The organism is Parabacteroides sp. HGS0025 (assembly GCF_000969845.1).
GTDB classification, from domain to species: Bacteria; Bacteroidota; Bacteroidia; order Bacteroidales; family Tannerellaceae; genus Parabacteroides; species Parabacteroides gordonii.
This window is the reverse complement of record NZ_KQ033902.1, coordinates 1,160,099-1,217,769: the sequence shown is the minus strand read 5'-3', so window position 1 is coordinate 1,217,769 and position 57,671 is coordinate 1,160,099. Positions and strand designations below refer to the sequence as shown.

Sequence of the window (57,671 nt, the reverse complement as noted above, 5' to 3'; positions counted from 1 at the left end):
GTCTAGCCGCACGCTTCCGCCTACTAACTAACTCCCAGCAAAGGAGAAACTAATCTTTTTCTGCTTATATACTAATGTCCGGATGCCTTATTTTTTTGCTTTTGAGCAAGCCCGAAATTAATTTTGAGCATGCATGAATTTAATTTTGAGCTAGCTCAAAATTGATTTTTAGCATGGGCAAAAGCAAAAAAATAAGGCATCCGTGAACTAATAGGTAAGCAGAAAAAGATTAAAAGTTCACTTGTTACGGGATAGTCTGTCGGCAATACGGAAATTTTAGCTAAGTTTGTGTTGTAGTTTAATGCATAATTTTACGTATGAATCCCAAAGAGATGTTATCGGAAAATCTTCATAATGTAGTCTGCACCATTAAAAACGCTATTCTTCAAAGCCAGTTGCGGGCTGTCAAAGCTGTTAATGCAGAACAGTTATCACTTTACTATGGTATAGGTCAATATGTATCGGCTAATTCTCGCAAGGGATTTTGGGGAACCGGAGCAATAGAAACTATCAGCGAACAACTACAAAAAGAATTGCCGGGACTTCGTGGTTTTTCAGCAACAAGCATAAAGAAAATGCGAAACTTTTACGAAGAATGGCATGATGTGCTTAGTAAATCGACCGCCGCGGCGGTCAATTTGGAAACAACAAACAAATCACCAACAGTAGATAGCGAAATAGACACAAAAGCCTTGTTCGTAGACAATCCGACCGCCACGGCGGTCAATTTTAATCTGAACGATTTCCTGTCGCTTGGATTTTCCCATCATATTGAGATTATCAATAAAACTACAAGTCCTGCGGAACGAATTTACTACATACATCAAGCGGTTCAGAATAGTTGGAGTAAATATACACTAAGAACTCAGTTAGAAGCGGACGTGTATCACCGCCAAGGCACGTTGCCCAATAATTTCACGAAAACAATAAGCGATGCCCGTTCCGCCTTAAAAGCTATAGATATGTTCAAAGATGAATATCTGTTAGACTATATCAATGTGGAAGAATTAGGGGAACGAGATAAAGAAGATATTGATGAGCGGGTTATTGAACAAGCCATCATCCATAATATCAAGAAGTTCATCATGACTTTTGGGCGTGATTTCACCTTTGTGGGTAATCAATATCACCTCGAAGCCTTCGGTATAGACCATTTCTCCGATTTATTGTTTTTCAATAGAGAATTGAATGCTCTCGTCTGTGTGGAATTGAAACGGGGTGAGTTCAAGCCCTCTTATTTAGGACAACTGACCACTTATCTACGCTTACTTGACGACCAGGTACGAAAACCGCATGAGAACCCCTCTATTGGTATTATTCTTTGCAAAAGTGCAAACAAAGAATATGTAGAATATGTCATTCAAGATTATGAGAAGCCTATGGGAGTGGCAACTTATAGAACATTAAATGATATGCCTGAGAAGTTGAGGAAGGCTTTGCCCGATATGGAAGAGCTCAAAAAAATGATATAAACGATAACGCATGGCTGTACGACAAGGAAAAATACTGGTAATAGACGATAACGAAGATATTCTCTTCACATTGAAGATGTTGCTCCGCCCGCAGGTGGAAAGCATTACGACCTGTGCCGACCCGAAAGAGATCAACCGCCTGGTGTCGCGAACGAAATATGACGTGATCCTGCTCGATATGAATTTCACGGCAGATGCCGTCAGCGGGAAAGAAGGTTTCTACTGGCTCGAACGCATCCGGGAGATATCGCCCGAAACGGTCGTCATACTGATCACGGCTTACTCGGATACGGAAAAGGCAGTCAGGGCTATCAAAGCGGGGGCGACCGACTTTATTCCCAAACCCTGGCAGAATGAGAAGATGCTGGCAACTATCTCGTCGGCGCTCGAACTCAGCCGGCGGCGGACGGAAGTGCAGACCCTGAAAGAACAAAAGTCGGTGCTCACCACCACGGAACCGGAAATAGAGGTGATCGGCGACTCACCTGCCATGCAAACGGTATTCAAAACACTGGAGAAGCTAAAGAATGCGGATGCCAACATCCTCTTGCAGGGTGAGAACGGAACGGGGAAAGACCTGATTGCCTATACGCTTCATAAGCAATCGCCGCGTAACCAGGAGCCTTTCGTCCCGATCGACCTGGGAAGCATCCCGCACAACCTCTTTGAAAGCGAACTGTTCGGTTACGAGAAAGGGGCCTTTACCGACGCGGGAAAAAGCAAGTCCGGACGTTTTGAAATTGCTTCCGGTGGCACGCTTTTCCTCAACGAGATCGGTAACCTGCCGCTGATGCTTCAATCGAAGCTGCTCACCGTAATCGAGCAACAGAAGATAAACCGCCTCGGCTCCACCCGGGAAACTCCGATAGATGTCCGGCTGATTTGTGCGACGAACACCGATCTGCACGCCGCCGTAGAAGACGGTAGTTTCCGGCAAGACCTGCTTTACCGTATCAATACGATCGAGATCGCCATCCCGCCGTTACGCGACCGGGGAAACGATGTGTCCCTACTGGCCGATCATTTCCTGAAACGTTACAGCCATAAATATAAAAAAGATATAGAGGGTTTCTCGCGGGAAGCTCGCCAACTGCTGAAACAGTATCACTGGCCGGGCAACGTACGCGAACTGCAACATGTCATTGAACGGGCTGTCATATTGTCCGACCAGAAACGGTTGCAATACGACGACTTCATGCTTCGTATTCCGGCTTCTGTCTCCCGCGAGAAAGAAGAGAAGTTCAATCTCGAAGAACTCGAAAAGAATACGATACAGGAAGTACTGCGTCATTGTTCGGGCAATCTGACACAGGCAGCCGACTTATTAGGTATCACGCGTACATCTTTATATAGACGACTAGAGAAATACGGACTATGAGACAATCCTCGAAAAAGGCGGCTGCCCTGATCCTTCTGTTGCTGATCACCTGTCTGGTGTTCGCCTTTCTGGTGGCCGGAAAGTTTTATATATCCGCGCTGGTTGTCGGAGTGGTTTTACTGATCGAAGCGTATTCTCTTTTCCATCTGATGGGGAAGAGCGAACGGCTGTTCCGGCAGTTCGTCTGGTCGATCCGTTATTCCGACTTCCTGTCTTCCGGCATCACTTCTTCCAATACACCGGACGCCTTACCGCAGGAACTGACGGATGCACTGGCGGATGCCTTGCAACACTATAAAAAGGATCTTCAACAGAAAGAAAGCCAACTGCAATATTTCCAGGCGTTGGCCAACCACATCGACCTTTCGGTATTGGTCTACTCCTCCGAAACAGGCCGGATAGAATGGATGAACCAGGCCGCCAAGATACAAACGGGGCTGAACTTTGCCGAAACGGTAGACGACCTGGCTGTCTATCATCCGGAACTTCCTACCCGCCTGCGTATCCTGCATCCCGGTGAACTCTCCATCCTGCAAGTGCGCCGGAAAGAGGAATATTCGCAATTGATCCTGTCGGCCATGTCGTTTGTCGTACTGGGCAAAACGTTGACTGTCGTAAGCATAAAGAATATCCGTTCGGTATTGGAGAATAAGGAGACGGAAGCCTGGCAGAAGCTAATCCGCGTTCTTACGCACGAGATCATGAATTCAATGACGCCCATCGTCTCCCTGGCCGAACTGTTAAAGAGTAAACAGACTTCCGGAGATAACAACGATGAAGACCGGGAAGAGATAAACCAAGCTGTCGATACGATCTTCCGGCGCAGCAGCGGGTTGGTTCGCTTCGTGGAGAATTACAGGAAAGTGACGGGTATTCCTACGCCTGCCGTTGAAATTATCTCCGTAAACAGTTTACTGAACAGTGCCGGCATGTTATTCAAGGAGCAATCGGATATAGTAAATATCCTTCCGATAACCAGCCATTTACAGATCATTGCCGACAAAGCGATGATCGAGCAAATACTGATCAACCTGATCCGGAATGCCCTCGATGCCACCCAGGATTGCAGGGAACCGAGGATAGAACTGTCGGCCGGAATCAATACGGAAGGAAAGACGTACATACAGGTCAGCGACAACGGGACAGGCATTCCGGCGGATGTGCAGGAGCGTATCTTCATTCCCTTCTTCACCACCAAACCGGCCGGTTCCGGTATCGGACTCAGCATCTCCCGACAGATCATGCACATGCACAAAGGCAGCCTGACCGTTATCTCCGAAGCCGGACAGGGAAGCCGGTTTTTACTTACTTTTCCCTGACCGCAACAAAAGCCTTCCGCCCTTTTTGGAATAAGTAGCTACAACATAGCAAAGTTTGTTATACATTTGTAAGCAGAATAAATATTAGATATCCGACAATTATGATAAAGATATTTCCAACAGACAAAGTAAAGGAACTCGATCAGTACACCATTCAAAACGAACCGATCAGTTCTATCGATCTCGTTGAACGTGCCTCAACCGTATTTGTACATGAATTTTGCCGCCGTTACTCCAAGCAAACGCGTATCATCGTCTTTGCCGGACAAGGCAACAACGGGGCGGATGCACTTGCCATCGCACGCCTGCTGAAAGATGAGTGCTACAAAGTAGAAACTTACCTGTTCAACCCGACCGAGCATCTTTCTTTCGATTGCGAAATGAACAAGCAACGGATACTCGGATTAGAAAAAGTAGAATTCACGGAAGTGATAGCCGATTTCGTTCCGCCGGTACTGACGGATCGCGACGTCGTGATAGACGGTTTGTTCGGTTCCGGCCTCAATCGTCCGATCACCGGGGGATTTGCAGCGATGGTGAAATACATCAACCAATCGGACGCTACCGTTGTGTCGATCGACATTCCTTCCGGATTGTTCGGTGAAAACAACCAGACGAATGATCCCGACTCGATTATAAAGGCCAGCCTGACGCTTACGTTCGGTTTCCCGAAGCTGGCGTTCTTCTTCCCGGAGAATGCACAGTATGTCGGCGAATGGAAAGTACTCGACATCGGCATCCATCCGGATATCGTAGATAATACATCTACTCCTTATATGATGGTGGAAGAAGAAGATATTGCCGAAGTGCTTCAGCCCCGCGAAAAGTTCTCTCATAAAGGGACATACGGCCACGCTTTACTGATTGCCGGAAGCAAAGGCAAAATGGGTGCTGCCCTACTCGCCGCCCGTTCCTGCCTGCGAAGCGGAACCGGCTTGCTGACCGTGCATATCCCGCAACGGGGGGAAGTGATTATGCAGGCTGCTTTCCCGGAAGCGATGATCAGCTTCGACCCGCATCCCGACTACTTCACGACAGTACCGGAAATAGCCTCTTATTCAGCAGTCGGTATCGGCCCCGGCCTGGGACAACACCTTGAATCGGCTGCGGCACTGGAACGTTTGCTCCAAACAACCGAGAAACCGGTCGTTCTCGATGCAGATGCTCTCAACCTGCTTGCATCCAATAAAGACCTGTTGAACCGTATTCCGCCGAGAAGCATCCTGACACCGCATCCCAAAGAATTCGATCGTATCGCCGGAGAAAGCAACACCATGTACGAACGTCTGAAGAAAACGCAGGCATTTGCCACTGAGCACAAGCTTTGTGTTATCCTCAAAGGGACTTATACCGCTATCTGTACGGCTACCGGAAACGTATACTTCAACAGTTGCGGCAACCCGGGTATGGCAACAGCCGGCAGCGGTGATGTGCTGACCGGCATAATCCTCGGTTTACTGGCTCAGGGCGCCGAACCCGAAACAGCATCCGTTGCCGGTGTATTCCTGCATGGTACAGCCGGAGACCTGGCCGCAGTCTACCGCTCGGAAGAAAGTATGATTGCCGGAGATATCACAGATATGCTGGGAAAAGCATTCAAACAGATAAAATAAATTAATCTACAGATAATCAGATTATTTATGTCACCTGCTTGCTTCCATTGAACAGAAACAAGCAGGTGATTTTATCTCATGGAACAAACCATACCCACTATAAAAATCAACACATTTGCTTCTCCCATCACATTTTTAGCAAATTATAATAAATCCCACTAACCTTCTTTTTCAAAAAAAGCTGTATATTCGACATCTATTAGAGAAGGAGAGATGAGAAATAAACCTGGAAATATTATTTTACAAATATCATTTGTAATCAGCTTATTATGCTTAGTTTCATGTTCAAACAGAACATCTGTTTCAACTGAGCTTGATAAGGCCAGATCGTTAATGGAAACAGCTTCCGACAGTTCACTAGCCATACTCGATAATATAACCTCTCCCGAAAAACTATCTGAAAAAGAATATGCTGCCTATTGCCTGCTGCTTACTCAAGCACTGGATAAGAATTACTATATACATGATTCGGATTCATTAATCATGATAGCTACAAATTATTATGAAAAACATAATGATTTATTACCTTTGGCTTTATCCTACTACTATGCAGGACGTGTATATTCTGATATGCAGGATGCTCTACAAGCCCAACAGTATTACTTAAAGGCTCTTGCTCTAGGAGAAAGTCTGAATCTACCGGAGTTACTGATAAAGATCAATAGTAACCTTGGAACTCTTTATAGTTATCAGGACATTTATGAAATGGCTTTGCCTCTTTACAAAAAGACATTGCCTCTTTTTGAGAATACAAATGATTCAACAAATATGTCTTTTGTCCTACGCAATATTGCACGTGTATTTACAGAAACCCAACAACAAGACAGTGCTATTTATTACTATCAGCAAGCAATAAAAATGGCAACCTCCCAAAGCATATCTGCTCTCCAAAATGGCTTGGGCAGCTTATATCTTCAAACAGGAAAATACAGTGAAGCTTATGATTGTATCCAAAAAGCAATTCATTCTTGTAACAACCCTAAATTATTATACCCATTTTATCTCAATTTAGGTGAGTACTACTATAAGACAGCACAATACGACTCTGCACAATATTATTTGAATTATAGTTTGCAAAGTCCTATATTATACACACAAGCAGGAAGTTTATATTTTCTTGCCCAAATAGAGAAACAAAAACTTGATTTTAAAAACTATCTAAAGTACTGGGATAAATATGAACAACTAAGAGATTCTATTGACCACGATTCGCATTTTGAAAACATTCGGATAGCACAAAGCATGTTTAATTATCAACGCATAGCCGAAGAGAAGAACAAATATGAACAAGAAGCATCACGAAGAATGATCATAATATATCAGATACTAATCATTATTACTGCTCTATCAATCATATCCTTCTTCTTTATCAAAAGAGAACAACAGAAAAAGAAAAGATTATTGGATTTGAAGGAAAAGCTATATAAACAAAGCTTAGAATATCTTGAAGAGAACAAAAAGAAAATAGCATTGTTGGAACAAGAACTATCGTCTGGTCAGGAGACAATCGGTGATGTAAAAAGACAACTGTTTGAAACCAAAAAATTGATGCTTGAAATGGAGAACAGACAAATTTCATTAAAGCATGACACGATGCATCTGGTAGAACAGGATCTTAGGAAATCGACTTTATACACAAAGCTTCACCAAACTGAGGAAAAAATGAGTGACAGCGAATGGTCTGAACTTTTTCTATTAGTAGATGCCACCTATCCTAATTTCAAGAAAGGGCTCTTAGAACTTTGTTCACGAATATCCCTCGAAGAGCTACGCATTTGTTACCTTGTCAAAATTGATATTCCTGTAAAAAGAATAGCCATACTTATGAACATTACCAGCTCCGGAGTGTCCCAATGTCGCAGAAGATTATACAAAAAACTAACCAAAGAAGCTGAAAACGCAGAGAAATTCGATTCTTTTATTGCTGATTTATAACAGTTTAAACATTGTCACCATTTTGTCAACAAAAAAATAGCGGGTATTAAGATACGAATTATAATTTTGCGGAAGCATTATCAATTTTATCAACTGACAATTAAATTAATAGGATTATGAAACGGTTAATCGCAGCTTTATTTTTAGTGATTTGTGGAATGTTCTGTGTTCAGTCAATATATGCTGACCGAATTCCTTCAAAAGGTAAATGGGGACAAGAAGACGTTCGTTCTATTATTCCTGCACCACCAGTAGCATTTATTGAAGGAAGTGATTTGAGAATCGAATTTGTTCATCCACTAAGTAATCTAACAGTTAAAGTAACAGACAATACAGGCGTGGTAGTCTATGAAGAAAATATATCTGTATCGACCCCGCAAAGTTATACAATACCATTGAGTGTTCAGAGTGGTGAATATACATTGAGCTTAATTCATAGTTATGGATTCTTAACGGGCTCATTTGTTATTGAATAATTTTGCATCGTACTGAAATTTATGTTTTTAGAATAACTTGTGAGGATAATTAACCAACCTTCATATCTCGATCTCCTTTTCCTTTCATGAGTTATTCTTCTTAATCAAAACTTTAACTATGCTTTGTAACCCCTTCTTGACTGATCCAGATATTACAAATCAAACATATCATCTGCATTACAAAAGACTAAAAGAAAGCTTTACGGTTGGTTTCTAACAAAATATTTCCTAGTTTTGTACAATCATAATTGAGATAAATAATTTGTTTGGATATGAAAAATCTGATCACAATAGCATGTATTTTGTTTAGCTTACCGCTAATGGCCCAAACTAAAGTGGTAAAGAAAAATGCCGTCAAAGCAAATAACTTCGGTATTACCTACTCATTACCTAAAACGCAACTAATCGTAGACGCCGAAGTTACAAAGGTTACCTGCAAGGCCGGCCCTTACTACAAATATGCAGAAAAGTATCTGGGAGTTAAAGATGCTGTCACAGAAGATAAAGTATATTATGAACTAGGAAAAGTGTCCCTGGTCAATAAAGGAATACCCGATCCGGACAATACGTATATCGTTGAATTTAAGAGTGGAACAGTCGCTCCTTACGCTTATCTGACAGAGGACGGATTACTATGTTCCATCAATGCAGAATATACTCCGGAAGAGTCTGAACTTGAAACAATCAAGAAAAGCGGACAGGCTCCGGTAAAAGTAACCGACGCATCCGTTTTCTCTGAAGAATTACTAATGGCCGGATCGACTGCCAGACAGGCAGAAGTTGCCGCCAAACAAATCTACCGTATACGCGAAAGCCGCTTGAATATCCTGACCGGAGAAGCAGATAATCTTCCTCCCGATGGTGAAGCAATGAAGCTGGTTATCCAACAGTTGGAAGAGCAGGAAAAAGCGTTGACCAACCTGTTCACCGGTATTCTTTCCAAAGAGACCACCCATTACGAGGTAAATATCACGCCTTACGATAATCTGGATAAAGAAGTTTTATTCCGTTTTTCTAACCTGATGGGTATTGTCGACGCCGACGATTTAGGCGGAGTTCCGGTCTATATGAACCTGAAAGCAACCGATAGAGCTCCGATCTTAGACCCCAAAGAAGCCGAGAAGAAAGAAAAATCCATGAAAGGTATTATCTATAACGTACCGGGAAAAGCCAGCATCGAGATCAGCATGAACAAGAAAACACTATATAAAGGAGAAGCCCAGATCACTCAGTTTGGGTCACGTGAAGGTCTCGCACCTGTTATGTTCGAAGATAAAAAAGCTCCGGTAAAAGTATATTTTTACCCGGAAACAGGCGCCATAAAACAAATAATCCAATAATAATCTAATTTTAAATTCTATGTTTGAAGGACAACCTAAAGGTTTATACGCGTTAGCCTTAGCGAATACAGGCGAGCGTTTTGGGTATTACACAATGCTCGCGATTTTTACTTTATTCTTACAAGCGAAGTTTGGTTTCACAGCTGCCGAGACTTCAACTATCTTCGGATCGTTTCTGGCTGCTGTTTATTTCATGCCGCTTATTGGTGGTATCCTGGCCGATAAGTTCGGTTACGGTAAAATGGTGACTACAGGTATTGTTGTCATGTTTATCGGATATGTGTTATTATCTATTCCCACACCTTCCTCTACCGGAAAAATATTAATGTTCGGTGCCTTAGCCCTGATCGCCTGTGGTACAGGTCTGTTCAAAGGTAACCTCCAGGTAATGGTTGGAAACCTGTATGATGCACCTGAATATAAAGCCAAACGTGATACGGCATTCAGTATTTTCTATATGGCTATCAACATCGGTGCCATGTATGCACCGACGGCTGCTACGATCATCACGAACAAAATGCTGGGTAAAGCCGGATTTACATATGTTCCACAGATACCTTCACTAGCTCATCAATTCCTGAACGGAACTATCACAGAAGAAGGTGCCGCTACGCTGAGCGGATTACAGGCTGCCCAAAACTTCGTGGGAGATACTGCCGCATTCTGTACAACTTATATAGACAAACTATCGGAAGCTTACAACTACGGATTTGCTATTGCTTGTATTTCTCTGGTTGTATCCATGTTGATTTATGTGGTATTCCGTCCGACATTCAAACATGCCGATTATAATTCCAAACAAGCTAAACCGGCTAACGTACAGGAAGAAGAATTGACACCGGAACAGACGAAAGCTCGTATCCAGGCCTTGTTGCTGGTATTTGCCGTAGTTATCTTCTTCTGGATGGCATTCCACCAGAACGGTTTGACACTGACATTCTTTGCCCGCGACTATACAGCACAGGCAGTTACAGGCCTGGATCGTCTCGGATTCAATATTGTAAACCTGACTTTCCTGCTGGTTATTGTTTACGCGGCTTTCTCTTTGTTCCAGTCGAAAACAGGCAAAGCGAAAGGTATCTCGGCAGGCGTATTGCTGATCATGCTCGGATTACTGGGATGGAGCTACAGCTCGATGGATTCTACAGTAAGTATTCTTCCGCAGATCTTCCAGCAGTTCAACCCGTTCTTCGTAATCGTATTGACTCCGGTATCGCTGGCGGTATTCGGATATTTGGCTAAGAAAAAGAAAGAACCTTCCGCACCACGTAAGATCGGTATCGGTATGGTGATCGCAGCCTGCGGTTTCCTTATCATGGCACTGGGTTCTTTAGGACTGCCTACTCCGGCAGCAGTAGAAGCGAATGGTATTTCTCCAGATGTACTGGTATCCCCGAACTGGCTGATATCGACTTATCTGGTATTGACTTTCGCAGAGTTGTTGCTTTCACCGATGGGTATTTCATTCGTATCCAAAGTGGCACCTCCAAAATATAAAGGTATGATGATGGGCGGATGGTTCGTAGCGACTGCTATCGGTAACTATCTGGTGGCTATCATCGGTTATCTGTGGGGTGGAATGCAGTTGTGGATGGTATGGAGCGTATTGATCGTATGCTGTTTGCTGTCGGCACTGTTTATCTTCTCTATTATGAAGCGTCTGGAAAAGGTTGCTAAATAAAAGAACGTACAGAGATGAAGTTGCAGCGAAGACATTTCATTCAGAATTCTTTCCGGTTCAGAAGATGGAGCCGGAAAGGATATGCTGCATTCTTCAGTCTTAGCCGGGCGGTTACGATCGGACAGCTTTCTTCGAATGTATCAGAAAGGTTCCAGATCAAGAACGGTACGGTTCACTCGTCGGTACTGTTTACGGATCAGAGTAATCCGGAAGATAAGGAAAGGAATACAGAGCTCCTGCAAGGGGAATCGTATGCAGAAACCTTACCGCGTTTATCACTGGTATTACTTTTGTTATTCACTATACAGACTACTAAACAGACTGTAGCAGCAGCTTCGTCTGCCTATACATATATTTATATCCTAAAGCGGGAAGTATCAGTTTACACTGGGACTTTCCGCTTTTTTATTTCCTAATGATAAAACAAGATGATTGAAACACTTAAACAGTTAGTTATTGAAGGGGGAAAGATCAATGAAAAACAAGCTATTGCCTTATCACAATGTAATGACAAGGAGGCTTTGTATGAGGCGGCCCATCAGATCACACGCCATTTTATGGGAGACAAATTCGATACCTGCTCTATTATAAATGCTAAGAGCGGGAATTGCAGTGAGAACTGTAAGTGGTGTGCACAGTCCGGTCACTATAACACCAAAGTTACTTTATATCCTTTGCTTCCGGCGGAAGAATGTGTACGTCATGCGGTGCACAACAGGAAACAAGGGATCGGACGTTTCGCATTGGTTACAAGCGGGAAACGTTTATCGGGCAAAGAGATACAGCTGTTGAGCGGGATAGTGGGTAATATTAAAGAGGCCTGCGATATTAAGTGTTGTGCTTCCCTGGGATTACTGGATAAGGAACAACTGAAGACATTGAGGGACAGCGGAGTGGAAAATTATCATTGTAATATAGAAACTGCACCTTCTTATTTCCGCACATTGTGTACGACACATACGATCGAGGAGAAGATGGAGACGATCAACCAGGCCAGGGAATTAGGTTTCCGTATCTGCTCGGGCGGCATCATCGGTATGGGAGAGACGATGGAGCAACGGATCGAGATGGCGCTGTTCCTTCAGCGGGAACAAGTCTACTCCATTCCCCTTAATATGCTGCAACCTATTCCGGGGACTCCGTTGGGAGATACTCCTTTATTATCAGAGGAGGAGTTCCTGACTACCATTGCGCTATTCAGGTTCATTAATCCCCAGGCTTATTTACGCTTTTCGGGAGGAAGGGCGCTAATGAGCAGGAAAGCACAACAGAAGGCATTGTATATCGGGATCAATGCGGCTATCATTGGAGATTTGCTTACGACGATCGGAAGCCGGGTGGAAGAAGATAAGGTGCTCTTCACGGAAGCCGGGTATTCGTTAACCAGAGATACCGATTGGGTCGGATGAAACAGAGAAGGGAATAAAGAGAATAGAGAGAGGATCATACGAATGAGACAGAAACAATAACAACGACAATATAAATAAAATAACAACGATAATACAGATAAAATGACAACAGAGGAACTGATACAATATGACAGGGAACATATCTGGCATCCTTACACATCGACGATCGATCCGCTGCCGGTCTATCCGGTGGCAGGTGCGGAAGGGGTGGAACTGATTTTACAGGACGGCAGACGTTTGGTTGACGGGATGTCTTCGTGGTGGGCGGCCGTACACGGGTATAATCATCCGGTACTGAATGAGGCGGCCGGAAAGCAGTTGGAGAAGATGAGCCACGTCATGTTCGGCGGTATCACGCATCAGCCGGCGGTGGAGTTGGCGGAGAAACTGCTGGGTATTCTGCCGATGGAACTGGAGAAGATATTCTTTGCTGACAGTGGCTCCGTGGCCGTAGAGGTGGCTATGAAAATGGCGATCCAATACTGGCAGTCGCAAGGGAAAAGCGGCAAGTATCGGTTTGCGACTATCCGTAGCGGGTATCACGGGGATACGTGGCATGCGATGTCGGTCTGCGATCCGGTGACGGGGATGCATGGGATATTTGCGGGCAGCCTTCAAGTGCAGTATTTCATTCCTCAACCGTCGGTGAAGTTCGGGGAGGAATGGGATGAGGAAGCGATGACACCGTTGAAGGATTTGCTGGAGGAGCATGCAGACGATATCGCCGCCCTGATCCTGGAGCCGGTTGTACAAGGGGCGGGAGGCATGTATTTCTACTCACCCACCTTTCTTGTCAGGGCTAAGGAGTTATGCGAAGCGTACGGGGTGCTGCTGATCTTTGATGAGATTGCAACAGGCTTCGGACGTACGGGTAAGTTGTTTGCCTGGGAACATGCGGGCGTGGTACCGGACATCATGTGCATCGGCAAGGCATTGACAGGCGGGTATCTGACGTTGTCGGCAACATTGACGACAAAGCAGGTGGCCGATACGATCTGCTCCGGTGAAGCGGGATGCTTCATGCACGGGCCGACCTTTATGGGGAATCCGCTGGCCTGTGCGATTGCTTCGGCTTCCGTCACACTGTTGCTGGAAAGCGATTGGAAAGGGAAGGTGGATGCTATCGAGGCACAACTCCGGCGGGAACTAGAGCCTGCGCGGTCGTTCGGAAACGTACAGGAGATGCGCGTACTCGGGGCGATCGGGGTTATCGAAATGAAAGAGCCGGTCAATATGGCAGTACTGCAACGGCGTTTCGTAGAAGCAGGTATCTGGGTAAGGCCTTTCGGCAAGCTCGTTTATCTGATGCCGCCGTTTATCATCCGGCCGGAGCAGTTGAGCAGGCTGACGGAAGGGGTATTAAAGTGCATAAGGTAAAGCGGTAACACCCCCCCCTACCCCCTCTCAAGAGGGGAAGGAGTCACCATCAGTTGCCAGAATCCGGACACTAAATTATTTTAAACAGACAAACAATGAAAGATTATACAACGAAACTGAATGAATTGAAGGCAGCCGGCAATCTGCGCCGTCTGCCGGAAATCGTGCATAAGGGGTGCATGGTAGAAAGGGACGGGCAATGGATGCTCAATTTGTCTTCAAATGATTATCTGGGACTGGCTTCACGAGCCGACCTGCGGAATGCGTTTCTGGAAGAGCTGAAAGACGGGGAACTCCCCCTCTCCTCTTCCTCTTCCCGCCTGCTGACCGGTAACTTTACGGCCTACACCGCACTGGAACAGCTTATGTCCGAACGCTTCGGCCGCGAATCAGCCCTGCTTTTCAACAGCGGTTACCATGCCAATACGGGCATACTCCCTGCACTGGCCGACAAACAGACACTGATCCTTGCCGACAAACTGGTTCACGCCAGCATTATCGACGGCATACTGCTTAGTGGGGCACCCTTCCAACGGTATCGCCACAACGATTACGAGCAACTGGAGACGCTGCTGAAGAAGAATGCCGCCCGGTTCGAACAAGTCTTTATCGTCACCGAAAGCATCTTCAGCATGGATGGCGACGTGGCAGACCTTCGTCGGCTGGTGGAACTGAAAAAGAGCTACCCCAACGTCTGCCTGTACGTGGACGAAGCACATGCCATCGGCGTACGCGGCCGTAACGGGCTGGGCATCGCGGAAGAACAGGATTGCATCTCCGAAATAGACCTTCTGGTCGGCACTTTCGGCAAGGCGCTGGCCTCTATGGGGGCTTATGTGGTCTGTAGCCGGGTGATCCGCGAGTACCTGATCAACTGTATGCGTCCGCTGATATTCAGCACCGCACTTCCCCCGGCACAAATTGCCTGGACGCAGTTCCTTTTTGAACGGCTTCCCGACTTCGCAGAAGAACGCAAGCGGCTGACCCTGACAAGCAGCCTGCTGGCCGATGCCCTGCGGGGAAAAGGGGGAGAGATCAGCGGCAGCCATATCATCCCCTATATTATCGGGGAGAATGAAGCTTGCATCCTTCGTGCGGAAGAGCTGCAAAGGAAAGGCTTCTACTGCCTTCCCGTCCGTCCCCCGACGGTACCGAAAGGAACGGCACGGATACGCTTCTCGTTGACGGCGGATGTGACACAGGATCAGATCACCCAATTAATAAAGAACAGTTGAAACATGAAAATAATAAAACAACAAACCGCCCATCCCTCTTCGCTTCTCCTCTTTTTTGCAGGCTGGTCGGCCGCGCCGGAACTTTTCACCCGGCTGAAAGCGGACGAAGGGACGGACGTCATGATTTGCTACGACTACCGGGAGATTGGTTTCGCGGAAGACCTCACCCGTTATAAAGAGATCCACCTCATCGCCTGGTCGATGGGCGTCCGGATGGCCGAGCTCGCCATCGGCGGGAAATACAGGCTGCGGACGGCAACCGCCATCAACGGTACCCCCCGCCCGATCGACGACCGTTACGGCATCCCCGTAGACATCTTCCGCGGCACGCTCGACAACCTGACGGCCGAAGGACTCAGCCGCTTCAACCGCCGCATGTGCGGTAGCCGCGACACCCTCGCCCGATACGAAGCCATCCGCCCCCGCCCCCTCGAAGAAGTGCGCGATGAACTGCAACACATCTACGACCTCTGCCGCGTCCAGCCGCAACCGGACACCGCTCCCCACGTCACCCCTATCCGTTGGACACGTGCCCTCATCAGCTCGGACGACCGCATCTTCCCCGCTGCCAACCAACACGAATACTGGGACACCCGCTGCCCCGAAGTACTGGAAATCAAATCACCACATTACCCCTTCTACTTATGGAACCGATGGAACGAATTATAACCCGCTTCACCCGTGCCCTCGACACATACGACCGGCATGCCGACGCGCAACAACAAATCTGCCGACGACTAACCGGACTTCTTGCCCGTCACACCGGCATGCATTTCCGGCGCGTCCTCGAAATCGGTTGCGGCACAGGCTGCCTCACCCGCCTGCTGAAAGAATGCAGCGTGATCGATGAATGGTACCTCAACGACCTCTGCGAAGCCTGCCGGACGAAGGTCGCCACCCTCTTCCCCGGCCAGACGCCATTCTTTATTGCCGGTGATGCAGAAGGTATCGAGTTTCCCGGCCGCTTCGACCTGATCGCCTCCGCTTCCGCCTTCCAATGGATTGGCGAGCCCGCGACATTCCTGCATAAGCTGGCCGGAATGCTATCGCCGGGTGGCAACCTGCTGTTCAATACCTTCGCCCCCGGCAACCTGGAAGAGATACGCCAACTGACCGGCTGCGGCCTCCCCTATCCCTCCGCCGGGCAATTAAATGAATGGCTGGCCAAAGATTTCCAGGTGTTGCATATACGTGAAGAAGAAATAATACTTACCTTCGACACACCTCTCGATGTACTCCGCCATCTGAAGCACACCGGGGTGACGGCGACAAGCAACGGCGCATGGACACGGGGGCGGCAGCAGGAGTTCTGCCGTGAATACACCCGGCTCTACAGCACCGATACAAACAAAGTCAGACTAACATATCGCCCGCTGTATGTGCTCGCGGTAAAAAAATAATAAACGAATATGGAAAATAAAGTAATCTTTATCACCGGCATCGACACAAGCGTAGGCAAAACCTATGCTACAGGCGTCCTTGCCCGTTCAATGAAAGCCCTCGGCCGATCGGTCTGCACCATGAAGATGGTGCAGACCGGATGCGAAGGAATATCCGAAGACATCGAAATGCACCGCCGGCTGATGGGTATTCCGCTCACCGACGAAGACCGCATGGGCTTGACTTGTCCCTACCTTTTCAAATATCCTTGCTCGCCCCACATGGCTGCTGCGATGGAAAAAAATGAAATTATTCCGTTTACAATTAGCATGAATATCGAGCAAATGCAACAACATTATAACCAAATCCTGATCGAAGCGGCCGGTGGATTGATGGTGCCATTAAACTTCGATATGCTGACGATCGAATACATCAGGGAGCGTCATTACCCTGTCGTGCTCGTCACCAGCGGTAAACTGGGAAGCATCAACCACACGTTGCTAAGTCTCTTTGCCTGTGCACAGTACGGCATAAAGATACTGGCCGTGATCTACAATCAATACCCCAAGATCGATGCCAAGATAGAAGAGAATACCTACCAATATCTCGAGCGCTATATCTCGCACAACTACCCCGGCACGCAACTGCTCACCCTACCCGAAGAGGACGCGGAAGGGAAAGCGGTTTTTACGAATTTATGGTTCTAGGAAGGAAAGGGATGCAGGGATTATGCATCCCTTTCTTTGGTTTTATTTCTTTTATGATTCCTCTTTTTCAAAGATTATCCGTCCCCATCACCTCTGCCACGCGCTGGTTGGCACGTGCCTTGATTTCCGGGGTGATGCTGTCTTTGACGAGCTTAAGGACGAGGGTCATTACCGCGATATCGTCGGTAAAGCCGATCACAGGGAGGATGCCGTCGGGGATCAGGTCGATCGGCAGGATGAAGTAACCGAGTGCACCCACGATATATGCTTTATGCTGAAGGGAGACTTTATCGTCCTGCAACATATAATAAAGGGTGAATACAGGCAGCAGGACAGTCGCCCCGACCTTCTTCGCCACCCGCTCTATCTTCTTCCACAGACGGTTGTCGGAGTAATAAGTACCGTATTTCTCTATCTCGTGTACCTCTTCGAAAGGCACATCTTCAATTCTATTCGTATTCATAGCCGTTCTTTTTATATCTGTCCGGGCAGTCCGTAGACCACCCGGTTACAAAGATAGGAAAATTATGCGGAAAATAAACTCCGCCACTATCCTTCAATAGCTTATGTCTTTCTATATATGAAGATGCAACCCGAACGAGATCGGATTAACCGCAGGCCCCCGGTTGTTCTCGAACAGTTCGATGGGCGAATACTTGAAGTAAGCCCCCATGCAGCCGGTGCCGACCTGGAAAAGCAGATCCATTGTCACAGGGTGGATATTCATGCCGCCGTCCATCTTTTCGGTGCGGCTCTTGTCGCGCTCGTCGCGGTACGTCACCTTCGAGGAAGACATGGTTTTGACCACTCCCACCACGCCGGCTGAGACGAAGAAACGCGGACGGTGGCGTACCTTCTTGGTCTGCCATTCCAGCAATACCGGAATGGTAATACTGGTGATATTCAACCTGCTTTTCTTATATACCATATCTTCCGGGGCGGGAACGAGTACCGTAACGCCGTCGATCTCTTTCAGATACCCGTTCGTATCCAGCCGGTAACGGTTCCAGCGCAGGCCGGCTCCGGTGACTACCGCCCAGTTATAGCGGGAGAACGGCAGGCTGAATTCCATAAAGTTGAGGTTGAGCTCCCAGGAGTTGCCTTTGCGCAGCGTCAGGTTGTCGCCGATGAAGCTATTGAAGCCCAGGCCGATACCTGCCCAGTGGGCGGAGAAGTCGCGATCCCAGGTAGGCACGGGGATCGAGAGCGTGCGGATATGTTTGCGTCGCTCATAACTCTGGCCGTCGCGGTAGTGACCTTCGAACACCATCTCATCGTCGATGGAGTCGCCCTCTTCCGTCAGCTCATAGACGCGGACTTTCATACGGTCGCCGTTATCTTTCACTTCAATGCGTTTCTTATCCAGGGTGATAATGGTATCTGCGGGTATCGGTTCAACTCCGGCGGCCGGCAATCCCATGAGGGGAAGGCAAAAGGCCATGATCAGTAACAATCTTTTCATCTTCGTATTTGTTTAGTTGTTTATAAATCTTTTTTAGTGAACAGGATGGTGATCAGGTCTTCACTGTCGAGGTCTCCCTCGATGTAGACCAGGGTGATCACGCCTTTCGAGCTTACCTTGAAGAGGACGAAGCGGTTGATGTCGGCTTCCTTGCCGGGCAACTGGTAGTAGGCGGAGATAACGCCGCCGTCGTCGGTCACTTCCTTGATCTTGCGGGCGCCTTTCTGGTCGGCTTCCAGGCATTGGCGGGTGAAGCGCAGGGCATCGGGATCGTTCTTGATGGTGATGCTCTTATACCGGGTCATGCCGTAGGTTTCAAGCATTTCGTTGGATAGCTCGACCATAGTTACATTCTTCTTCCGTCCGTAACGCTGGAAGACATCCTGTATCTTCAGATCCTTTTGCAGGACTTCGGCATCTGTCGCCCCGGCTCCCGAAGGGAACAGCAGAAGGGCTGCCAACAATACTAATAAAGTGTATCTTATCTGTTTCATCGCTACATGTTTTTATTCGTCATCACTAAATATGGAACCGAGTTCCTTTAACTGGTTATCTATAATCCGGCGGTCGGCTTCGTTGCTGTCTTCTTCGGGGAAGTATTCATCCGCAGGAGTGGCCACCTCTTGCAGTGCCTCGAAAGCCGACAGGCGTACCTTATGGATATCGGTGTAACACCGGCCGTTTATCACGACATAATTCTCCGAACAGAAACAGGGGTCGGTGGGGTACAGTAACTGGCTGACCGCCAACAGCGCCAGCACACAGGCGGCCACCGTAGAGAGCAGGTAGACGACCTTCCGCCGATGCGCTGCGAACCGCCCCGCCGGAAGTGGTTCGGCCGTCACTTCCGACCAGATTTCTTCCGCCCAGTCTTTCTTTTCCGCCCGCTCCTCGTCAAAGTATGCGAACAACGGTTGGTAGGCGGACAGGTGAGCCGGAACATCCCCCGAAGCAAAGAAACGGCGTAGCTCCTGCTCCTCGGCTGCCGAGGTTTCGCCTTCAAAATACCGGTTCAATAATTCTTCTATATTCATAACTGTTCCTGTTTGTTTAACTGTAAAAATTGTTCCCGTATACGTTTCCTGGCTCTTGAAAGGTTACTGCGGACGGCTTCTACCTGCGAGCCTGTGATTTCGGCGATCTCGGCTATCTCGTAGCCTTCCACGTCTTTCATCCGGATGATGGTCTGCTGCACCGTGGGTAGCTGGGAGATCAGCCAGCGGATACGGGCGGCGGCATCCTTCTGCTCGAGTTGCTCGGCCGGGGTACGGGCTCCCGAGTCGATCGACAACGTATCGATATCAATGCCTTCCGGACGGCGTGCCCGCAGCTTGTCGAGTGTCAGGTTCTTGGTGACTTGCATCGCCAGGGCTTCCACACTATGATAGCCGTCCAGCTTCTCACGGATATACCAGAGCTTCAGCAAGGCTTCCTGCACGATATCCTCGGCATCTGCCCGCTCCTGCATCATTCGTAAGGAAAAGTTGATCAGCTTCTCCCGGAGTGGTAGTACGGCTATTTTAAACGTTTCAAGTTCCATTCTGTTATTATGACGACAAAGGAAGGAAAACATAACACGAAAATTCCAGATTTTTGCCAGAATATTTGCATAACTTTGTAAACAAACAAGATAGCTCATGAAAATTCTGATTGTAGAAGATGAAGACGCCCTACGTGAAGTAATGATCCGCTCGCTGGAGAAGGAGCGTTATGTCGTGGAAAGTGCAGCCAACTATAACGAAGCGTTACAGAAGATCAACGACTATGATTACGATTGTATCGTGCTGGATATCATGTTGCCGGGCGGCAGCGGGCTCGATGTGCTCGAGGAACTGAAGAAGATGCGGAAGAAAGACAGTGTCATCATCGTTTCCGCCAAAGACTCGATCGAGGACAAGGTTACCGGGCTCGATCTGGGTGCCGACGATTACCTGACGAAGCCTTTCCATCTGGCGGAATTGAATGCACGCATCAAATGTATCATCCGCCGCAAACAGCAGGATGGGGAGATGCATATCTCACTGGCCAACGTCACCGTTTATCCGGATCGCCATGCGGTCTACATCGGCGATGAGGAGCTGGCCTTGAACCGGAAGGAGTTCGACCTGCTCTATTACTTCGTCACGAACCCCGACCGCCTGATCAGCAAAGGTGCACTGGCGGAGTCTGTCTGGGGAGACTATATCGACCAGGCGGACAGCTTCGACTTTATCTACAGCCAGGTCAAGAACTTGCGTAAGAAGCTGAAGTCGGCCGGGGCTGTCCCCGAGATTAAGGCTGTGTATGGTTTCGGTTATAAAATGGTGAATGAAGAATGAAGCTGATCCATTATACCTTCCGCAACCTCTTGTTTCCGTTACTGGTTATCCTGACGGCCTGGGCTTGTTGTTTCTATTTTGCCATCATGCACGAGGTCGACGACGAGACGAACGATAGCCTGGAGAACTACAAAGAGATTATTATCAAGACTGTCCTGGCCGACACTACGTTGCTGCACGACCATGTGGACATCATGACCAAATATTATATCCGCGAAGTGCCGGAATCGGAAGCCAAGCTGGACAAGGACGAGTTCTTCGACTCCACCATCTACATAGAGATCGAGATGGAGGATGAGCCCGTACGCGTTCTCCGCACCTGGTTCATGACGGCCGACCGGAAGTATTACGAGCTCACGATCATGACTTCCACCCTAGAGAAAGAGGATATGGCGGAAGCGATCTTCTGGAGTATCTTTATTCTTTATATCAGTCTGCTTTGCTGCATCTTGCTGGTGTCGCACTTTGTGTTCAAGTCGAGCTTCCGCCCGCTGTACACGCTGGTCAACTGGCTGAAGGAATACCGGTTAGGGAAACAGCATACGCCCCTGGTGAACGAGACGAAAGTCGATGAGTTCAGAATCCTCAACAAAGCCATCCAGACAACCATCCAGCGCAGTTCGGAGATGTACGACCAGCAGAAACAGTTCGTCGAGAATGCTTCCCATGAACTGCAAACGCCGTTGGCTATCTGTATGAACAAACTGGAACTCCTCAGCGAGAACCCCGATTGCACGGAAGAACAGCTCTTCGAAATAGCCGGTATCAACCATACCTTGCGAGGCATCATCAAGATGAACAAGTCTTTGCTGCTCCTTTCGCGTATCGATAACAAGCAGTTTCCCGATACCGTCGAAATAGACTTCAATAAACTGATCGGCAAGTTCCTGCCGGACTTCGAGGAGATGTATGAATACAAGCACATACAGGTCTCTTACGAGGAAAGCGGTTCATTGCTCTTCACCATGAATGAATCCCTGGCTTCCAACCTGGTCAGCAACTTACTGAAGAATGCGTTTGTACATAACAAAGAGAACGGAACGATCGTCCTCACAGTAACCGCCCGGACACTGACCATCGCGAACAGTAGCGAAAGCCCCGGCCTGAATGAAGCGACCCTGTTCAACCGTTTCGAAAAGCAAACGCACCGGAAGGATTCGACCGGACTGGGCCTGGCCATCGTCAGATCGATCGCGACAATCTATGGTATAAAGGTAAAATATGAATATAAGGGCTTGCATCAATTCATTTTAACATTCAAATGAAGCTCTTTTCCCAAATCTTTCCCAAATGTTGCCTTTCCTTTGCAGTATAAATTAAAAGAAGAAAGCGTATGAAGAAGTTTGGATTAATACTGGTCAGCCTGCTACTGTCGACAATGGCTATTTTTGCAGACAATGAAAAGATAACGAGAGACCAATCAGTCTTACCTGCTGTGTGCCGTAATTTCCTTTCCTCTAATTTCAGCCAGGCGGATATCTCACATATTAAAATAGAAAGTAACCTGTTGGGAACAAAAGGGTACGATGTGATCCTGACGAACGGAGTGAACGTGGAATTCGATAAGTCCGGAGAGTGGAAAGAGATCGAAGCCCGCCACGCTTCTATCCCGATGGAGATCCTGCCGGATAAAATAGCGGCCTACATCAAAACGCATTTTGCCGGCAACACGATTATCTCTATCGACAAAGATACACGCGAATATGAGATCAAGCTCAACAACGACCTTGAACTCAAATTCGACCGTAAAGGTAACTTCAAGAAGTTTGATTAATTAACTAACAAAAGAAATAAGTATGAAGACAAAATTATCTGTATTAGCTTTAGCAATGTGTGGTATGCTTGCGTTTACAAGTTGCGATGACGACGATAACAACTATCTCCCCGACCAGACCATTACAAAAGCATTCGATGAAAAATATCCTGATGCCGGCAAAGTGGAATGGGAAACCAAGGGCGGTTACGAGGTCGCCGAATTCCATGTAAGCGGAAATGAGACGGAAGCCTGGTTCGACAATAAAGGAAACTGGGTGATGACAAAGACCGAGATCAACTTCGGCCTGCTCCCCGAAGCAGTACGCACAAGCCTGAAAGGCAGTGAATATAAGGACTGGAAGTCTACGGACTTCGACAAACTGGAACGTTCTAACGCCGCCACCGTCTATGTGATAGAAGTAGAACAGGGCGAACAGGAATTCGACTTATATTACACCGAAGACGGCATCCTTTTAAAGGCTGTCCCCGATGATGATAACGATAACTTCCACCCCACTGTTGTCCCGCAGGCCATAACAGACGCGATCAACGAAATGTACCCGGGCGCTACCGTATTAGAGTTCGACTCTGAAAAGACCGGTTTCGAAGTGGACATTCTTCACAACAACATCTATAAAGATGTTTACTTCAACACCGGCAACGAATGGCTGTATACCGAATGGGATATAAAAGAAGTAAACCTTCCGGCCATCATCATGAATGCTTACAAGGCATCGGATTATAAAGATTACAGGATCGATGATATCGACGTGATTGAGAACCCGGCAAGTATTTCGTACGTGCTCGAACTCGAAAAAGGCAACGACGAAGTTAAAATGACTATCAGCTCCGAAGGTAAGATCGAAGATGTCCGCAAAGATTAACAATGTAAAAGAGAACTTTGCATAGCGTGAATTTGTTTCTTACGAGAATAAACTGCGCGAATACAATGGCTGAACCTCTATTGTATTCGTGCTTTCTTTTAAATAACAAGTAAAGAAAAAGTAGTCATGAAAGAAAAACTGTCCGTTTTAGCTATTCTCGTATGTTGCATTTCATTGTTTATCGGTTGCAGCAATAATCAAAAGAAAGTAACGAATACCGTTGAAGTACCCAAAGCTATCCAAAGTTTCCTCAACCAAAAGTATCCGAATGCCACCGTCCTGGAGTTCGACAAGGAAAAGAATGGCCCTGAGGTAGATATAAAGGATAAAGGCATTCGCAAAGAGGTTTTATTCAATGCAAATAATGAATGGGTATACACCCAATGGGATATTCGTCCCGAAGATGTCCCGGTAGTTGTTATGGATGAGCTGGCAAGTTCTGCCTACAACCAGTATAAGGTGGAAGAAGTCGATGCCGTAGAGAAGCCAGCCGGTATGTTCTATGTATTCGAGCTGAAGATGGATAACAACGAAGTCAAGCTGACTTTCGATGCAAAAGGACAACTGATAGAATAGGCAAATCCTCACTTTGCCACAACGAATGCACAATAATGCCATAGGCGTGGCACATTTGTGCACTAGGTAATGCACTTTTGTGCAACAGGCATGGCACAAAAACCAACCTAAACAAAACAGCCTGTCCGATAAGGCAAAGTGCCATACCGGACAGGCTGTTTTTATACGTTATAACTGTTTTACTTAAAGTGGAACTTCTCCCAGGTATAAACCTTTGGAGAGTCTTTTATAAAAGGAGTAACCTTTTTCCGGTCTTCCTTACTCAGATACAGAGGCGTCGTATAAGTAGCCGTCAGTGTCAGGTTATCCGGGCTCAGGTTATACTGTATCAGATTCATATCCAGACGGGATGCCGCATCCTGAAAAGCATTGCTGTTTTTGTCGGTATCCTCTTTGATAAACCAGTCTGCATCGACAGGAGTAAACAGATCGGAAACAGCCAGAGGTTCCCAGTCTGTTGTAAAAAACTCTACCTGGCTATCCGCAACCGGGCCATTCACCGTTCTTACCATACAAATGACATTCGTATTATTCACCAAAGGCAATAGCTTCATTTCTATTGTACTCCGCTCGGTAGCCTTTAAAGACAAATAGTCTGAAGTCAGACTGTCAAGGGAAGAAAAGCCGTTCATCGTATTCTTCAGACGGGCTTCCTTACCGGATTTGTACAGATCAACCAGATCCTTACGCCAGGCATTCTCCAATTGAGGAATGTTCTGGTCAGGCATTGAGATAAATACAGCAGCCATATCCTGTGCCTTCGCACCCAAGGCAAACACACAAATCAATATAGAAAAAATAAGTCGTTTCATATCTATTATCTATTTCGTCCCCAAATATAAGAATATCATTCCTAACAACACAAGGAATAGGTCTATCGCCTTGCTCTTTAAGTTTTTTTCATGGAAGAAGAGGGCACCGGCAATGAAAGTGACGAGTACGTTACTTCGGCGTATCATGGATACGATCGAGATCATCGAGTCGGGGAAACTTAAGGCATAGAAGTAGATCCAGTCGGCAATGATCAGGAAGACCGAGATGAATACAATGTTCCAGTGCCAAACGAAAGGTGTACTCTTTTTACGTTGCGGATACCACAGCAACAGCAGGATCGGCAACATGATAAGACATTGATAGACATTAAACCAGACTTGCACCGTCATCACATCCATACTTGCCATCAGATGTTTGTCGTACAAGCCGCTCATTGCCCCGGTCAGGATGGATATCACCGTGAAAAAGATCCATTTGTTATGGGTAAAGTGAATCCCTTCCTTTCTTCCCGATGAAGAAAGCATATAGAAAGAAGCGATCGACAACAAGACCCCGATCCATTGATACACATTCAGTCGTTCACCGAATATCACCATTGCCCCGACCAGTGTCAGGACAGGTTGCGTTGCCTTGATAGGCCCCGTGATAGTCAACGGCAGATGCTTCAGTGCAAAATAGCCGGATATCCACGACGACAAAACAATGACAGCCTTGATAAATACGGCTACATGTGTCTCGAAGGAGACGCGCGGCACATAAAACATCGTATCGTCCAGCACCGACGTGCAGAACGACAAAAATATAAAAGGAACGAAGATAAGGCTGCTTATCAACGTATTCAGAAACAATACCGGAATTACGGCATTCCCGTTCAGGGAAATCTTCTTATTCACCTCATAACATCCCAACAGGAATGCAGAGGCGAATGCTAATGCTACCCACATATATTAACTATTAAACAATTCTTCGGGATAAGTTACATCCACGAGAAAAAGTGCATGACCGGGTACGGATGTACCGGCTTTACATCTGTCTTTTGCCTCTATTACTTTACGAAAACCTTCTATCGTCAATTTGCCCCGCCCTACTTCGAGCAACGTACCGACAATGGCACGTACCATATTACGCAGGAAACGGTCGGCCTGTACTGTGAATACCCAGACATCCCCCTCCTGTTCCCATCCTGCCTGGTAAATACGGCAGTTGTTTGTTTTCACATCCGTATGCAACTTGCTGAAACTGGTAAAATCGACAAAGTCGAACAATACCTTACACGCTTCATTCATCGCATCGAAATCCAGCTTCCCGGTCATTCGATACACCAGCTCATAATTGAACGGGTCTTTCCTCGTAGTCACATAATACTTATAAGTGCGGGAAGTGGCATCGAAACGGGCATGTGCTTCGGGGCGTACCGGGACGATCCGGTAAATGGCAATATCCTTCGGAAGCAGACGGTTCAACTTCTCCGCCAGGAAAGGCAAGTCGGCTATCGGTTCCTCCCAATCGAAATGGGCGATCATCGTACGGGCATGCACTCCCGCATCCGTACGTCCCGCCCCGACGATGGGAACCGGCTGACGCAACAAGGTGGCCAGTGCCTCTTCTATACATTGTTGTACCGTGATACCATTGGGTTGCACCTGCCAACCGCTGAAATTCTTGCCGTTATAACCTAAATATATAAAGTACCGATTCACGTCCGGATGTATTTGCTTTTATTATTCGGCGCAAAGGTAACAGAATTCTTGCCAGGAGATTGCCTGTACGCCCAAAAAAGTGTACTTTTGCGCTCTCAAATCGTTAAAACAAAACTATCTGACATGTTTGAAACATTGCTTCAGTCCTCCTATTTTTCCCTGTTCCTGATCGTTGCATTGGGATTTGTTTTAGGCAGGATACAGATTAAGGGTCTTTCACTTGACGTATCAGCCGTCATTTTCATTGCACTTTTGTTCGGTCATTTCGGAGTGATTATTCCTAAAGAACTGGGGAACTTCGGACTCGTGTTATTCATCTTTACCATCGGCATACAGGCCGGCCCCGGATTCTTCGATTCGTTCCGGTCGAAAGGGAAAACACTGATCATACTGACTTTACTAGTCGTAGGCTCGGCCTGTCTGACAGGATTGATATTCAAATATGCTTTAGATATCGACACAGCAAGCCTGGTCGGGTTGATAGCCGGTTCACTGACCAGTACACCTGGTCTGGCAGTTGCCATCGATTCAACTCAATCATCTTCAGCCTCTATTGCCTACGGTATCGCTTATCCGTTCGGGGTGATCGGGGTTATTCTATTTATCAAACTGTTACCTAAGATACTGCGTATCGATCTGGTAGCAGAAGCCAAAGCATTAGAAGCCAAAAGAAAAGGGAAATATCCCCCTTTACATACTGCCGCGTTTCGTATCGTGAACAGTAATATTTGTGGCAAGACGCTGGCACAGTTGCAAATCCGCAGCATGACCGGAGCGGTCGTTTCCCGCATCAAACATGACGATAAGACAATTATACCAACAGCCCAGAGCGAACTGAAAGAAGGTGACCTGATCAAAGCTGTTGGCAACGACAAATCGCTTGATCAACTGGAAATACTGGTAGGCGAACGCATCAAAGGCGACCTGCCGTTCGAAAGCACACAGGAACTTCAATCCATGCTTATTACCAATAAAAACGTAATAAACAAGACATTGGGTTACCTAAATATACAAGGTACATTCAGTTGTACCGTTACCCGCATCCGCCGAAGCGGTATCGATCTTCCTCCCGAACCGGATCTGGCTTTGAAGTTCGGTGACAAACTGATGATTGCCGGTGAAAAGGAAGATCTGAAAGAGCTGGGTCAACTGCTTGGAAATAATGAAAAAAGACTGTCCGATACAGACTTCTTCCCGATTGCAGCCGGTATCGTATTAGGAGTCTTGTTCGGCAAACTGAACTTGTCGTTCTCCGATTCATTTTCTTTCTCTCCGGGTCTGACGGGCGGTATTCTGATGGTAGCACTTGTATTGAGTGCAATCGGTAAAACAGGGCCGATCATCTGGTCTATGTCCGGATCTGCCAACCAGTTGCTTCGCCAGTTAGGATTATTGTTATTCCTGGCAGAAGTAGGAACATCGGCAGGTGTCAACCTGGTTTCCACCTTCCAGGAAAGTGGATGGACTTTATTCGGTGTCGGAATGGCTATCACTATGGTACCGATGATTGTTGCCGTGGGATTCGGTTATTGGGTATTCAAAATCAATATACTCGACCTGATCGGAACCATTGCCGGTGGTATGACCAGTACGCCCGGACTTGCTGCCGCCGACTCTATGTCCGACAGCTCGGCACCCAGCATTGCTTATGCTACGGTGTATCCGATCGCCATGGTTTTCCTCATCCTGTTTATCCAATTAATCGCCAGTTTGGTCGTCTAACCGGCATTCTATATAAAAACAAAGGCTTGTAAGCTTGATTTTTAGCTTATGAGCCTTTGTTTTGTATTTTTTATCTTATATTTGCAGATACCATAAACAATACATCTATGACTATGCAAATGAACGAACAATTTGACCTTGCCTTCAACTTCTTACAGAACACCGGTACGCACCTCTTTCTGACAGGAAAAGCCGGAACCGGCAAAACTACGTTTCTGAAAAGATTAAAAGAAGTCTCCCCTAAACGTATGATCGTTGTTGCGCCTACAGGGGTTGCCGCCATTAATGCAGGCGGCGTTACGATCCATTCATTCTTTCAGCTGCCTTTCGGGCCTTACATTCCTTCGGTCAGTGCAGCCGGGAACCAGTCGAATAACTACTCCAACAAATTCAGCCGGGATAAAATAAATATCATCCGGAGCCTGGACTTGCTGGTGATAGACGAAGTCAGTATGGTACGTGCCGACCTGCTGGATGCGATCAGCGACGTACTCTGCCGCTATAAAGATCGTACGAAACCTTTTGGCGGTGTGCAATTGCTGCTTATCGGCGACCTGCAACAACTTGCTCCCGTGGCCAAGGATGAAGATTGGAACCTGCTAAAAGACCATTATGCTTCGACCTTCTTTTTCGATAGTAAAGCGCTTTCGGAAAGTACTTATTTCAGCATCGAGCTCACGCATGTCTACCGTCAGAGCGACAGTGTATTCATCAACCTGCTGAACAATATACGTGAAAACTGTTTCGATGATGAAACATTGCAACAGCTCAACCGGCGATATATCCCCGACTTCAATCCCGACGATAAACAAGGATATATCACGCTTACGACACATAACTATCAGGCTCAGCAGATCAACAACCGGAAACTGGCCGAACTGCCCGGCAAATCCTACCGGTTTACCGCGGAGATAAACAACGACTTTCCGGAATACTCCTACCCGACCGATGATAACCTGGAACTAAAATGCGGTGCCCAGGTGATGTTCGTTAAAAACGATTCTTCGGGAGATCATCGTTACTACAATGGAAAGATCGGAAAGATCGTCTTTATCAACCCGAACAAAATCACGGTAGTCGGGGAAGACGGGAATGAGATACAGGTGGAAAAAGAGACGTGGAGCAACGTCAAATACACCATCAACCAGGAGACAAAAGAAATTACCGAAACGATTGCGGGGACATTCAGCCAATACCCGCTGAAAACGGCCTGGGCCATAACGATTCATAAAAGCCAGGGGCTTACTTTCGAACATGCTATTATCGATGCATCGGCCGCCTTTTCACACGGACAGGTATATGTAGCACTCAGCCGTTGCAAAACACTGGAAGGATTGGTTCTTAGCAGCCCGATCACCCGTAATGCCATGATCAAGGACTTGCGGATACAGGAGTTTTCTTCTTCCGTAGCCGAAAAACAGCCGGGGAAGGAGCAGTTGGAGAAAGCGCAACAGCATTATTTCGAAGAATTGGTGACGGAGCTTTTTAACTTCGGCTCCATCCAGCAACGTCTGCAATATGCCGCTTACATGGTTTACACCCATTTGCAGAAACTATATCCGGAACTCAACACACAATATGCCAATACACGGGATGCATTCCGTTCGGTAATAACAGAAGTAGGCGGACGTTTCCAACAACAACTGAGCCGCATGATCTCGGAGAACCCGAACTACCTGCAGGATGAAATGATCCAGGAACGCGTCAGGAAAGGGGTTGCTTATTTCATAGAGCATATCGACAGCCTGTGTTCTTCTCTCGAAGAAAATTCGGCAGTCGAGATAGACAACAAAGAAAGCCGGAAAGCAGTGAATAATGCCATCGGCAAGTTTACGGAAGAACTTCATTTGAAGCAGGAGACATTGAAAGCCTGTAAAGAGGGCTTCAGCATTGCCCGTTATCTCTCAGCCAAGTCGAAAGCGTCAATCGAACCGCCTGCCGCTGCAAAGAAACGTTCGGAACGTTCATCGCAACCGGCCAAAGCAACCATATCGAGCGATATATTACATCCGGAACTCTATAACAGTATCAAACGATGGCGGTATGAACTGGCTACAGAAAAAGAACTGCCACCGTATACCATTCTGCAACAAAAGGCATTGCTGGGTATTGTCAACACACTACCAACCAATTCGAGGGAGCTACTGGCAATCCCCGGGATCGGAAAAAAGGTCATAGAGAATTATGGGAGCATACTGCTGGGGCTTGTGGAGGAGTATAAAAAGCAATTGGAGTGATAAGGCAGGAAACTCAAAGGTAGCACTATAGTGTCGGTTTACCCGACACTATAGTGCTAAATATACCAACACAGTAGTGCCGGATATAGTGACATAGGCATGCTACTTTTTCAGCTCAAAGCCTAACAGCATCCCGTCATACTCGCTGGCCAGTTTATTCACTAACTTCAACGTGGAATTATCAGAGATGGAAGATACTTTTGTCAGAAAATCCAATAACTTATCAGCATTAAAGAGTAACGACAACTCATCGCCGGAGATAACGACATGAGCCGTTAAAGTCATCACTTTCAGTTTTCCGCCTAAAGCGTATTTTAATTCAACCGTCTTTTCATCCTGATTAATGGAGTAAGTTCCTTTCAGGGTCTTTTTCTTCAATGCATTGGTAAATGTACTGTCGCTATTGAATACATAATTGAACATACCTTCGATTATACCGACTTTGGCACAATACGTTTTCAGTTTCTTTTCCAATTCCCCGGCAGCTACACTTCCGGCCACATTCTTCAAGGCGTTATCTCCTTCCAGCTGGACAGCCGGATTTACATACGTCCACGTTCCTTCCAAATTCTGAACGGTCAGTTTCTTTCCACCTGTCACAGAAGTAACAGCATCCTTCACAGTCGACGAGTTCAACAGGTCTTTCAACGATTGTCCGTAAGCCTGACCGGATACAGACAGCAGGCTGCACACGGCAACCATTATAATCCACACTTTTTTCATTTCTCTAGTTTTACTCTTTTTAAAAACGTACAAAGATACAAATATTATCCCTACATTTGCTTCTCGCATTTATTTACATCGGGAAGCATCTTAAACTTAACAATATAAGTCTTATGAGAAATCTAACTAAACGCATTTGCATCATGCTTATTTGCTCATTAGCCTATCTAAACGGACAGGCGGCTGTCGATCCGGCCACCGTGCAATCGGCCATCAGCGTATTGACCGCCAAAGACAACGAAAACAAAGCCGGTATCGAAAAAGGAGTCAACCAGGTAGCCCGTCTCTGGCAGGAAACAGATGGCGACGAAAAAGCCTTCCGCTCTTTTTGTGAAGAAAATTATATTGCCGACCCGGACGAAAAGTATCAGGTTTTCCTCAAAATCAGCGACTATATCGAGGGTATCAGCGGTCATTTCAATGAGATGTCGCTACGCTTACAGAAAAATCTACATCTGGATAACGGTCCGTTGCTCCCCATCGATGAGAAGTTCGGTTCATATAGTCCTTCCAGCCATTTGAGCGATGACCTGTACAATAACAAAATAGCTTTTATCATCGCACTAAACTTTCCTCACCTTACCCTTGAAGAAAAAGAAGCACTAGGCACCGATCGCAAAGCCTGGGCCTATGCACGTCTGGGCGACATGTTCACGGAACGGATCCCCGCCGCATTGTTGCAGGCAGCTTCCAACGCAGAAAGCGATGCCGACATTTATATCTCCCAGTATAACATTTACATGGGTCATGTAATGAACAAAAAAGGTCAGCACCTGTTCCCTAAAGACATGATCCTGTTGTCGCACTGGAACCTGCGTGATGAAATCAAGGCAAACTACAACAAGGGGAAAGAAGGACTCGACAAGCAACGCACCGTTTACGAAGTGATGAAACGGATCATTTCACAGGATATTCCTGTCGAAGTAATCAACTCAGGGACGTATGAATGGAACCCATATACAAACATGGTACAGTTGGACAATAAGGAAGTAAAAACGAGTCCCGAATCGACAGTCCGTTATCAGAAGATGCTGAACAACTTTAAAGCTATGCAAGGCATTGACAAATATACGGGGAATACCTATATCGACCGTAAATTCAACGACGATATGGAAGTCGCCTTGCAGGATGTTGAAAAACTGTTCGATGAATTCCTGTCCGCTCCCGAATTGAAAGAAGTCGGCAAAATGATCTCCAAACGTCTGGGACGTAAACTGGAAGCTTACGATATCTGGTACGATGGCTTCAAAGCCCGCAGTAACCTCGACGAGACTAAACTGGACGCACAAACGCAGGCCCTTTACCCGGATGCGGCAGCTTTGGACAAGAAGTTACCGGATATTCTTATGAAACTGGGATTCAGCGCCGAACGGGCCAACTATCTGGCCGACAAGATCACAGTCGATGCCGCTCGTGGTTCAGGCCATGCCTGGGGAGCTGCCATGAAAGGACAACAGTCACGTCTCCGCACACGTATTCCTGAAGCAGGAATGAATTATAAGGGATACAACATAGCCATCCATGAATTCGGTCACAATGTGGAGCAAACCTTATCGCTTTATGATGTAGACTATTATATGTTGAGTGGCGTTCCGAACACGGCCTTCACCGAAGCCCTGGCTTTCGTATTCCAGAAACGTGATCTCGAAATATTAGGCATCACCGACCCGAATCCAGAAAAGAAAGCGATGGACGTGCTGGATAAGATATGGTCGATGTATGAAATATGCGGTGTATCCATGCTGGATATTTCTGTATGGAAATGGATGTATGCACATCCGGATGCAACTGCCGGACAGCTGAAAGAAGCAACGATCGCATTATCGAAAGAAATCTGGAACAAATATTATGCCCCTGTTTTCGGTGTGAAGGACGAGACGGTGCTGGCCGTTTATTCGCACATGATCAGTTATCCGTTGTATTTGTCGGCCTACGCATTCGGACAAATCATAGAATTCCAACTTGACCAGTATCTGGAAGGCAAGAACTTCGCAAACGAAGTAGAACGGATTTTCCGCCAGGGACGTTTAACCCCTAACCAATGGATGATACTGGCAACAGGCAGTCCGCTAACCGTAGAACCGATGCTGGAAGCTGTCAGGCAGGTTATTAAGTAAATGATATAAAATGATATTGCAGAATCGCGCCATAACTGTAAATGAGAACGACGGACTACCGTTACCCAAGCGTTACTGGGCCATATTAGCCACCGCATTAGGTGTCGGGATGTCCGTCATCGACGGAACCATCGCCAATGTGGCCCTGCCGACCATCGCCCGCGACCTGGGGACATCTCCGTCTGTCACGATCTGGGTAGTCAACGCTTATCAGTTGGCTATCACCATTTCGCTCCTCTCCTTCTCTTCGTTGGGGGATATTTACGGTTACCGGAGGATTTACTTATCAGGGATCTTGCTGTTCAGCATCACTTCAGCGATCTGTGCTCTTGCCGACTCGTTCTGGATGCTGACAGCCGCCCGTATCTTACAAGGGTTCGGAGCTGCTGCCATTACAAGTGTAAACACAGCGTTGCTTCGGATCATTTATCCCAAACGTTTCCTCGGGCGGGGTATGGGAATCAATGCCCTGGTCGTCGCGGTGTCGATAGCAGCCGGGCCGACTATTGCTTCCATCATCTTGTCTTTAGGTTCCTGGCACTGGCTTTTTGCCATCAATATCCCGATCGGCATGGCAGCTTTGGCGATCGGCCTGATGCACTTGCCGGCTAATCCGGTAAAAGTAACAGGCAGACGCTTTGACAAACTCAGTTGCGTGATGAATGCGTTTACTTTCGGCTTGTTGATCTTCTCGCTTGAAGGTATTGCCCACAGGGAGAATCTCACATTAATCATAGGAGGGATCGCAGCTTTATTCATACTTGGATATTTCTTTGTTCGTCGCCAGCTGAAACAACAATTTCCATTACTTCCGGTCGATCTGATGCGCATTCCGATCTTTTCCATGTCGATCGGCACCTCTATCTGTTCTTTTACCGGACAAATGCTGGCCATGATTTCTCTCCCCTTCTTCCTGCAAGGTTCGCTTGGACGCAGTGATGTTACTACCGGATTACTTCTTACTCCCTGGCCGCTTGCCACAATGATTATGGCACCACTTGCCGGACGGCTGGTAGAACGTATCCATGCCGGAATATTAGGGGGCATCGGCATGACGATATTCGCCACAGGGCTTTTCCTGCTTGCCGTTCTCCCCACCGACCCTACCAATATGGATATTATATGGCGTCTCTTCATTTGTGGCGCCGGCTTCGGTTTATTCCAGACTCCGAACAACAGTACGATCATCTCGTCTGCCCCGGCCAACCGGAGTGGCGGTGCAAGTGGAATGCTGGGGACTGCCCGTTTATTGGGACAAACATTGGGAGCGACCTTAGTTGCCATGATATTCAACCTGGTACCCAATAACAGTACGCAAACCTGTTTATACCTGGCTACCGGATTTGCTGTTGCCGCAGCGATCGTCAGCAGTTTAAGAGTTTCACAACCAAGGCCGCTGAAAGGTTTTAAGTAACGAACATACACAATGACCTGAATATTCAGTAGCGATCTTACTTGTTTTTGTAAAGCAAATTATTATATTTGCTTTACAGAACGCAACTTTATTTTTATTACTTAATCGGTCAAGAATATGAGGAATCACATTACATGCCTATTTATGCTATTAGCTTTATGCCAAGTGAAAGCACAACAAACAAAATTACCAAGTGAGCGGATCTTTATATATCCTGAACAGTCCTCTTATGACCCGGGAGATACAGTACGAGTTTATGGTCAGCTATTTGCTTCAAGCAGACAGCAACCATTTTACAGCCAATATGTATACGTTGAACTATTCAATCCCAAAGACTCCGTGCTCATCCGCAACAAAATAAGATGTGATAATGACGGCTCTTTTAGCCTACCGGTCATTACAGACTTCGACTGGCCTAAAGACATCTATTATTTACGGGCCTATACCCGGTTAATGCAAAATTTCCACCCTGAAAGTTATCCGGTAACAGAATTGCCACTCGGACTGAAACCCTTTATTTCTGAAGAAAACGTTCCGGGAGTAAAATGTTTCTTTTATCCGGAAGGTGGACAATTAGTGGATGATGGAGGAGCACAGAACATGACCGTCTATTTCACTGACGGTAACGGAATGCCATTACAAATCCCATTCATTCTATTGAGTAAAACAGATACGCTTTTCCGTGCCGCCTCTTCTCTCTCCGGACTGCAAACCATTCGCTTCTATCCATCAAAAGATAAAGAATACAGCTTATCCGTCAACTACAAAGGAGAGGATTTCTCATTCTCCATTCCGGATAGAACTGAAAACCATACACTCCAAGCCATATTGAGTAGAGAAGAGATAAGATACAAAATACTTCCGGAAAACAAGCGGATAAACAAAGAACGGCTTTTCATTTTCCACCCCGCAACAGGACTGGAAGAAATGGTATTGACGGAAAAACAGCGTGCCGGGATCCTGAATATACCACAGAAAGAATCAGGATTATATATATTATTCCTTACCGACGAAAATGCAAATCCAATAGCACAATGCGCTTTATGGAAAAAGAGGGATATCCCCGACATTGCCTTGGCGCAAAATGAATATCTACCCGGAGAAAGAATACTTTTAAAGACAGATTATCCGGCAGCCAAAGTACATTACCGTGTTTTGAAGAAAGGTCAGATGATGGCTCCCGGAGGTATGCAGTCTGAGTTTGATTGCGAATTGCTATCGCCTGTGCCCTTTCCCAAAAGTTGTTTCACTTACAACAAAGGGGAGACAGAGCAAGATCTGGAGGCCTGGCTTCGTACCGCCCGGTTTATCCGGTTTGATCTACCCAAAGTTCTAAATAAAGATTTTCAGTATAAATACCAGCCGGAAATACAAACCGTATTCAGAGGGCTGGTGACAAGAAAAAGCAGCAAACCACTACGAAACGGAACGATCGTTGCCTACAACACAATGACCAACCTGGTTAACGAAGGCATAATAGACAATAACGGCCGATATACATTAACTGTAGATGACTTTGAAGAGGGCGATCGTTTTTTCCTACAGGCACATCCACCAAAAGGGACAGCCGACTTTTACGATTATACACCGGACAATGACACCTTCCCGCCGGTAATCAATCGTTTACGAACAAATCTATTCAACCGGAAATATGCGGAAACAAATGTAAGCTATCAGGACAGTAGTGGATTTTTTTATCAGGTTGACAATTTAGGTAACCGTGATTATTTGATACCTGAAATAACAGTAAAGGCGAGAACCAAACGTGATAAATATATCTCAACCGAAAAGTTTTACAAAACAAACTACATAGATGAAGAAGAAATGGAGAAACACAATTATACCAAATTAGAGGATATTATCGCAGACATGCCCTATATTCATATAGCCTGGAATGATGACAGCAATCCCCCGGAACCTATACTAGTAAGTACACGAGGAATCAGTACTTTAAAAGGAGGGGCTATTGTAATATTAGTCGACGGAAAAAGAATGACATTAGAAGAAGCCCTGAATATAGTATCACCTCAGCAAATTGCGACAGTTGAATTACTCCGTCCCTGGCAAACCAACGCAATGACTTTCGGTGCTATTGGCGGCGCATTCTCCATCACCACCAAAAGAAACAGGGGTGCAGAAAACGTTATCAGCAAAGGATTTTACTATTATCCCATCGGACTGACACAGGGTAACAGAAAGCAGAAAGACAATATTATAGCTCCCTCTTCTCCCGGATCTTATGAGTTACTGGTAGATATGGTTACAGAAAGGAATGAAACTTTTTCTTATAAACTACCTTTCACAGTCCGTTAAATTCCACTCAATAAAAAAAAAGCCATTCCGCTGATGCGGGATGGCTTTCCTATATTTAATCTGTTATCTGATTAAAGTTTGTTGTCTGAACCAAGTACGTTAAGAATTTTGTGCTTGTACAGTTTTTCCATGTTATCGCGAGCCGGGCCCAGATATTTACGTGGGTCGAATTCTGCCGGCTTTTCAGCGAAAGTCTTACGGATTGCAGCAGTCATAGCCAAACGAGAGTCTGAGTCGATGTTGATCTTGCAAACAGCAGACTTAGCAGCCTTACGCAATTCTTCTTCAGGAATACCGATAGCAGCTTTCAAAGCACCACCGAATTTATTGATAGTTTCAACTTCTTCTTCAGGAACAGAAGAAGAACCGTGAAGTACGATAGGGAATCCCGGAAGTTTTTCCATTACTGCATCCAATACTTCGAATGCCAATGGAGGAGGAACCATTTTGCCTGTCTTCGGATCGATGTGGCACTGTTCCGGAGTAAATTTATAAGCACCGTGAGAAGTACCGATTGAGATAGCCAAAGAATCGCAACCTGTGCGAGTAGCGAAATCGATTACTTCTTCAGGGTCAGTATATGTGTGATGATCTGAAGAAACTTCGTCTTCAACACCAGCCAATACACCAAGTTCACCTTCTACTGTTACGTCGAACTGATGAGCATAGTCAACAACTTTCTTAGTCAAAGCAACGTTTTCTTCGTAAGGAAGGTGAGAACCGTCAATCATTACAGAAGAGAAACCTGAGTCGATACAGCTCTTGCAAGTTTCGAATGTATCACCATGATCCAGGTGAAGAACGATCTGCGGATTTTCGCAACCCAATTCCTTTGCATATTCAACTGCACCCTGAGCCATGTAACGCAACAATGTTGCATTAGCATACTGACGAGCACCTTTAGAAACCTGAAGGATAACCGGAGATTTTGTTTCAACAGCAGCCTTGATGATAGCCTGCATCTGTTCCATGTTATTGAAGTTGAAAGCCGGAATTGCATATCCGCCTTTGATAGCTTTAGCGAACATTTCCTTAGTGTTCACCAATCCTAAATCTTTGTAATTTACCATTGTAGTATATATTATTACGTTAATGATTGAAAATCTTCCACAAAGATAAGAACTATCCAATATATATTATGCTATTAAGCATATAAAATAACACAAAAGTCAGGGTTTCGGAAAAAATAATCGGAAATTCTTTGTTTGTTTACAGCAAATCCATACCTTTGCAAGCCAATTTACCGGTTACCATAATAATAAGAGTTTAAATTAAATAGATAATAAAGCAATGAAAAAAGGAATTCATCCTGAAAACTATCGTCCTGTAGTATTCAAGGACATGTCAAACGACGATGTATTTATCACTCGTTCTACTATCAATGCAAAAGAGACTATCGAAATCGACGGTGTTGAATATCCATTGGTAAAGGTCGAAATCTCTAACACTTCACACCCGTTCTACACAGGTAAATCTAAACTGGTGGATACTGCAGGTCGTGTTGATAAGTTCATGAGCCGTTACGGTAACCGTAATAAGAAATAATCATTTCCCGAAAAGGATATGAAAAAAGGCTGCGATTCGGTTCGCAGCCTTTTTTTATGCTCTCCCATTTTAGGAATAAGAAAGAGGGAAAATCAAAAATATTCCTATATTTGTAGCTTGTTAAAAGCTATATTAAATCGAATAAAATACCATGGCAAAAACAAAAGAAGAATTATTAAACATTCTCGACCAGTTCACGCTGGCAGAAAAAGTAGTTTCCGCCGAACCTTTTGGAAACGGACACATTAACGATACGCTGAAAGTAACTAACGAAAAAGGTGAAATCAAATATGTATTACAACGTATCAACCATCTGATCTTTACAAATGTAGACATGTTACAGAACAACATCAACACTGTAACGACACATATCCGTAAGAAACTGGAAGCCAAAGGTGAAAGCGATATCGACCGTAAAGTGCTGACATTCCTTCCGACGAAAGATGGTAAACCATATTACTTCGACGGTGACAGCTATTGGCGTGTATGCTTGTTCATTCCGAACAGCAAAAGCTACGAAGAAGTAACTCCGGAACTTTCATACGAAGCCGGTAAAGCTTTCGGTGATTTCCAATCCATGCTGGCAGACCTGCCGGAAGGATCGTTGGGTGAAACAATACCTAACTTCCACAACATGGAATTCCGTCTGCAACAATTCCATGATGCTGTCAAGGCGAATGCAGCCGGACGCCTGGAAGAAGTGAAAGAGCTGATCAACGAAGTTGAAAAACGTGCGGAAGCGATGTGTATCCAGGAACGTTTGTACCGTGAAGGTAAACTTCAGAAACGCACAAACCATTGTGACACAAAGGTAAACAACATGATGTTCGATGCTGACACTGATAAAGTGCTTTGTGTGATCGACCTCGACACCGTTATGCCGGGATTCGTACTTTCTGATATCGGCGATTTTATCCGTACAGGAGCAAATACAGGTGCGGAAGATGATGAAAACCTGGACAACGTAAATGTAAACATGGATATCTTCAAAGCCTATACCCGTGGTTACATGGAAACAGCAAAGGCTTTCCTCAGTCCGCTTGAAATCAGTCTGCTTCCTTATGGCGGCCGTCTGCTGACTTACATGCAGACCGTACGCTTCCTGACAGACTACATCAACGGCGATACTTATTATAAGATCCATAGCCCGAAACATAACCTGATCCGTACAAAAGCCCAGTTCAAGCTGCTGCAAAGCCTCGAAGAACATGCGGAAGAGATGGACAGCTTTATGAAAGAATGGTTATAATATAATTAATAAAGAGAGTAACCTTTCTCCTTATGAGGAAAAGTTACTCTCTTTCAATATAATCTCAGATACTAATTCAATAAATGGAAATAAAGGAGCAAGGGCAGATAATCCTTTAGATCCTTTTTCAATATTTCGATAGCTTTCGCTTTATAACGCTCTACCGTGCGTAAGGGAATATTCAGCGTTTCAGCTATTTCCACATTACTTTTGTTCTCTAACCGACTCATTTCAAAGATAAGACGATACGTCTCCGGGAGTTTGGCCAGTGCTTCATCCAATAGTTTCTGAAGTTCGGTCAGCAGATAAAATTCATTGTAGTCCGATGGGTCGGTACTATTTGATAAACAGGTCTCTATATAACTCTGTTTATATCCTTCCCGCTTCAGATAATTCAGGCTCTGGTTCTTTACGCTGACCACCAGGTAGTTCCTGACCGACGATTCTATCTTTATCTTTTTCCTGCTTTCCCACAAAGTGACGAATACATCCTGAACCAGATCTTCGGCTACCATACGTTCATCTACATACCGTTTGGCATAAAGACACAGCCCCGGATAAAAAAGATCGAACAATGTCCGATAAGCTTCTTTATCGTCGTTTATGGCTATTTTCCATAACAACTCATCCGGGTTCAGTATTTGAGAAGTCATTTTCATACAGATACAAATGTATTGAAAATTTTCTGAAAAAAAACAGGGAAATAACTGGCGGTCTTTTCAGGTACGATTATCCTATATATAAAAGGCATCATTTTCAACAATAAAAGATATTATATCAGAAATGGAGAATAAAGAACTTTTGGATCTTGAAAAAGAGACATTACTATTAAAATATACACAGAAGCAAACCACACCGGAAGAAGCCGAGCTGGTGGAATCCTGGTTGAATGGATCTGAGGAATACCGGCAGGAGTCACAGGCAGTCCGCCAGGTACTGAAACTAAAATCCCGGATAGACGAACACAAGTCGTTCGGATTGCCGGAAGCATTCGTTGAAGTGAACAGGAAACTGGACAAAAGAAGCAGAAAAAGACTGTGGATAAGCCATCTATCACGCGTGGCAGCCATCATTAGTATTCCTCTTCTGATCTCGACACTGACTTTCGGCTATTTGTTCTTCGAACGGAATGCCACGGATATCGAAAGCCGGATAAAGTTTATGGAAGTAACATCCGCACCGGGAATGGTCACACGGCTGGAACTGCCGGACAACTCGAAAGTATGCCTGAATGCGGGCAGTACACTACGCTATCCGACCCTCTTCGCTGGAAACACACGAGAAGTGGAACTGACCGGAGAAGGGTATTTCGAGGTACAATCGGATAAGGAACATCCCTTTTTCGTAACAACAAAGTCAGGTCTTAAAGTGATGGCGCACGGAACCCAGTTCAATGTAAACACATATGAAGAACGGGAAGAAGTAGAGGCCATTCTTGTAGAGGGGAAAGTGGATATTCATTCCTCCGACAAATTCATAGCCGGACTGAAACCCGGAGAGAAACTGTCTTACAACAAGCAAACGAAAAAGTACACCATCCGGCAAGTCAACCTCTATGAAAACACGGCATGGAAAGACGGGAAGCTTGTATTCAGAAATACCTCCCTCGATGAAGTGTTCCGTATATTAGGTCATCGCTTCAATGTAGAGATCGTGCTCCACAACCAGAAGAAAGAGAATGAATATAATTGCTGGGCCACATTTACCAACGAGACGATCTATCAGATATTCAGTTATCTGGAAGAAGCCACACCGATCAGATGGAAAGTAAATACAATGAAGCAAAATAACGACTCGACATTTGCCAAACAGCAAATAGACGTCTGGTTAAAATAAAGCAGAATAAATTGTTACACCTAAATGAATAAGCCTATGGAGAGAGATTGAAGAAACAGATATGGTAAAAACAAGAGCGAGCTGCAACTCACTCTTGTTCGCGAAAATAACATCTTTGGCATAAGACCCAAAGACATCATTAATCACTAAATCAGCAACAAAGTTATGAAAATCCAGAAATTATTCGGGGATATAGGTTCCCTATATTTCTTTAAAACTTGTCGAAAAATGAGAATAGGTATATTTTTATTGTTAATCACCATCTTCCAGATACGAGCAGAAGAGTCCTATTCACAGTCTGTGTCGCTGTCCCTCGCATTCTCCAATGCAACGGTCGGACAGGTATTGGAACAAATAGAAAAGGAGACTGAGTTCTCATTCCTGTTTACCGACAATACGCTTGATGTAAGCAAACCTGTGAACATACAAGTAAAGAATCAGAACATCGATAAAGTTCTGAACCAACTTTTCAAAAACACCGACGTACAATACAAGATCGTCGACCGTCAAATCATCTTATCGAGGAAAGGAGTTTTCTCTGTCGGCCAGCAAAACAAAAGGGTGCAGGGAACGGTCAGGGACGAAACAGGCACTCCGGTCATCGGTGCCAACGTTTCCGTTAAAGGGACTACGATCGGAACGATCACCGATGTAGACGGACATTTCAGCCTGGATGTTCCCGACAACTCAATCCTTCTTATATCCTATATCGGCTATCTGGCCAGAGAGATGAAAGCAGATGATACCAAAGCGCTGGCAATCACACTTATGGAAGACACACAAAGTCTGGATGAAGTCGTAGTAGTCGGTTTCGGTACGCAAAAGAAGATAAACCTGACCGGTTCGGTCGGTATTGCGAATGCCAAAGACCTGGAAGCCCGTCCGGTAACCACCGCAACACAGGCTTTACAGGGATTGGTTCCCGGCTTGCAGATCACACAGCGTTCGGGCGATTTGAGTAAGACGGCCGATATTAACATCCGTGGTATTGCCACCATCGGACAAGGTTCTAGCGGCAGCCCGCTTATCCTGATCGACGGCATGGAAGGGGATATCAATGCGTTGAATCCGCAGGATATAGAAAATATCTCAGTCTTGAAAGATGCCGCAGCCTCCTCCATCTATGGTTCGCGTGCGCCTTTCGGTGTGATACTGATCACCACCAAGACCGGTGTCAGCGGTAAACCTGTAATCAATTATAACAATAGTTTCCGTTGGAACGATCCCGTTTTGTTGCAGGATCAGGTAGACTCTTACCGTTTTGCCCTTTACTTCAACGACTCACGGGCCAATGCCAACCAGTCTCCTTATTTCGACAATGCCTGGTTGCAGCGTATCAAGGATTATCGCGACGGGAAGTCGGATGTAACGATGATACCGAATCCGTCCAACCCGGCTTACTGGATGGATCCATATAGTTCCGGCAGTGCCAATCAGGACTGGTATAACACGGTGTTCGGACATTGGGCTTTCTCGCAGGAACATAACTTCAGCCTGAACGGTGGAAACGAGAAAGTAACCTACTACCTCTCCATGAACTACCTGGATCAAAGCGGCTTGCTAAAGATCTCCGACGACAGCTTCAGCCGCTACACGGCTACCGGCAAGATCAACGTGAAAATGACAGACTGGGCGCAGCTGAATTACAGCAGCCGCTTCATCCGCGAAGATATCTCCAAACCGACAGTACTGGATGGTGTTTATGAAGGACTGACCCGTCAGGCATGGCCTTTCATGCCGGCCTACGACCCGAACGGCTACCTGTACAGCGCCCCTACCCCGGCACTCGACCTGGTGGAAGGCGGCAGAACCAAAAAGCAGGCTGATTATCTGTATCAGCAAGCCCAATTGGTACTGGAACCGATCAAGGACTGGAAGACGCACGTAGATGTGAACTACCGCATCTACAACACGACCGTACATGCAGACCGTCAGCTCACTTACAACCATAATGTGGCCGGCGAGCCCTATATATACAACTCCACCAGCTACGTATCGGAAGATATGACGAAAGAGAATTATCTGAACTTCAACGTCTACACCGAGTACAGCCAGCAACTCGAATCCGGCCATAACTTCAAGGGAATGTTCGGTTTCCAGTCGGAGCTAATGAAAAAGAAATATACATTCCTGCAACGTAACGGGATCATCGTCCCCGGTCTTCCCGAAGGAGATATCACCTCCGGAGTCGACATCAACGGGAACCCGATCACACCGACCGTAAACGGTTCCTCCGACCATTGGGCAACCGCCGGTTTCTTCGGACGTATCAACTACGACTACCAGGGCAAATACCTGGCGGAAGTGAACCTGCGTTACGACGGCACATCCCGTTTCCGTTCATCGGAACGATGGAACCTGTTCCCCTCCTTCTCCGTAGGCTGGAATATAGCCCGCGAAAGCTTCTGGGAACCTATCGCAGACTATGTAGGTACCTTCAAGTTCAGAGGCTCTTACGGCGAACTGGGTAACCAGAACACCCAAAGCTGGTACCCGACCTATGCGCAAATGAAATTCCAGGCATCCAGCGGCGGATGGCTTATAAACGGCACGAAACCCAACATCGCCGTCACCCCCGAACTGATTGCATCCTCCCTGACATGGGAAAGGGTTAAGACATGGAATATAGGGGCAGACTTCGGCGCACTGGACAACCGCCTTACCGGATCGTTCGACTACTTCGTCAGAAATACGCTCGATATGATCGGCCCGGCTCCCGAACTCCCGATCACGCTCGGCACGAACGTACCCCGCACAAACAATACCGACTTAAAGACCTATGGATGGGAACTGTCGGTCGGTTGGAACGACCGACTCAGAAACGGCCTGGGCTATGGTGTGAAACTGATGCTGTCCGACTCGCAGACAGAGATCACCCGCTACCCCAACAAAACAGGAGTGATTGCCAGCGACACCTACCGCAAAGGCATGAAGATGGGCGAAATATGGGGATACACGACAGTCGGTATCGCCAAGACCCAGGACGAAATGGATAAGCACCTGGCAAGCCTGCCCAACGGCGGACAAAGTGCCCTGGGTTCTTTATGGGCAGCCGGCGATATCATGTATGCCGACCTCAACGGTGACGGTAAAGTAGATGCCGGAGCCAACACGGCCGGCGATCATGGCGACCTCTCCATCATCGGTAACTCGACCCCGCGTTATCATTTCGGTATCGACCTGACGGCCGATTACAAGGGCTTCGACTTCCGTGCCTTCTTCCAGGGCGTAATGAAACGCGATTACTTCCAGAACAGCTCGACCTTCTGGGGAAGCCACGGCGGTATCTGGTGGTCTACCTGCTACACGCCCCACCTGGATTATTTCCGTGACGAGAACTCCGTTATGGTGCAAGCCGGAGAAGCCGATGTAAACCTCGATGCCTATTTCCCGCGTCCGAGTTTCCGCACGAACATGAATCACAACGTGCAGACACGTTATTTACAGAATGCGGCTTATATCCGTCTGAAGAACGTACAGTTGGGTTATACCCTCCCGTCGTCGCTCACCAATAAATTCTATGTTAACAAACTACGGGTATTCGTATCCGGTGAAAACCTCTGGACGGGCACCAACCTGTTCAAGACATTAGACCCGGAACAGGTAGACGCCGCAAACGGTGACTATCCATTATCTAAAACCCTGTCGTTCGGACTAAGTATAACCTTATAAAACAGAAGAATCATGAATCGCATAAACAGCCTATTAAAACAGATCGCAGGTATCGTCCTGGTTCCGGTATTGTTCTCCTGCAACGATTACCTCGACAGAGAACCTCTGTCGCAGATCACACCGGACTACTATCTGACGGAAGAAAGCCAGCTGGCCTCTTACATCAACAACATATACCCCGGCATCCTGCCCTCCCACGAATCGAGTGTCAACTGGTACGGAACCTTCGGATGGGACAACGGTACGGACAATATGATCGCCAAGGGAGATTACACGGACTACGTGCCCGGCGAACTGAAAACGGCACAGACCGGGGGCGACTGGGAATTCACGAAGATATACCAGTGCAACTACTTCCTGCAACGCGTGGTAGACAAATGGAAAAGCGGAGAGATCAGCGGAAACGATGAGAATGTGAAACATTATATCGGCGAAGTCTACTTCCTGCGTGCCTACGAATACTTCAAGAAGTTGCAAGCATTCGGCGACTTCCCCATCCTCTACCGTCCGCTCCCCGACGAACAGGAAGCGCTGACCGAAGCCAGCAAACGAGCCCCGCGCAACGAGGTAGCCCGTTTCATCCTGGCAGACCTCGACTCAGCCATTGTGATGCTGAAGGAAATATCACCCGATGGGAAAAAGAACCGTCTCTCCCGCAACTGCGCCAACCTGGTCAAATCGAGAGTCGCCCTGTTCGAAGGAACCTGGCTGAAGTATTTCCGCAACACACCTTTCGTACCGGACGGCAATGGCTGGCCGGGCAAACAGAAGGATTACAATGCAAGCTACCAATATCCATCGGGCAGTATCGACAATGAAATCGATTTCTTCCTCGGACAAGCAATGGAAGCAGCCAAAGCGGTGGCCGACGCTGTTCCACTGACGGAAAACACCGGCCTGTTGCAACAGAGCACCGAAGAACCCGCCAACCCATACTACAACATGTATGCGGATGAGAACATGGCCGGTTACGACGAAGTGCTTATGTGGCGCCAATACGACAAAGGCTTGCAGCTGACCCACGGTGCCGTTCAGTTCGCACAGAAAGGAAATGCCGGTTACGGGCTGACGCGCGGCATGGTAAGTACCTTCCTGATGGCGAACGGACTGCCGATCTATGCATCCGGCTCGGGTTATGCCGGCGACGATTATGTAGCCGACGTACGCAAGAACCGCGACGGCCGCCTGTGGCTGTTCCTCAAGGAACCGGGACAGATCAACGTCTTATACCCTTCATCCGACGGTACACACGCCACGCCGGTCGAAACAGTTCCCGACATCACCAGCGGTAACTCCGATGTCTATTACTCCACCGGATACGCCATGCGTAAAGGGGGCAATTTCGATGCCAAGCATTGTGCAAACTTCGGCTCCTTCACCGGAAGCATCACTTTCCGTGCCGCCGAAGCTTACCTGAATTATCTCGAAGCCTGCTACGAACGTACCGGAGCCATAGACGGAACCGCTGCTTCCTACTGGCGTGCGATCCGTACCCGCGCCCATCTGGATACGGATTACAACAAGAGTATTTCTGCAACGAACATGAGTGAAGAAGCGAAATACAACTGGGGAGCCTATTCTGCGGGACAGCTGGTCAATACCACCTTGTACAACATCCGCCGGGAACGCAACTGCGAACTGATGGGTGAAGGCTTGCGCAAGATGGATCTCAAACGGTGGCGTGCCATGGATCAGCTGATCTCCTCCCCTTACCATATCGAAGGGTTCAAACTGTGGGGGCCGATGCAGGACTGGTATAAAGATGAAAGTGGAGCGAGCATCCTGGCGTACGGCGCCAACGACTCCAAGTCGAATGTATCCGATCCGGCGCTGAGCATGTACCTGCGTCCGCAGGAAGTAGCGGCCAACTCATTGATCATGCGGCAAGGCGGGTTCAAGTGGGCTATGGCACACTACCTGTCGCCGATCGCGATACAGAATTTCCTGAACACATCTGCCGATGGCAGCAGTGTGGAAACCTCCCCGATCTATCAGAATCCGGGATGGCCGACGATGCCTAATCTGGGGGCGGAAAGTTTGTAAGGTTATCACTCTTTTCTACGATGGCCGTAACCATGTTGTTACGGCTATCGTACCTTAGGGGTTACGGACACCGCACCTTACCGTGCACAACCACCACACTCGCCCATGCGCACAGACCGCACCCTCCCACGTGCGGTGACCGCACTAAACTCATCAAAAGATAATCCATCTATACGGTAGTATTATCTATTTATTTTCTATGAATAAAAGCGTTTCTTTGCAGAACGCTACTCTTATTCATCATTTACAATTAAATACGCATGAAAAAGTACTTATTCGTCTTACTCTCTTTTTTAACCCTTGTCGCCTGCCGGCAGGCAGATAACACACAATCCCTGCAAGGTGAATGGCTCTTTGCCCTCGATCCTGACGACCGGGGACTGACAGAACAATGGTACAACAGATACCTGAACGAAACCATCCAGCTGCCCGGTTCGCTTCAGGAACAAGGATACGGCAATGATGTCGGGATAGAAACAGCCTGGACGGGGCAGGTTGTCGACAAATCATGGTACGATGCTCCCCAATATGAGAAATTCCGCCAGCCGGGAAATATGAAAGTCCCTTTCTGGTTGAACCCAGAGAAACACTATGTGGGAGTGGCCTGGTATCAGAAAGAAATAGATATACCGCAGTCGTGGGCCAACCAACCGGTAGAGCTCGAACTGGAACGTACGCACTGGGAGACGACGCTCTTCCTCGACGGGAATGAGATGGGTAAGCATGAATCGCTCTCCACCCCTTTCCGGTATGTCTTTAATGAATTGAAGCCCGGAAAACACACCCTGACACTCCGTGTGGATAACCGGGTCAACATAGAGGTGGGAATCAACGCCCATAGCGTCTCCGACCATACGCAGTCCAACTGGAACGGCGTTATCGGGATCATCAGCCTGACGGCTAAACCCTCTCTATATATTAATGATATACAGCTTTATCCGAATATCGCGGATAAGACAGTCAAAGTCGCAGTTACGCTGGACGGTACAGCCGGGAAAGAAGCCTCCACCCTGCTTCTCCAAGTAGAAAAGAAAGACGGAAGTCCTGTTGGACAACCGCAGGAGATCACTATTGCCCCAGGCACCTCCCTGCAACAGGAAGCGACTTTATCGCTGGGCAACGACGCCTTGCTCTGGTCGGAATACAGCCCTAACCTGTATAACCTGCGTGCAACCGTTGAAACCGATGGTAATAAAGAAGAACAATGCCGCACCTTCGGACTCCGCGAGTTCAAAGCCAACGGCACACGTTTCGAAGTAAATGGTCATCCGGTATTCCTCCGGGGTACGCTCGAATGCTGTATCTTCCCATTGACAGGCTATCCGGCTATGGAGAACGGCTATTGGGAGAAGATATACAGCCAGTGCAAGGCCTACGGCCTGAACCATGTCCGTTTCCACTCCTGGTGTCCACCCCGTGCCGCCTTCGAGGTGGCCGACAGCATGGGCGTCTATCTGCAAGTTGAATGTGCCGGATGGGCAACGGTGGGCGACGGCAGTTATTCCGACCAATGGTTCTACGACGAGGGAGACCGTATCCTGAAAGAGTATGGCAACCATCCCTCTTTCTGCCTGATGGCCTACGGAAATGAACCGGGTGGAGCCAACCAGGTAAAATACCTGTCCGAACTGATCGAGCACTGGAAATCGAAAGACCTGCGCCGTGCCTATACCAGCTCCGGCGGATGGCCTTATGTAGAGAATGCGGACTACTGGAATGCTCCCGATCCGCGTATCCAGGGATGGGGAGAAGGATTGCGCAGCATCATCAACGCACAACCGCCGCGTACTGACTACGACTTCGCCCATATTATCCGTCCGAACATGCCGACTGTCAGCCATGAGATCGGTCAATGGTGCGTCTATCCCAACTTCAAGGAAATAGAGAAATATACTGGCGTACTGAAAGCGAAGAACTTTGAGATATTCCAGGAAACACTGAAAGACCATCAGATGGCCGACCTGGCCGATGCTTTCCTGTATGCTTCCGGCCGCTTGCAGACGCTTTGTTATAAAGCCGATATAGAAGCTGCCCTCCGCACGCCCGGCTTCGCTGGCTTCCAATTGCTCGACCTGCACGACTTCCCGGGACAGGGTTCCGCACTGGTCGGAGTACTCGACGCCTTCTGGGGTGAAAAAGGGTATGTAACGGGGAAAGAATACAGCACCTTCTGTAACAACACCGTTCCGCTTGTCCGCTTCCCGAAAATGGTCTGGCTGAATAACGAGACACTGAAAGCGCCGGTCGAACTGGCTCATTTCGGTGAGAAGCCTTTACAGGGGGCAAACATCCGCTGGCAGATCAGCAACCGAGCGGGCGAAAACCTGGCACAGGGAAGTTTCGTAAAAGACCTTCCGCTGACCAACTGCATCCCGGCCGGCACTATCGAATACCCGTTGGCCGACATCACTGCACCGACACAGCTTACCGTCAGCGTGGAAGTGAAAGAGACGAACAGCAGAAACGAATGGAACATCTGGGTCTATCCGGCCAAACAGGAACCGATCGAACAACTGCCTTACATTGCCTCCACCCTCGACGACCAGGCAATGACCCGGCTGGAAAAAGGGGAAAACGTCCTCCTGCTGTTGGCTCCCGGACGCATCGCACCGGATAAAGGCGGCGACATCCGTGTCGGCTTCTCTTCCATCTTCTGGAACACTGCCTGGACAAACAAGCAACCTCCCCATACCCTCGGTATCCTTTGCGATCCGAAACATCCGGCACTGGCCGCTTTCCCGACCGAAGGATACAGCGATTTCCAATGGTGGGATCTGGTCAGCAATTGCAACGCAATGGTACTGGATGATTTCCCGGCAGACTACCGCCCGGTCGTACACCTGATCGACGACTGGTTCACGAACCGCAAACTGGGTATCCTCCTCGAAGGGAAAGTGGGTAACGGTAAACTAATGGTGTGCAGTGCCGACCTGCAACGCGACCTCGACAAACGTCCAGCCGCCCGGCAGTTCAAACAGAGCATCCTGCAATACATGGCATCCGACCGCTTCAACCCGTCGGCGCCAATCGATCCGGCTTTGATCCGGGGCTTATACAAAAAGTAAACTTACATGAAACAACTAATTCCTATACTGATCTTCCTCCTGTTTCTGTCCGGCCCGCCTGTACAGGGACAGGAGAAAAAGATCCCGCTGCCTACGGAAGCACAACTACGCTGGCACAACTATGAACGGGTTATGTTCGTGCACTACGGCCCTGCCGCCTGGCAGAACCGGGAATACGATAACTTCACCACCCCGCTCGACCGTCTCAAAGTAGCCGACCTCGACACCGACCAATGGTGCGAAGTAGCCCAATCATGGGGAGCAAAGATGGTATTGTTCGTGGCCAAACACTGCGGCGGCTTCTGCTGGTGGCAGACCGAAACGTCCGACTACGGCGTGAAGGAAATACCCTGGCGCAACGGCAAAGGGGATGTATTGAAAGACCTCTCGGAGTCGTGCAGGAAATACGGACTCGACCTGGGAGTGTATATCTATCCGGGCGACGACCGCTGGGGCGCCGGTATCGGTAGCGGGGGTATCACACAAGATCCTTCCAAACAAGAGGCGTACAACCAGGTGTTCCGCACGCAACTGACGGAAGTACTTTCCCTCTATGGCCCGATCAGCGAAGTATGGTTCGACGGTAACTGCCGCATCCCGATCAAAGATATTCTCGACCGGTATGCCGCCAATTCAGTGATCTTTCAGGGCGAGCAGGCCAACCTGAGATGGGTAGGCAACGAGGACGGTTATGCTCCCTACCCCAACTGGTACACAATAAAGGAGGAAGACCTGACAACCGGTGTCTCCACCGCCCTTCACTCGGATGTGGACGGCGATCGGTATGCCCCGGTAGAGGTGGATGTCCCGCTGCTGAAGAACAAAGGCCATAAATGGTTCTGGGCTCCCGGATGCGACAGCTTGCTGATGACGCAGGAGCAGTTGATGAACCTGTATTACAAATCCGTCGGACGTGGTTCCGTGCTCCTCCTCAACTCCACTCCCGACACAACCGGACTGATCCCCCGCTCACATGCCGCCGTCTATCAGGCTTTCGGCAGGGAGATCGAAAACAGGTTCGGCCATCCGGTACAGCAAACGGCCGGTAAAGGGAATACCTTCGAACTTGACTTTGCCACTCCTACCGAAATCAACCATTGTATCCTGCAGGAAGACCTGAAAGGGGGACAACGGGTACTGGCCTACGAACTGGAAGGATATACCGGGGAAGGCAAATGGATCTCCATCTATAAAGGAAGCTCGGTCGGAAACAAGAAGATAGATCATTTCCCGACTCTCCAGTTGAATAAATTACGTGTCCGCATCACCCGGTCAAAAGATACACCGTTGCTGAAGAACTTCTCGGCCTTCCAGGTGTCCAGTCCCCTCAGCGACCTGCAGGATGAGCGGCAACAAGACAAACCACAGGTAGTAGATACCTGGGATGCCCATACATTCAATGCGGACAACTGGACGGAAATAACCCTCGACCTGACTCCTTTCGTCAACCGGATCGGCGAATACGAGCTCGTCTTCTCCCGCCTGGCCACCGATTACCTGAGCAACAAACCGTCCGATCTGGAGTTTAAAGATCACGAACTGTTCATGTATGGAGAAAAACAAGTATCTTCGCTCATTCTTTTACCGAAGACACATACATGCAGGATTACCCGTTCCCAGCAGACATTGGATGAGTTCCCTACCACGCTGAAGATGAAAGTGAAGAACAAAGGTGCATCCTCCATCGGAGAGATAACGATTAAAAGACTTACATATTAAATTCATAAACAAACACACATGAAACGACTCTCTTTAATCGGCAAAATAGTCTTGCTATTTGCCTTTACGCTGGCTTTCCATGCCGGAGCACAGAATGTTAATCTAAAAACCCGTTCCACCCAGATTGGAATAGACAACACCGGTCACTTCTCCTCCATCCGGGTGGAAGGCAAAGACATCTTGCATGCCGGCAAATATCCGCTTGTAACCGTCTGTGCAGACAATAAACTGATCACACCAACCAAAATGACTGCCAGTGGCAACCAATTGAAACTAACCATGTCCGACGGCGGAACAATCACCCTGAAACAGAAGGAAAGCGACGTATGCATCACACTGGAAGCAACCAATGTTCCGGATAAATATGAAGTATTGCTGTTCGGCCCGCTAGCCGTAAACATCCATGAGGTCGTAGGTGACGTTGTCGGCGTAGCGCAGGGCGACGGCCTTGCCTTCGGCATACAAGCCCTGAACATCAAAACGAATGCCGGCATTCCCGACGAATACGGCAAACTGGTTACCGAGACATACGGTTATTCAGGTAAATCAGCCGAATTGTCGGTTGCCAGCATCCCTGCTTACAAACTGGCCGCCGCCGACATTTCAGACGGTACCGTATTCCATTTCTCCGCCCGCAGAAGAAATAAACAGGAATACCGCCAGGTACAACAGATCGAGAAATCGCTGGTTCTCCCCGTAGAAGGCGAGGACGGCCCGATCAAAGGGGCTAAGATCGCTTTCTTCGGCAGTAAGAACACAGATGCCTTGGCACGTATCGGCGAGATCGAAGTGGAACAGGGACTTCCCCACCCGTTGTTCAACGGCGAATGGGGCAAGACTTCCCGCGCTGCCATGAAGTCCTACCTGATCTCCGACTTCTCGGAAGATAACTTCGACATGATCCTGGACAAGGCAAAAATAGCCGGCTTCGAATATGTCTACCACAGCGGCCCGTTCCTCGACTGGGGGCATTTCAACTGGGATCCGAAATTCACCAAAGACGGTGATGAGGGCGTAAAGAAGATGGTCGACAAGGCCAAAGCGCAGGGTATTGCCGTTGGTGTGCATACCCTCAGCAACTTCACGACCACCAACGATGCCTATGTCACTCCGGTTCCTTCCGAGCATCTGCTGAAACAAGGCGTACTGACGCTCACCTCGGATCTGGATAAAGAGCAGACAGCCATCAAGATCAAGAAGTCAGACTTGTTCTCCATGCCTATGAGCCTTAACGCCATGCAGATAGACAAGGAACTGATCACCTACGGCAGTATGGAAGACCAGGGAGACACTTACCTGTTGAAAGACTGTAAACGGGGCGCTTACGGCACGACAGCTTCTGCCCACGCACAAAAGACTCCGCTTTACAAATTGTGGGATTACCCTTATAAAACGTTATTCCCGGATCTGGTTCTACAGGATAAGTTTGCCGACCGCCTGGCCGAGATCATGAACAAGACAGGCCTGCGCCAGATCTCATTCGACGGCCTGGAAGGTTGCTCCTATACCGGGCAGGACGAATACGCCAACTCCCGTTTCGTTACCCGCTTCTACAACCAGCTGAACCATAACGTGCTGAACGATGCCAGCCGCCTGAGCCATAACCTCTGGCACATCCATACCCGCATGAACTGGGGAGAGCCTTGGGGGGAAGCGATGCGCACGGGTCAGGTTGAGAACCGTATCAAGAACCAGCATTTCTTCCAGCGCAACCTTTTCCCGCGTATGCTGGGATGGTTCCTGATCCGTCTGGCCGACCGTAATTTTGAATGCTCGACCCTGGAAGACCTCGAATGGGCCTTATCCGAATCGGCCGGTTTCGACTCCGGTTATGCGATGACGATCAACAGCAACACCCTGCGCCGTCACGGACAGATAGACAAGTTGCTCGAAGCCATCAAGAACTGGGATAAACTGCGCGAAGCACAGGCTTTCAGCGACGAACAGAAAGCTCGCCTGAAAGATCCGCAAACAGAATGGCACCTGGAAAAGACAGACGAACAGACTTATAACCTGTATCCGCTTTCTATCTCTAAACATTTCCGCTGCAACATGGCTGAAATGCAACCGGGACAACCGGGTGGTGCCGACTGGTCATGGAGCAGCCCGTACGAAAGCGTCTATGCCATCCGTCTGAAAGTAGATGGCGACGGAACGATCAAAGACCCGTCGTTCACCACTCCGAAAGGCGTTATCAAATTTCCTTGTGAGATATCGGATCGCCAGTACCTGCTCTATACCTTCGACGGCAAAGCAGTCGTTACCGACAAGAACTATAACGTGATCAACGAAGTCACCCCGCAAGGCAACGCCCTGCTTCCCGCAGGCTCTTCAGCCGTAGCCTTCTCCTGCGAACAAATCAGCGAGGACGCACCGGAAGTGATTATCCGCTATATTACCAAAGGGACACCAGAGGTGATTAAGCTGAATAAATAAAACAAAACTTGGAACCTATAGTGCTGCTGCATCTCATGATACCGGCAGCACTATAGTCCTACCAATACCAACACTATAGTCCTATCTATGACTGACACAATAGTCCTGAAGCTGTATAACTATTGTGCTACATCAGGTCATACAGGATTCTCCGGTTTCATTTCATTGAACTGCTTCATCCGGTACTCTCTCGGAGAACAACGCACCAGCTTTGAGAACAAGCGGGAGAACTGTGACAGATTACCGATCCCTACCTTTTCAGCGACCTCGACGATCGACATATGTGAAGTAAGCAATAAGGTCTGTGCCCGTTCGATCCGTTTCATCTGGATGTATTCGCAGGGGGGCATACCGATGATCCGTTTGAATATCTTTGAGAAATGATCGGAAGTGATACACATCCGGTCGGCCAGTGTCGTGACGGATATCCGTTGATCCAGATGCTTGTTGATATATTGAAGCGCCACATCCAGCTTTTCGTACGAGCTGTTCACTTCCGGCACACGCAGGCAGTCCTCGGTGATGAAGCGGGAGAAAAGCTGCAACAAGATACCGCTGCTCTCCACTGTCGTTGAAAAAGAAGAGACCGGGATTTCATTCTCTTTCGTATAGATATTCCGGTCGTTATCGTAATGCTTCGGGTCGGATGTAGGAAGCGACTTATCCGGGTTCAAAGCCAGAAAACGCTCCATCAGCGAATAGTCCATCGGAGTGGCTGCGACCTGCAGGTTCATCTTCATCGGGCTGCTGATGCCTTTACCGCCTGTCGTCTCGTCAAAGAAACAGATATAGTAGTGTTCCATGAAATCGTCGCACTCATAACTATGGAAGGCAAACTTAGGAATAAGGAAAAGCTGTCCGGGCAATAACTCATACCCTTTCTGATTAATATAAACGACTCCCCGCCCTTTTGTAATCAGATAAAGGCGGTAGAACGGACTGATCACATCCTGATAATTCCACCAGGTTTCAACCCGGGAATAGTCGGCATAAAGCAAAGGTAACGACAAATCATAAGGTGAATAAGATACAAGCATATCAGACAATTATGGGTTAACCGCCGTAAATGTAGAAATAATTTTCCAATTCACAATATCGGATTATGCAAAGTATCCGTCTTATTTTGTCAAAGTATATAGAAAGAGATACTTTACTTTTGTATCAGTATAACTTTCTAATCTAAATTCATCATGACTCGCCTTTTCACAGTGTTACTTATTCTGTCCGGGCTTCTCAGCTCGTCGATGCTCTCTGCACAGGACTCCTGGCAAAGCCTGATAAACCGGCTGACCTATTACTCGCCCGAAAAATATAAATCGGCCGTTAATAACCTGAAAAAGAAATATCCTGACAGCTATCGGCCGGATACCGGTTGGGAGAAGGCTGTCAGCGAACTGGAGACCAATAAGGAGACGTTGATCAGCGGCCTGAAAGCCAAAGATACAAAAGCGGAAAAACAAGCCACCAAACTGTTGCAACAACTGGATGCCGCCCTACTGGCTAACCCATTGCTGGCCGACAAACAGGTCGTTGCCATCCGCAGAACCCTGGGCGACAAAGCCCGTAAAGCCATGAGTGGTGAACTGGGAATAGCCCCTTCCAACTTCCAGAACAACTCCGAGATAGGAACCCCCAAAGGGGGATGGACAAACGAATTCGTTTCACTCGACATCATCCCCGGCAAAATAAAACAAACCACACTCTATAAACCGGAACCCGGAATGATCATCACTGACCCGGAACCTCATTTCGACGGTAATAAACTCATGTATTCCTCTATCGGTTCATCCGACCACTGGCAACTGTTCGAACTCGACCTGAAGACCGGAAAGACCCGGCAACTAACCCCTGATACATATAAAGATTTCGACAGCTTCGACGGTTGCTACACCCCCGACGGACGGTATATCTTCTGCTCCACCGGCACCTTCCTCGGATTGCCTTGTACAGACGGAGGGAACAAAATGTGCGGATTATTCCTGTATGATCCGAAAACAGGGCGAACCCGCCAGTTGACTTACGACCAGGACAGCAACTGGGGACCAGTCATCATGGACAACGGTACCGTACTCTATCAGCGTTGGGAATATGCCGACCTGCCCCATTCCAACTCGCGCCTGCTGTTTACGATGAATCCGGACGGCACCACACAATCGGCCTTCTACGGTTCGAACTCCTACTTCCCGACCTCATTCTTCAATGCCCGCCCCATACCGGGACGGCCGTCGGCGGTAGTCGGTATTGCCTCCGGCCATCACAGCGTTTCACGCAGCGGACGCATGCTGATTATCGATACCAACAAAGGCCGTCATGAAGCGGACGGAGTCGTTGCCGAGATCCCGTATGCCGGCAAAAAAGTGGAAGCTATCGTTCGCGACCGCCTGCCCGACGGTATCTGGCCACAGTTCCTGCAACCGTATCCGTTGAACGATACCTACTATCTGGTGTCCATGAAAGAGAATCCGGAAAGCTTGTGGGGGCTTTACCTGGTCGACACGTTCGATAACCGTACCCTGATTGCCGAAGAGGAGAACGTCGCTTACCTTGAACCGGTGTTGATGGACAGCCGTAAGACACCGAATGTAATTCCCGACCGTGTCGATCTCGCCTCTTCAACTGCTACCGTATTCCTGCAAGACATCTATGAAGGCGGAGGACTGAAAGGGATTCCGCGTGGGACAGTCAAGAAGCTACGCATCGGTTCATTCAACTTCAGCCCTTGGGGCCAAGGCGGATTGCTGGGTACCATCGGTATGGATGGGCCGTGGGACATCAAACGAATCCTAGGT

46 protein-coding genes (1 of these 46 cut by a window edge) are annotated in these 57,671 nt (G+C 47.4%); 34 read left to right on the top strand and 12 right to left on the bottom strand.

Annotated features, from left to right (window positions below):
• The first annotated feature begins 317 nt into the window (after positions 1-317).
• The 15 genes from HMPREF1212_RS04325 (at position 318) to bioD (ending at position 17,322) form a co-directional block, all read left to right on the top strand.
• Complete coding sequence (locus HMPREF1212_RS04325; protein ID WP_046148555.1) at positions 318-1,472, top strand: PDDEXK nuclease domain-containing protein; 1,155 nt, start codon at positions 318-320, stop codon at positions 1,470-1,472.
• Between the two features lie 10 nt (positions 1,473-1,482).
• Positions 1,483-2,850, top strand: a complete 1,368-nt coding sequence (locus tag HMPREF1212_RS04320) for a sigma-54-dependent transcriptional regulator (protein ID WP_046148554.1) — start codon at positions 1,483-1,485, stop codon at positions 2,848-2,850.
• Positions 2,847-4,169: a sensor histidine kinase gene (locus HMPREF1212_RS04315; RefSeq protein WP_046148553.1), complete on the top strand. Its 1,323-nt coding sequence runs from the start codon at positions 2,847-2,849 to the stop codon at positions 4,167-4,169. The genes HMPREF1212_RS04320 and HMPREF1212_RS04315 overlap by 4 nt, the downstream gene beginning before the upstream one ends.
• Before the next feature lie 101 nt (positions 4,170-4,270).
• Positions 4,271-5,782 carry a bifunctional ADP-dependent NAD(P)H-hydrate dehydratase/NAD(P)H-hydrate epimerase gene (locus HMPREF1212_RS04310; RefSeq protein ID WP_046148552.1) on the top strand — a complete coding sequence of 504 codons (1,512 nt, stop codon included), beginning with the start codon at positions 4,271-4,273 and terminating at the stop codon, positions 5,780-5,782.
• Between the two features lie 213 nt (positions 5,783-5,995).
• Complete coding sequence (locus HMPREF1212_RS04305) at positions 5,996-7,717, top strand: tetratricopeptide repeat protein (protein WP_046148551.1); 1,722 nt, start codon at positions 5,996-5,998, stop codon at positions 7,715-7,717.
• A 116-nt stretch (positions 7,718-7,833) separates the two neighbouring features.
• Positions 7,834-8,193: a DUF3244 domain-containing protein gene (locus tag HMPREF1212_RS04300; protein WP_046148550.1), complete on the top strand. Its 360-nt coding sequence runs from the start codon at positions 7,834-7,836 to the stop codon at positions 8,191-8,193.
• Positions 8,194-8,465: 272 nt separating this feature from the next.
• Entirely contained in the window at positions 8,466-9,533 is a 1,068-nt protein-coding gene (locus HMPREF1212_RS04295; RefSeq protein ID WP_028726258.1) for a DUF4831 family protein, read from the top strand.
• A 19-nt stretch (positions 9,534-9,552) separates the two neighbouring features.
• Entirely contained in the window at positions 9,553-11,214 is a 1,662-nt protein-coding gene (locus tag HMPREF1212_RS04290; protein ID WP_028726257.1) for a peptide MFS transporter, read from the top strand.
• A 14-nt stretch (positions 11,215-11,228) separates the two neighbouring features.
• Positions 11,229-11,630 carry a hypothetical protein gene (locus HMPREF1212_RS27260; protein ID WP_046148549.1) on the top strand — a complete coding sequence of 134 codons (402 nt, stop codon included), beginning with the start codon at positions 11,229-11,231 and terminating at the stop codon, positions 11,628-11,630.
• 12 nt (positions 11,631-11,642) lie between these two features.
• Positions 11,643-12,623 (top strand): biotin synthase BioB, encoded by a 981-nt coding sequence (bioB, locus tag HMPREF1212_RS04280; protein ID WP_046148548.1) that lies wholly within the window; start codon positions 11,643-11,645, stop codon positions 12,621-12,623.
• A gap of 102 nt (positions 12,624-12,725) precedes the next feature.
• A complete protein-coding gene (bioA, locus tag HMPREF1212_RS04275) occupies positions 12,726-14,000 on the top strand; it encodes an adenosylmethionine--8-amino-7-oxononanoate transaminase (protein ID WP_046148547.1) in 1,275 nt (424 codons plus the stop codon).
• A 95-nt stretch (positions 14,001-14,095) separates the two neighbouring features.
• Positions 14,096-15,235: an 8-amino-7-oxononanoate synthase gene (locus tag HMPREF1212_RS04270; RefSeq protein WP_046148546.1), complete on the top strand. Its 1,140-nt coding sequence runs from the start codon at positions 14,096-14,098 to the stop codon at positions 15,233-15,235.
• 3 nt (positions 15,236-15,238) lie between these two features.
• Positions 15,239-15,904, top strand: coding sequence for a DUF452 family protein (locus tag HMPREF1212_RS04265; protein WP_046148545.1), 666 nt, complete (start codon positions 15,239-15,241; stop codon positions 15,902-15,904).
• Positions 15,880-16,635, top strand: a complete 756-nt coding sequence (bioC, locus tag HMPREF1212_RS04260) for a malonyl-ACP O-methyltransferase BioC (protein ID WP_046148544.1) — start codon at positions 15,880-15,882, stop codon at positions 16,633-16,635. Before HMPREF1212_RS04265 ends, bioC begins: the two co-directional genes overlap by 25 nt.
• Before the next feature lie 9 nt (positions 16,636-16,644).
• Entirely contained in the window at positions 16,645-17,322 is a 678-nt protein-coding gene (gene bioD, locus HMPREF1212_RS04255; RefSeq protein WP_046148543.1) for a dethiobiotin synthase, read from the top strand.
• A 67-nt stretch (positions 17,323-17,389) separates the two neighbouring features.
• Here bioD and HMPREF1212_RS04250 read toward each other — a convergent pair whose 3' ends face one another.
• The 5 genes from HMPREF1212_RS04250 to HMPREF1212_RS04230 form a co-directional block, all read right to left on the bottom strand.
• A complete protein-coding gene (locus HMPREF1212_RS04250; protein WP_046148542.1) occupies positions 17,390-17,785 on the bottom strand; it encodes a YkvA family protein in 396 nt (131 codons plus the stop codon).
• A 111-nt stretch (positions 17,786-17,896) separates the two neighbouring features.
• Positions 17,897-18,784, bottom strand: coding sequence for an outer membrane beta-barrel protein (locus HMPREF1212_RS04245; RefSeq protein ID WP_028726248.1), 888 nt, complete (start codon positions 18,782-18,784; stop codon positions 17,897-17,899).
• A 20-nt stretch (positions 18,785-18,804) separates the two neighbouring features.
• Positions 18,805-19,278: a hypothetical protein gene (locus HMPREF1212_RS04240; protein ID WP_028726247.1), complete on the bottom strand. Its 474-nt coding sequence runs from the start codon at positions 19,276-19,278 to the stop codon at positions 18,805-18,807.
• A 12-nt stretch (positions 19,279-19,290) separates the two neighbouring features.
• On the bottom strand, positions 19,291-19,818 hold the full coding sequence (locus tag HMPREF1212_RS04235; RefSeq protein ID WP_028726246.1) for a hypothetical protein: 528 nt from the start codon (positions 19,816-19,818) through the stop codon (positions 19,291-19,293).
• On the bottom strand, positions 19,815-20,324 hold the full coding sequence (locus HMPREF1212_RS04230) for an RNA polymerase sigma factor (RefSeq protein WP_028726245.1): 510 nt from the start codon (positions 20,322-20,324) through the stop codon (positions 19,815-19,817). Before HMPREF1212_RS04230 ends, HMPREF1212_RS04235 begins: the two co-directional genes overlap by 4 nt.
• A 97-nt stretch (positions 20,325-20,421) precedes the next feature.
• Here HMPREF1212_RS04230 and HMPREF1212_RS04225 point away from each other — a divergent pair, with 97 nt between their 5' ends.
• The 5 genes from HMPREF1212_RS04225 to HMPREF1212_RS04205 all read left to right on the top strand — a co-directional run bounded on the left by HMPREF1212_RS04225 (position 20,422) and on the right by HMPREF1212_RS04205 (position 24,317).
• Positions 20,422-21,102, top strand: a complete 681-nt coding sequence (locus tag HMPREF1212_RS04225) for a response regulator transcription factor (protein ID WP_046148541.1) — start codon at positions 20,422-20,424, stop codon at positions 21,100-21,102.
• Entirely contained in the window at positions 21,099-22,367 is a 1,269-nt protein-coding gene (locus HMPREF1212_RS04220; RefSeq protein ID WP_046148540.1) for a sensor histidine kinase, read from the top strand. Before HMPREF1212_RS04225 ends, HMPREF1212_RS04220 begins: the two co-directional genes overlap by 4 nt.
• Before the next feature lie 68 nt (positions 22,368-22,435).
• Positions 22,436-22,876 carry a PepSY-like domain-containing protein gene (locus tag HMPREF1212_RS04215; protein WP_046148539.1) on the top strand — a complete coding sequence of 147 codons (441 nt, stop codon included), beginning with the start codon at positions 22,436-22,438 and terminating at the stop codon, positions 22,874-22,876.
• A gap of 22 nt (positions 22,877-22,898) precedes the next feature.
• On the top strand, positions 22,899-23,741 hold the full coding sequence (locus tag HMPREF1212_RS04210; protein ID WP_046148538.1) for a PepSY-like domain-containing protein: 843 nt from the start codon (positions 22,899-22,901) through the stop codon (positions 23,739-23,741).
• A gap of 126 nt (positions 23,742-23,867) precedes the next feature.
• Positions 23,868-24,317 (top strand): PepSY-like domain-containing protein, encoded by a 450-nt coding sequence (locus tag HMPREF1212_RS04205; RefSeq protein ID WP_046148537.1) that lies wholly within the window; start codon positions 23,868-23,870, stop codon positions 24,315-24,317.
• A 179-nt stretch (positions 24,318-24,496) separates the two neighbouring features.
• Here HMPREF1212_RS04205 and HMPREF1212_RS04200 read toward each other — a convergent pair whose 3' ends face one another.
• The 3 genes from HMPREF1212_RS04200 to truA are packed head-to-tail and all read right to left on the bottom strand — an operon-like array spanning position 24,497 to position 26,791.
• Positions 24,497-25,129 (bottom strand): DUF3256 family protein, encoded by a 633-nt coding sequence (locus tag HMPREF1212_RS04200; RefSeq protein ID WP_028726239.1) that lies wholly within the window; start codon positions 25,127-25,129, stop codon positions 24,497-24,499.
• 9 nt (positions 25,130-25,138) lie between these two features.
• A complete protein-coding gene (locus HMPREF1212_RS04195) occupies positions 25,139-26,035 on the bottom strand; it encodes a DMT family transporter (protein WP_046148536.1) in 897 nt (298 codons plus the stop codon).
• Between the two features lie 3 nt (positions 26,036-26,038).
• A complete protein-coding gene (gene truA, locus HMPREF1212_RS04190; protein WP_046148535.1) occupies positions 26,039-26,791 on the bottom strand; it encodes a tRNA pseudouridine(38-40) synthase TruA in 753 nt (250 codons plus the stop codon).
• Between the two features lie 123 nt (positions 26,792-26,914).
• Here truA and HMPREF1212_RS04185 point away from each other — a divergent pair, with 123 nt between their 5' ends.
• The gene (locus HMPREF1212_RS04185) at positions 26,915-28,513 is read left to right on the top strand and encodes an aspartate:alanine exchanger family transporter (RefSeq protein WP_046148534.1); all 1,599 of its coding nucleotides are present in this window, start codon (positions 26,915-26,917) and stop codon (positions 28,511-28,513) included.
• A gap of 113 nt (positions 28,514-28,626) precedes the next feature.
• Entirely contained in the window at positions 28,627-30,750 is a 2,124-nt protein-coding gene (locus tag HMPREF1212_RS04180; RefSeq protein WP_046150228.1) for an HRDC domain-containing protein, read from the top strand.
• 102 nt (positions 30,751-30,852) lie between these two features.
• Here HMPREF1212_RS04180 and HMPREF1212_RS04175 read toward each other — a convergent pair whose 3' ends face one another.
• Positions 30,853-31,473, bottom strand: coding sequence for a DUF4923 family protein (locus HMPREF1212_RS04175; RefSeq protein ID WP_046148533.1), 621 nt, complete (start codon positions 31,471-31,473; stop codon positions 30,853-30,855).
• 113 nt (positions 31,474-31,586) lie between these two features.
• Between HMPREF1212_RS04175 and HMPREF1212_RS04170 the strand changes: the two genes are divergently transcribed.
• From HMPREF1212_RS04170 to HMPREF1212_RS04160, 3 genes are all read left to right on the top strand, one after another.
• The gene (locus tag HMPREF1212_RS04170) at positions 31,587-33,590 is read left to right on the top strand and encodes a hypothetical protein (RefSeq protein ID WP_046148532.1); all 2,004 of its coding nucleotides are present in this window, start codon (positions 31,587-31,589) and stop codon (positions 33,588-33,590) included.
• A gap of 10 nt (positions 33,591-33,600) precedes the next feature.
• Positions 33,601-35,004: an MFS transporter gene (locus HMPREF1212_RS04165; protein WP_046148531.1), complete on the top strand. Its 1,404-nt coding sequence runs from the start codon at positions 33,601-33,603 to the stop codon at positions 35,002-35,004.
• A gap of 165 nt (positions 35,005-35,169) precedes the next feature.
• Positions 35,170-37,317 (top strand): TonB-dependent receptor plug domain-containing protein, encoded by a 2,148-nt coding sequence (locus tag HMPREF1212_RS04160; RefSeq protein WP_157316947.1) that lies wholly within the window; start codon positions 35,170-35,172, stop codon positions 37,315-37,317.
• Positions 37,318-37,388: 71 nt separating this feature from the next.
• On the opposite strand, the gene HMPREF1212_RS04155 is transcribed toward HMPREF1212_RS04160, so the two are convergent.
• Complete coding sequence (locus tag HMPREF1212_RS04155; RefSeq protein WP_046148530.1) at positions 37,389-38,387, bottom strand: class II fructose-bisphosphate aldolase; 999 nt, start codon at positions 38,385-38,387, stop codon at positions 37,389-37,391.
• Between the two features lie 220 nt (positions 38,388-38,607).
• Between HMPREF1212_RS04155 and HMPREF1212_RS04150 the strand changes: the two genes are divergently transcribed.
• Together HMPREF1212_RS04150 and HMPREF1212_RS04145 are read left to right on the top strand one after the other, a co-directional pair.
• A complete protein-coding gene (locus HMPREF1212_RS04150; RefSeq protein WP_028726229.1) occupies positions 38,608-38,862 on the top strand; it encodes a type B 50S ribosomal protein L31 in 255 nt (84 codons plus the stop codon).
• A gap of 151 nt (positions 38,863-39,013) precedes the next feature.
• Positions 39,014-40,111 carry a phosphotransferase enzyme family protein gene (locus HMPREF1212_RS04145; RefSeq protein WP_046148529.1) on the top strand — a complete coding sequence of 366 codons (1,098 nt, stop codon included), beginning with the start codon at positions 39,014-39,016 and terminating at the stop codon, positions 40,109-40,111.
• 71 nt (positions 40,112-40,182) lie between these two features.
• On the opposite strand, the gene HMPREF1212_RS04140 is transcribed toward HMPREF1212_RS04145, so the two are convergent.
• Positions 40,183-40,770, bottom strand: a complete 588-nt coding sequence (locus tag HMPREF1212_RS04140; RefSeq protein WP_028726227.1) for an RNA polymerase sigma-70 factor — start codon at positions 40,768-40,770, stop codon at positions 40,183-40,185.
• Between the two features lie 124 nt (positions 40,771-40,894).
• On the opposite strand from HMPREF1212_RS04140, the gene HMPREF1212_RS04135 reads away from it, so the two are divergent.
• The 6 genes from HMPREF1212_RS04135 to HMPREF1212_RS04110 all read left to right on the top strand — a co-directional run bounded on the left by HMPREF1212_RS04135 (position 40,895) and on the right by HMPREF1212_RS04110 (position 54,882).
• Entirely contained in the window at positions 40,895-41,947 is a 1,053-nt protein-coding gene (locus HMPREF1212_RS04135) for a FecR family protein (RefSeq protein ID WP_052724914.1), read from the top strand.
• 228 nt (positions 41,948-42,175) lie between these two features.
• Positions 42,176-45,619 (top strand): TonB-dependent receptor, encoded by a 3,444-nt coding sequence (locus HMPREF1212_RS04130; protein WP_087880912.1) that lies wholly within the window; start codon positions 42,176-42,178, stop codon positions 45,617-45,619.
• 12 nt (positions 45,620-45,631) lie between these two features.
• Complete coding sequence (locus HMPREF1212_RS04125; protein WP_046148527.1) at positions 45,632-47,662, top strand: RagB/SusD family nutrient uptake outer membrane protein; 2,031 nt, start codon at positions 45,632-45,634, stop codon at positions 47,660-47,662.
• A 260-nt stretch (positions 47,663-47,922) separates the two neighbouring features.
• Positions 47,923-50,727 (top strand): sugar-binding domain-containing protein, encoded by a 2,805-nt coding sequence (locus HMPREF1212_RS04120; protein WP_046148526.1) that lies wholly within the window; start codon positions 47,923-47,925, stop codon positions 50,725-50,727.
• Between the two features lie 6 nt (positions 50,728-50,733).
• A complete protein-coding gene (locus HMPREF1212_RS04115) occupies positions 50,734-52,446 on the top strand; it encodes an alpha-L-fucosidase (RefSeq protein WP_046148525.1) in 1,713 nt (570 codons plus the stop codon).
• Positions 52,447-52,464: 18 nt separating this feature from the next.
• On the top strand, positions 52,465-54,882 hold the full coding sequence (locus HMPREF1212_RS04110; RefSeq protein ID WP_046148524.1) for a hypothetical protein: 2,418 nt from the start codon (positions 52,465-52,467) through the stop codon (positions 54,880-54,882).
• A gap of 137 nt (positions 54,883-55,019) precedes the next feature.
• On the opposite strand, the gene HMPREF1212_RS04105 is transcribed toward HMPREF1212_RS04110, so the two are convergent.
• Positions 55,020-55,919 carry a helix-turn-helix domain-containing protein gene (locus HMPREF1212_RS04105; RefSeq protein ID WP_028726220.1) on the bottom strand — a complete coding sequence of 300 codons (900 nt, stop codon included), beginning with the start codon at positions 55,917-55,919 and terminating at the stop codon, positions 55,020-55,022.
• A gap of 153 nt (positions 55,920-56,072) precedes the next feature.
• Between HMPREF1212_RS04105 and HMPREF1212_RS04100 the strand changes: the two genes are divergently transcribed.
• Positions 56,073-57,671 carry the 5' end (the start) of an SUMF1/EgtB/PvdO family nonheme iron enzyme gene (locus tag HMPREF1212_RS04100; RefSeq protein ID WP_046148523.1) on the top strand. The gene runs 1,728 nt beyond the window's last position, so the window shows 1,599 of its 3,327 coding nt (coding positions 1-1,599); it begins with the start codon at positions 56,073-56,075; its stop codon lies off the right edge, out of view.

What these genes read in the sequence shown, in the direction of transcription:
- HMPREF1212_RS04325 (WP_046148555.1), top strand. Translation starts at nt 318, where the DNA reads ATGAATCCCAAAGAGATGTTATCGGAAAATCTTCATAATGTAGTCTGC.
- HMPREF1212_RS04320 (WP_046148554.1), top strand. Translation starts at nt 1,483, where the DNA reads ATGGCTGTACGACAAGGAAAAATACTGGTAATAGACGATAACGAAGAT.
- HMPREF1212_RS04315 (WP_046148553.1), top strand. Translation starts at nt 2,847, where the DNA reads ATGAGACAATCCTCGAAAAAGGCGGCTGCCCTGATCCTTCTGTTGCTG.
- HMPREF1212_RS04310 (WP_046148552.1), top strand. Translation starts at nt 4,271, where the DNA reads ATGATAAAGATATTTCCAACAGACAAAGTAAAGGAACTCGATCAGTAC.
- HMPREF1212_RS04305 (WP_046148551.1), top strand. Translation starts at nt 5,996, where the DNA reads ATGAGAAATAAACCTGGAAATATTATTTTACAAATATCATTTGTAATC.
- HMPREF1212_RS04300 (WP_046148550.1), top strand. Translation starts at nt 7,834, where the DNA reads ATGAAACGGTTAATCGCAGCTTTATTTTTAGTGATTTGTGGAATGTTC.
- HMPREF1212_RS04295 (WP_028726258.1), top strand. Translation starts at nt 8,466, where the DNA reads ATGAAAAATCTGATCACAATAGCATGTATTTTGTTTAGCTTACCGCTA.
- HMPREF1212_RS04290 (WP_028726257.1), top strand. Translation starts at nt 9,553, where the DNA reads ATGTTTGAAGGACAACCTAAAGGTTTATACGCGTTAGCCTTAGCGAAT.
- HMPREF1212_RS27260 (WP_046148549.1), top strand. Translation starts at nt 11,229, where the DNA reads ATGAAGTTGCAGCGAAGACATTTCATTCAGAATTCTTTCCGGTTCAGA.
- bioB (WP_046148548.1), top strand. Translation starts at nt 11,643, where the DNA reads ATGATTGAAACACTTAAACAGTTAGTTATTGAAGGGGGAAAGATCAAT.
- bioA (WP_046148547.1), top strand. Translation starts at nt 12,726, where the DNA reads ATGACAACAGAGGAACTGATACAATATGACAGGGAACATATCTGGCAT.
- HMPREF1212_RS04270 (WP_046148546.1), top strand. Translation starts at nt 14,096, where the DNA reads ATGAAAGATTATACAACGAAACTGAATGAATTGAAGGCAGCCGGCAAT.
- HMPREF1212_RS04265 (WP_046148545.1), top strand. Translation starts at nt 15,239, where the DNA reads ATGAAAATAATAAAACAACAAACCGCCCATCCCTCTTCGCTTCTCCTC.
- bioC (WP_046148544.1), top strand. Translation starts at nt 15,880, where the DNA reads ATGGAACCGATGGAACGAATTATAACCCGCTTCACCCGTGCCCTCGAC.
- bioD (WP_046148543.1), top strand. Translation starts at nt 16,645, where the DNA reads ATGGAAAATAAAGTAATCTTTATCACCGGCATCGACACAAGCGTAGGC.
- HMPREF1212_RS04250 (WP_046148542.1), bottom strand. Translation starts at nt 17,785, where the DNA reads ATGAATACGAATAGAATTGAAGATGTGCCTTTCGAAGAGGTACACGAG.
- HMPREF1212_RS04245 (WP_028726248.1), bottom strand. Translation starts at nt 18,784, where the DNA reads ATGAAAAGATTGTTACTGATCATGGCCTTTTGCCTTCCCCTCATGGGA.
- HMPREF1212_RS04240 (WP_028726247.1), bottom strand. Translation starts at nt 19,278, where the DNA reads ATGAAACAGATAAGATACACTTTATTAGTATTGTTGGCAGCCCTTCTG.
- HMPREF1212_RS04235 (WP_028726246.1), bottom strand. Translation starts at nt 19,818, where the DNA reads ATGAATATAGAAGAATTATTGAACCGGTATTTTGAAGGCGAAACCTCG.
- HMPREF1212_RS04230 (WP_028726245.1), bottom strand. Translation starts at nt 20,324, where the DNA reads ATGGAACTTGAAACGTTTAAAATAGCCGTACTACCACTCCGGGAGAAG.
- HMPREF1212_RS04225 (WP_046148541.1), top strand. Translation starts at nt 20,422, where the DNA reads ATGAAAATTCTGATTGTAGAAGATGAAGACGCCCTACGTGAAGTAATG.
- HMPREF1212_RS04220 (WP_046148540.1), top strand. Translation starts at nt 21,099, where the DNA reads ATGAAGCTGATCCATTATACCTTCCGCAACCTCTTGTTTCCGTTACTG.
- HMPREF1212_RS04215 (WP_046148539.1), top strand. Translation starts at nt 22,436, where the DNA reads ATGAAGAAGTTTGGATTAATACTGGTCAGCCTGCTACTGTCGACAATG.
- HMPREF1212_RS04210 (WP_046148538.1), top strand. Translation starts at nt 22,899, where the DNA reads ATGAAGACAAAATTATCTGTATTAGCTTTAGCAATGTGTGGTATGCTT.
- HMPREF1212_RS04205 (WP_046148537.1), top strand. Translation starts at nt 23,868, where the DNA reads ATGAAAGAAAAACTGTCCGTTTTAGCTATTCTCGTATGTTGCATTTCA.
- HMPREF1212_RS04200 (WP_028726239.1), bottom strand. Translation starts at nt 25,129, where the DNA reads ATGAAACGACTTATTTTTTCTATATTGATTTGTGTGTTTGCCTTGGGT.
- HMPREF1212_RS04195 (WP_046148536.1), bottom strand. Translation starts at nt 26,035, where the DNA reads ATGTGGGTAGCATTAGCATTCGCCTCTGCATTCCTGTTGGGATGTTAT.
- HMPREF1212_RS04185 (WP_046148534.1), top strand. Translation starts at nt 26,915, where the DNA reads ATGTTTGAAACATTGCTTCAGTCCTCCTATTTTTCCCTGTTCCTGATC.
- HMPREF1212_RS04180 (WP_046150228.1), top strand. Translation starts at nt 28,627, where the DNA reads ATGCAAATGAACGAACAATTTGACCTTGCCTTCAACTTCTTACAGAAC.
- HMPREF1212_RS04175 (WP_046148533.1), bottom strand. Translation starts at nt 31,473, where the DNA reads ATGAAAAAAGTGTGGATTATAATGGTTGCCGTGTGCAGCCTGCTGTCT.
- HMPREF1212_RS04170 (WP_046148532.1), top strand. Translation starts at nt 31,587, where the DNA reads ATGAGAAATCTAACTAAACGCATTTGCATCATGCTTATTTGCTCATTA.
- HMPREF1212_RS04165 (WP_046148531.1), top strand. Translation starts at nt 33,601, where the DNA reads ATGATATTGCAGAATCGCGCCATAACTGTAAATGAGAACGACGGACTA.
- HMPREF1212_RS04155 (WP_046148530.1), bottom strand. Translation starts at nt 38,387, where the DNA reads ATGGTAAATTACAAAGATTTAGGATTGGTGAACACTAAGGAAATGTTC.
- HMPREF1212_RS04150 (WP_028726229.1), top strand. Translation starts at nt 38,608, where the DNA reads ATGAAAAAAGGAATTCATCCTGAAAACTATCGTCCTGTAGTATTCAAG.
- HMPREF1212_RS04145 (WP_046148529.1), top strand. Translation starts at nt 39,014, where the DNA reads ATGGCAAAAACAAAAGAAGAATTATTAAACATTCTCGACCAGTTCACG.
- HMPREF1212_RS04140 (WP_028726227.1), bottom strand. Translation starts at nt 40,770, where the DNA reads ATGAAAATGACTTCTCAAATACTGAACCCGGATGAGTTGTTATGGAAA.
- HMPREF1212_RS04135 (WP_052724914.1), top strand. Translation starts at nt 40,895, where the DNA reads ATGGAGAATAAAGAACTTTTGGATCTTGAAAAAGAGACATTACTATTA.
- HMPREF1212_RS04130 (WP_087880912.1), top strand. Translation starts at nt 42,176, where the DNA reads ATGAGAATAGGTATATTTTTATTGTTAATCACCATCTTCCAGATACGA.
- HMPREF1212_RS04125 (WP_046148527.1), top strand. Translation starts at nt 45,632, where the DNA reads ATGAATCGCATAAACAGCCTATTAAAACAGATCGCAGGTATCGTCCTG.
- HMPREF1212_RS04120 (WP_046148526.1), top strand. Translation starts at nt 47,923, where the DNA reads ATGAAAAAGTACTTATTCGTCTTACTCTCTTTTTTAACCCTTGTCGCC.
- HMPREF1212_RS04115 (WP_046148525.1), top strand. Translation starts at nt 50,734, where the DNA reads ATGAAACAACTAATTCCTATACTGATCTTCCTCCTGTTTCTGTCCGGC.
- HMPREF1212_RS04110 (WP_046148524.1), top strand. Translation starts at nt 52,465, where the DNA reads ATGAAACGACTCTCTTTAATCGGCAAAATAGTCTTGCTATTTGCCTTT.
- HMPREF1212_RS04105 (WP_028726220.1), bottom strand. Translation starts at nt 55,919, where the DNA reads ATGCTTGTATCTTATTCACCTTATGATTTGTCGTTACCTTTGCTTTAT.